Source organism: Ferrovibrio sp. (assembly GCF_036381655.1).
Classification (GTDB): Bacteria; Pseudomonadota; Alphaproteobacteria; order Ferrovibrionales; family Ferrovibrionaceae; genus Ferrovibrio.
This window is the reverse complement of the sequence record NZ_DASVCJ010000026.1, coordinates 55,830-112,722: the sequence shown is the minus strand read 5'-3', so window position 1 is coordinate 112,722 and position 56,893 is coordinate 55,830. Positions and strand designations below refer to the sequence as shown.

Sequence of the window (56,893 nt, the reverse complement as noted above, 5' to 3'; positions counted from 1 at the left end):
CGCGGCGAGCCAAAGCAGCGCCAATTGCGTCCGGCCCAGCGCGGCAATGATGAAAAAGCCCGCCAGCGTGACAGGCAGGAAGCCAAACAGGAAGGCCGGTTCGTTGAAAAGCATGGCGACGCCCCCATAAGCCTCAGGCCGCCTCGCGCTTACGCGTGATCAGCGCGACGAACTCGCCCACGTTGCGCAGATTGTCGATCTCCGCCGCCCGGAACTTGATGCCGAACCGCATCTCGGCGGCGACGACGATGTTGATATGGTTGAAGGAGTCCCATTCCGGCACGTCCTTGGCCGACATCTCCGGGGCCGCGACGATTTCGGGGTCGTCGAAAATCTCGCGGAAGATCTCGGTCAAGGCGGCGTAGACATGCTGTTCGTCCATAATGCTCATCTCCTGTAAACCACAGTCAGGTGATCCGCCGGCGGCAGCTGCGCCGTCGCCAGCGGCAGCATCCAGGTGGTTTCCTCGCCATCGGCTTTTTCATCGAGCGGCATAAAGCCGAGATCGGGGTAATGCCGCTTCACCAGGCCGTTCTTCGGGGTCGGGCGGTAATGGCCGATCAGCGCCGAGGCGCCGGCGGCGAGCGCATCCTGCGCCAGCAGCGTCAGCATCACGTGCTCGACGCGCCGCCCGAGAATGCGGCAGCTCATCAGCCAGCTGTCCAGGTCGAACCGCAGCTCGTTTTCCTTCGGCGTCAGGCGGCCAATGACGATGCTGGTCAGCCCATTGTCGCCGAAACGGTCGGTCAGGCGGCCGGCATAGGTGCGGATGCTGGGATCCTCCATCATCGCCCGCACCTCGGCTTCGGTGTAGCGTCGCGTCGTCAGATTGAATTGGTTGGTCTTGTTGATGAGCTGGGTCACGCGTGCCAGATCGGCGGCCTGGAACGGCGTTACGGTCAGCGTCATCTGCAAATCGCGCAGGAAGCCGTCGATGCTGCCCGCCGAGGATTGCAACTGCCGCCGCTGGCGGTTCGCGACGTACTGATCGTTGCGTTTGACGTCGTCGCCGGTGAACGACACGGCCTCGAAATAGCCGGCCTCGGCGATGCAGCGCGCATAAAGCTCGGGCGCCTCGGGCAGTTCCGGCACAGCGACCATCGGCAATTCGCGGCGCACCAGGGCCCGTTCGACCGGATTGTCGTCCACGAAAACCAGCGAATCGAGACCCAGATCGAGATCATGCGCGATGCGGCGCAAGGCCGAGGGCTTGTCGTTCCAATTGGCCTCAAAGGCGGCAAAGTCGTCGAGCTTGAGCACTATTTCCGGGTGGTCGGTAAAGGCCGATTCGGCGATGGCCTGGTCATTCTTGGAACTGACGGCGAGAAGCACGCCGCGGCTGCGCAATTGCTTCAGGTAACGCTGGAAGGCCAGATAGGCTTCGCCCGTGCCGCTGCCCTGGCCCAGCACGATGCCGTCCACGCCGTCATCGCCGATCACGCCGCCCCACAGCGTATTGTCGAGGTCGAGCACCAGGACCTTTTTCGACAGACCGCGCATGGCGGCGAGAATGCGTGCGATCTGATCGCCCGCCCAGGGGACGGCTGCCGGCGAGATATTCTGCTTGGCGTGATGCCACAGCATCGGATCGCGGATCAGGTCGATGCCTTTGGCGGACGCGGTATCGTCCAGGTCCAGCACCAGGACATGTTCCTCGGCGGCCGCCTGGATCAGGCGGGCATTCAGCCGGGCGGCGACCGCGGCCGGCGCAGCCGGCACCAGCCGGTCGAGATGGCCGAATAGCGGCGGCTCGTTGTTGCGGATGGTCTGTTGGATGACTATCGCCGCCGCATCGTCGCGCAGCTTCCGCCACAGCTCGACCAGCTCGGCGACGGCATCGTCGACCGCTGCATCGACTTCCGCTGCCGTGGCCGTCATCGGCGGCTCCGGCAGCAAGGCATTGCAATCCAGGCTGAGCAGCACGGCGTCCGGTCTGTAGCCATGCAGCGCGGAGCCGGCATCCAGAATCTGCTGTCGCCACTGGCCGTAGGGGCCGACATAGGTCTCAATCAGCAGGCCGCGACGCAAGCCGCCGGCATGTATTCCCGGCGGCAGGTGATCGAGCGTGCTGTTGCCCAGCAGAGCAAAACGCAGCCGCGGGGCGCGTGCCGGCAGTTTGTCCGTCAGTTCCGCCAGCGCCCGGTCGAGACGGCGCGTCTGCATGAAATCGAGCTGATGCGAGGCTAGAGTCTGCAGCGCGGCAAAGAGTTCGTCGCCCGGTATTCCGTCCTGGCGCAGACGCGTCAGGGCGGCACTGAAATCCGCGATCGGGGGCAGCCATTTGAGTGCAAGCGGTGCGTATGCGGGTGTCGACGACGTCATAATGCCGAAGCCCTTCCTGAACCAGGTCCCATCGCCGTGGGCAGGGGCAGCTCATCGATCGCGCCGGGAGGGGGCGGATTTTGCAATCCATGCAGCAGCGTGCGTGCCACCTCTTCGGCATGAAGAAATCTCCGGCCCGGGGCGGCGGCGCGGGCGCGTTCGAGCAGCAGCGGCTGGAATGCCTGCAGCATCGGCGTCTCGACATATCCAGGGTTGACCATGCTGATGCGCAGGCCGGCTCGGCCAAATTCGGCAGCGGCAGATTGCAGCAGGGCGGCAAGGCCGCTCTTGGCGCAGATATAGCTTGCCATATGCGGCGCCGCCGGCGGGCCGAGCGCGGCGCTCAATACCGCCAGAACATGGCCGCCGCCGCGCCGGCGCAGACAACCGCGCCAGAAATCGGCGAGCAGAAGATGGGTGCCGACGACGGTAGATTCGAACTGACGGCGGAAATCGTCCGGCATCTGTTTCAGGAATGGCGCCACCGTCGGCGGCGGCGCCGCGCAAAGCACCAGCGCCTCGGCGATGGGCTGGTGCGAGGCGATAGCGGCGATGCTTTGGCGGAGGCTGTCGGCATCGTCGAGCGGAAGGCGTATCGCCATGGCCGAATTGCCGGCTCGATTCAATTCCTCCGCCAGCAGTTCTGCCCGCCCGGCGCCTTTGCCGTAGCCGATCCAGACATGCCAGCCCTCCTGGGCGGCCAGGCGGCAGAAGGCGGCGCCGATGCCGGAGCTGCCTCCCGTCACCACGACAGCCGGTTGATAGGCGAAAGATCGGCTAGGCATGCAGGTCCTCGCGCTCGCAGGCCTGTTGCGCCGAGGCTTCGCCTTCGGCGATCCGGCGCCCCGCCGCAGTCACGCTGAGCTTGAGTTCGAACGTGCCAAGTTCGTCATTGGCGTGGATCACCGTTGCCGACAATTCTGCCTGCTCGTCGACGAATAATGGCGAACGGAAGCGCAGGGTAACGGCCCGCCATACGCAGCCATAGCCGGGAAGCTCCGTGCCCAGCAGGCGGGAAACCTGGGCAAGAATCAGGCCGCCATAGACCACCACGCCGGGAAAACCCCGGCGTGCAGCGAAATCAGCGTCATGGTGAAGTGGATTGGTATCTCCACTTATTCGCTGAAACGCCTTCATGTCGGAATCGTGGACGGTGAATCGCGCCACGACCTGCTGTCCTGTTTGCGCTGGCAATCCTCAACCCCTGCCTTGGCCGATCAACATCAGCGTCTGGCGGGGAACACCAAGGATTCTCCGCGCCAGTGCTGTCGCGGAGTGTCTGAGAAGCGGTGCGATTTGTACTGTGATTAAATAGTGGTTCCAGCTTCGCGATTGTGGCGAAGTTGCGACACAAAACCTGCGATGTGTGTCTTAGTTGAAGGCCTTGAAAGTGATTAGCGTGAAAGTGTCCTTCACGCCGGCAAGCGTCTGCAGCCTGTTCACCACGAAATGGCCGATATCCTGCCCGTCAGGAAGGTAGCATTTCATCATCAGGTCGTATTGGCCGGAGATGGAGTGAACCTCGGAGACCTGTTCGATCTCCTCCACCGCCTCGACGGCTACGTCGTAAGCCCGGCCGAGTTCGCATTTTACCATCACAAAGATTGTCTGCATCGCCGGCTCCTAACTTTGCGTTGAGCGGGACTGTAATCGAACTTGCCGCTCTCGTCCAAGCGGTAACCCCGCCGGCTGAAGCAGCGGATCAGGAGGATGCGGCGCGGCGGATCGGGCGCAGCAGGAAATTGGGGACATGATCGCCCATGCCGACCACCGGCGGCTCACGCTCTTCCCGGCGCTCGCGGGCGGTTTGGCGCCCGCGCGATTCGCGGCGTTGCGGTTCCGGGGAGGGTTGGCGCGGGGTCTCGGCGTGGGGCGGCCCGGAAGTCTGCGCCTCGGCAGCCTTGGGGCTCCGCTTGCGGCTGCGGCCGCCGCGCTCCTTGCGGCCGCGCCGGCCCTCGCCTTGCTTTTCCGCCGCAGCTTCCGGCTCCGATGGCTGGGCTTCCGCATGGGTGAAGCCATGCAGTTCCATTACCGGGATGTCGCGCTGGATCAGGTTGGTGATCGCCGCGAGGTATTTGGCGTCTTCGCTGGTAACGAGGGTAAAGGCACGTCCTTCCATGCCCGCCCGGCCGGTGCGGCCGATTCGGTGCACGTAGTCTTCCGGATGGGTCGGCACGTCGAAATTGAAGACGTGGGTCAGACCCTGTACGTCGAGGCCGCGCGCCGCCACATCGGAGGCGACCAGCAGCGAAATCTCGTTCTTCTTGAATTTCTCCAGCGTCGCCGTGCGCTGCGACTGGTCCATGTCGCCATGCAGCGGCTGGGCGTCGAAGCCGTGCCGCGCCAGCGATTTGGCCAGGATATCGACATCCCGCTTGCGGTTGCAGAAGATAATGGCGTTCCTGACGTCCTCGTTGCGCAGCAGCGTGCGCAGCGCCTCGCGTTTCAGCTTGTGCGAGACCCGGATCTGGAACTGTGCAATCGATTCCGCGGTGGTGGCCTGCCGGGCAACCGTGATTTCCTTCGGATTGCTGAGGAACTTGTCCGCCAGCTTGCGCATCTCCGGCGCCATGGTCGCCGAGAAGAAGAGCGTCTGACGCAACGGCGGCAGCAATTTCGAGATGCGCTCGATATCCGGCATGAAGCCCATGTCCAGCATGCGGTCGGCTTCGTCGATGACGAAAATCTGCACGCCGGTCAGCATGACCTTGCCGCGCTCGAAATGGTCGAGCAGGCGGCCGGGGGTGGCGATCAGCACGTCGACGCCGCGATCGAGCTGCTTCTCCTGGTCGGAGTAGTTCACCCCGCCGATCAGCAGCGCCATCGAAAGCGGGGAATTCTTGCCGTATTTGTCGAAGCTCTGCGCCACCTGGTCCGCCAGTTCGCGGGTCGGCTCCAGAATGAGGGCGCGCGGCATGCGGGCGCGGGCGCGTCCGCCGGCCAGGATGTCGATCAGCGGCAGGGTGAAGCCCGCCGTCTTGCCGGTGCCGGTCTGGGCCGTGCCCAGCACGTCCCGCCCCATCAAGACGATAGGGATGGCCTGCTCCTGAATGGGGGTCGGCTTGATATAGCCGGCATCGGCGACGGCCTTGAGGACCGGCTCGCTCAAGCCTAAATCAGCAAAATCCATGGATTTCCGCGTTGTCTGAACGCGCTGCGCACCGCTGCGCGCTGCCCGCGGGCGGAAAAGACCACAGGCGGCCCCTCGAGTCAATGCCCGGTCATGCGAGTGGAAACAGGAAAATCAATCGGTTATCGTGATATTTCGATATTTTTACACAAATGGGGAGTCCCATGGAGTTGATCGACGAAATCGTCGCGAACAAGGCGCAGCTGACGGAATGGCGCCGCGATCTGCATATGCATCCGGAAACGGCGTTCGAAGAGCACCGCACCGCCGATTTCGTCGCCCGGACCCTGGAATCCTTCGGCATTCCGATCCATCGCGGCTTGGCGAAAACCGGCGTGGTCGGCACGCTGAAGGCCGGCAAGGGCAACCGCGCGATCGGTTTGCGCGCCGATATGGACGCGCTGGACCTGATCGAGCAGAACGAATTCGCCCACCGCTCGCAGCATGCCGGCAAGATGCATGGCTGCGGCCATGACGGGCACACCATCATGCTGCTTGGCGCGGCGCAGTATCTGGCCAAGAGCCGGAATTTCGACGGCACCGTGCACTTCATCTTCCAGCCCGCGGAGGAAAACCTCGCCGGCGGCAAGGTGATGGTCGATGACGGCCTGTTCGAGAAATTTCCCTGCGAATCGGTTTTCGGCATGCACAACATGCCCGGCGTCGATGTCGGCAAATTTGCCGTCCGCGTCGGCCCGATGATGGCGTCGGCCGATATGTTCTGGATCAAGGTCAAGGGCGTCGGCGCGCATGGCGCCTATCCGCATCGCGGTGTCGATCCGGTGGTGATCGCCGCCGAGATCGTGCTGGCGCTGCAGAACATCGTCGGCCGCAATGTCGATCCGATGCATTCGGCGGTCGTGAGCTGCTGCCAGATCCAGGGCGGCCATACCACCAACGTGATCCCGGAAGAGGTGATGATCGCCGGCACCACGCGCGCCTTCCTGCCGGAGGTGCAGGACATGATCGAGGCCCGGCTGAAACAGATCGCCACCGGCATCGCGGCCGCGCATGGCGGCTCGGCTACGGTCGACTACCAGCGCCGCTACCCGCCGACGATCAACACCGCCGACGAAACCGAGCTGGCGGCGCAGGCGGCCGGCCGCGTGGTCGGCAACGAGAATGTGTTGCGCAACCTCAATCCAAGCATGGGCGCCGAAGATTTCGCCTGGATGCTGCGCGAGAAGCCGGGTTCGTATGTCTGGATCGGCAACGGCGCAGGCGAGGGCAGTTGCATGGTCCATAATCCGCGCTACGACTTCAACGACGACATTCTTCCGATCGGCGCCAGCTATTGGTCGCGGCTGGTGGAGATGGCGTTGCCGGCGACCTGATCACGAGGCGAGGCGAAGGTGGGCTTCAAGGTCAAGTTCTGGGGAGTCCGGGGCAGCATCGCGACACCTTCGCCGCGCCATATCGGCTTCGGCGGCAACACCTCCTGCGTCGAACTCAAGATGGGGACGCAGACGGTGATTCTGGACGCCGGCACCGGCATTCGCAATCTCGGCCACTGGTTGCTGCGCCGGAACGTCGCGCGCGGCGATCTCTTCCTCTCCCACACCCATTGGGATCACATCAACGGCTTCCCCTTCTTTTCGCCGGCCTTCAAACAGGACCGTCATTTCACGATTCGCGCCGGCCATCTGGCGGAGCTGGGCGGGATCGGCAAGGTTCTGGAATCGCAGATGGCGCAGCCGTTCTTTCCGGTTCCCATGGACAAGATGGGGGCGCGCATCGAAAGCATCGATTTCCGCGCCGGCGACAGTTTCAATCTGACGCCGCAGATCAAGGTCCGCACCGTGCCGCTCAATCACCCGGACGGCGCCACCGGCTATCGTTTCGAGTATGGCGGCAAGGCTTTATGCTATGTCACCGATACCGAGCATGTGCCGGGGAGTCCGGATCAGAAAATCCTGGGACTGATCGACGGCGCCGATCTTGTCATCTATGACAGCACCTACACCGACAAGGAATTCGAAAGCCATGTCGGCTGGGGGCATTCGACCTGGCAGGAGGGGGTCCGCCTCTGCCGCGCCGCCAATGTGAAAAACCTCGCCATCTTCCATCATGATCCGGATCACGAGGATCCGTTCATGGAACAGCTGGAGGCGGAGGCAAGGCAGCTTTGGTCCGGCGCTTTCGTGGCGCGTGAAAACATGCGGGTCAATCTGCTATAATCGATCCGCCAAACGGCGCGGGGCGCGCAGGAAGAGAGGGGGAATGGCACGGCTTTATCTCGTGCGTCACGCAAAAGCGGCCGCGCGATTCGACGAGGATCCCGATCCGGGGCTTTCGGAGGACGGCAAGGAAGCGGCGGTGGATTTGGCGCTGCAGCTCGAGTCGCTTGGGCCCATGCAGATTCTGACCTCGCCCTTGGAGCGGGCGCGGGAAAGCGCGTTGCCGCTCGCGAATCGCTGGGGCATCCTGCCCGAGGTCAACGCGGCCTTCAGCGAAATCCCCACCCCCCCGGAGGTGGCCGAGCGCGGCATCAAGGCGCGTGGACCCTGGCTGCAGCAGATCGCCACCCAGAAGTTCAACGCCCAGCCGCCGATCATCCGCGCCTGGCGCGAGGGCCTGATCGGCATGCTCAAATCGTCGCGGTACGATGCCGTGATCTTCACGCATTTCATGGTGATCAACGCGGCCATCGGCGCGGCACTCAAGGACGACCGGCTGGTCATCATGCATCCCGACTACTGCTCCTGCACGGTGCTGGAAACCGGGCGGCGCGGGCTGAGCCTCGTTACCCGCGGCAAGGAAGCCGAAACCAAGGTCCTTTGAGCGGCTGGCGAACAGCCTTGGCCCGGCTGTCGCGATCCAGCTAATCTGTCTCTCCAGGTGTAACCGGAAGCCGATCGATCGCAATGAACACCAAGCCCGAGGTCAAAAGTCCCCCAACCGCCCTGCCGGAGGGATATGTGTTGGAGGATCAGGTCGGGCATCTGATCCGGCGGGCCCATCAGCGCCATACGGCGCTTTTCCTGGCGATGATCGGCGATGCGCAGGTCACCACCACGCAATATGCCGCCCTGGTCAAGCTCTATGAAATGGGGGAGCTTTCGCAGAATCACCTCGGGCGCCTGACGGCCATGGATCCGGCCACGATCCAGGGCGTGATCCGCCGCCTGACCGCGCGCAAGCTGATTTCCCATCGACCGGACAAGAATGACAAGCGCCGCCGCTGTCTAAGCCTGACGCCGGCAGGGCGCGAATTGGTGGCGCGGCTGGTGGCGAACGGGCCGAAGGTCACGCAAGCAACGCTCGATCCTCTCTCGCCGGACGAACAGCGGCAATTCCTCGCCCTGCTGAAGCGTCTGACCTGACGTTTTCCCGCTCAGTCTGGAATTCATCTGTTGCCTGATCTTCAGGCGGCAGCGGCGCAAAATTTTGGCGTTGACTCCTGCGGGGGAGAGTCGCAGCATTGTTTGCGTACAAACGATGTGTTCCGCCTGAGAGCAGGTGCACACGGTGCCGATGGGAGGCCCCGAGACCGATGGCGTCTTATTTGCGTCCGACCAGCCTCGATGAGGCATTGGCCAGTTTAAGCGCTGCCGGAGCGCATCATCCGGTCATTCTTGCCGGCGGCACGGATTTCTATCCGGCCCGGGTTGGCCGCGCGCTGGACGATGATGTCCTCGATATCACCGCGATTCCCGATCTGCGCGGCATCAGCGAAACCGAAGAGGGCTGGCGGCTGGGCGCGACGACGACCTGGAGCGAGCTGGTCGCGGCCGAGCTGCCGCCGCTTTTCGACGGGCTGAAACAGGCGGGGCGCGAGATCGGCGGCCGGCAGATCCAGAATGCCGGTACGATAGCCGGCAATCTGTGCAATGCCTCGCCCGCCGCCGACAGCGTTCCCCCGTTGCTGGCCATGCGCGCCAAGGTCGAAATCCGCGGCCGCGGCCAGTGCCGGGAAGCAGCCCTGTCCGATTTCATCACCGGCAACCGGCGGACGTCGCTGAAGCCGGGCGAACTGGTTTCGGCCATCCTGGTGCCGCGGCCGAAGCATGACGCGAGCAGCATTTTCCTCAAGCTTGGCGCGCGTTCCTATCTGGTGATCTCGATCGCCATGGTCGGTGTCGTGCTGGAAAGCGAGGGCGATGTGGTCGCGGCGGCGAATGTCGCGGTCGGCGCCTGCTCGGAGGTCGCCCAGCGTCTGCCTTATCTCGAGGCGGAGCTGATTGGCCGGCGGCTGAATGCCGCCTTGGCCAACAGGGTCAAGCCGGAGCATTTCGAACCCTTGTCGCCGATCGACGATGTGCGCGCGAATGCCGCCTATCGGCGAGAGGCTGCCGTGGTGTTGGTCCGTCGCGCGCTGGCCGCGCTTGCCAAGCAGAATGGAGGGTGATGGCCCATGCGGCTGATCGTAAACGGCAAAGCGCATACCTATCATGGCTCGCCGCTGAAGCGGCTGAGCGACGTGCTGCGCGACGATCTCGGGCTTATCGGCACCAAGGTCGGCTGCAATGCCGGCGATTGCGGCGCTTGCACGGTGATGCTGGAGGGCAGGCAGGTTTGCGCCTGCCTGACGCCGGTCGCGCAGGCGGCCGGCCGGCCGGTGGCGACCGTCGAAGGCCTGGAGGCGCATGGCACCCTGTCCCGCCTGCAGCGCAGTTTCCTCAAGCATGGCGCGGCGCAATGCGGCATCTGCACGCCCGGCATGCTGATGGCCGCTACCGACCTGCTGGCGGAGAAGGCCAAGCCGAGCGAGCAGGAGGTGATGGACGCCATCGGCGGCGTGCTGTGCCGCTGCACCGGCTACCGCAAGATCGTCGAAGCCGTGCTGGATGCGGCGCGGACGATACCGGTGCCTGATCTTCCCGTTGCAGGCGCGGCGGTGGGGGCACGCAGCACCAAGGTCGATGGCCTTGCCAAAGTGGCTGGACGCGAGCGCTACGGCGCCGACTACATTCCCGCCGACGCGCTCTGGGTCCGCGTCATCCGCTCGCCGCATGCGCGGGCGACATTCACGCTCGGCGACTTTGCGCCGATCGTTCAGAAATACGGCCTGACCCGCGTCTTCACCGCCGGCGACGTGCCGCGCAATGGCTATGGCATCTATCCGGATATCAAGGACCAGCCGGTTCTGGCCGATGGCCTGGTGCGCTACAAAGGCGAGGCCGTCGTTGCCCTGGTAGGCCCGCGCGAGTCCGTCGAGGCGGTCCGGCCCGGCGAATTGCCGATCCATTACGAGGCGGAGGCGCCCATCGTCGGCGTGATCGCGGCCGCGGCCTCGGATGCCAGGCTCGTGCAGGCGGACAAGCCGGGCAACCTGCTGATCGAAGGTGGTGTGAAGAAGGGCGATGTGGCGAAGGGCTTCGCCGAGGCTGCCGCTCTGGCCGAGGGCCTGTTCCAGACCAGCTTCGTCGAGCATGCCTATATCGAGCCGGAAGCCGGCTGGGCGGTTCGCGTCGGCGAGCGCATCGAAATTCATGCCACGACGCAGACGCCTTACATGGATCGTGACGAGATCGCCGGGGTGATGCAGTTGCCGCCGGATCGCATCCGGGTGGTGCCGACCGCCTGCGGCGGCGGATTCGGCGGCAAGCTCGATCTTTCGGTGCAGCCGCTGATCGCCCTGGCGGCCTGGACCCTGGGCAAGCCGGTGGCCTGCGTCTATACGCGGCCGGAAAGCATGGCGGCGAGCACCAAGCGGCATCCGGCGCGGATCACGGCGAAATTCGCCTGCGACGCTCAGGGCCGCCTGACCGCCGTCGAGACCTGGGCGGATTTCGACACCGGCGCCTATGCGAGCTGGGGCCCGACGGTCGCCAATCGCGTGCCGGTGCACGCCACGGGCCCGTACCGGGTTCCGCATGTCAAGAACTGGGGCAGAGCGCTGTTCACCAACGCACCGCCGGCCGGCGCCTTCCGCGGTTTCGGCGTACCGCAGGCGGCGATTGCGCATGAGACACTGATGGACGATTTGGCCCTCAAGCTGGGCATCGACCGTCTGGAAATGCGCCGCATCAACGCGATCCGCGCCGGCGACCTGACCGCCACGAACCAGAAGCTCGCGCATTCGGCCGGCTTGCCGCAATGCCTTGACGCCTTGAAGCCGCATTGGGACGCGCTCGGCGCCGAAGCGGAGCGGTTCAACGCCCGCCGGAAGAATCTGCGGCGCGGCATCGGCATCGGCTGCATGTGGTACGGCATCGGCAATACCTCGATGTCCAATCCGTCGCGCATGCGCGTCGGGCTGCGTGCCGATGGGCGTGTCATGCTGTATAACGGCGCCGTCGATATCGGCCAGGGTTCCAATACGATCCTCACGCAGATTGCCGCCGATGCGCTCGGCCTGCCGATGGCGCTGTTCGACTACGTGATGGGCGATACCGACCGGACCGCCGATGCCGGCAAGACCTCGGCTTCCCGCCAGACCTTCATCTCGGGCAAGGCGACCGAACTGGCGGCGCGCGATCTGCGCAGCCAGATTTTGCGGCTTGCCAATGCGGGTATGGATGCCAGCCTGACTTTGCATGGCACGATACTGACAGTCGCGGATACGGGCACCACGCATCAGATCGATCTGGCGCAGCTTCCGCGCCTCAATCGGGATGCCGATGTACTGCTCGGCGAGGGCGTATTCGATCCGCCGACCACGATGCTCGACGAAGACGGTCAGGGCGTGCCCTATGCGACCTATGGCTTCGCCGCGCAGATAGCCCTGGTGGAAGTCGATACCGATCTCGGAACCGTCAAGGTCAAGAAGATCATCGCCGCCCATGATGTCGGCAAGGCGATCAATCCGACCCAGGTGGAAGGACAGATTCAGGGCGGCATCGCCCAGGGCCTGGGCCTGGCTTTGATGGAGGAATATCTGCCGGGCCGCACGGAGAATCTGCACGATTACTTGATCCCGACCGTCGGCGATGTGCCGGAGATCGATTGCATCCTGATCGAGGATGCGGAACCTTTGGGCCCCTATGGCGCCAAGGGCGTCGGTGAGCCGGGCCTGGTGCCGACCGCCCCGGCGATCCTCGGTGCGATCCGGCATGCCACGGGCGTGCGGATCACCGAAGTGCCGGTGCTGCCGCATCGCCTGCATGCGGCTTTGCAACACATGCCGATGGCGGCGGAATAGGGGAGGCTTCGCATGAGCCAGGCCGTCTCCAAGACTGAAAACGTCAAGGACGACGTTGTCCGCTGCGACGCCTGCCCGGTCTTGTGCCGGATCCGGCCGGGCAAGGCGGGGGCCTGCGACCGCTACGCCAACGTCGACGGCGTGCTGACCCGCGTCGATCCCCTGGTGATATCGGACCGTACCGCCGCGCAGGGCGGCGATCTGGTGCCTTTCCTGTCGGGCAGCGAAGGCTGGAACGGCAGCGTTGCCGCGCCGCCGCCGGTGAAGCCGGCGACTGCCAGCTTCGTAACCGGCGTGGGCGCCGGCACCACCTATCCGGACTATAAGCCCGCGCCGTTCATCGTGTCCTCGCAGCACGACGGGATCGATATGGTCACCGTCGTGACCGAGGGCATCTTCAGCTATTGCGGCGTCAAGGTGAAGATCGACACCGACCGTTTCCTCGGCTCCGAGCAGGCGACCGTGCGCGTCAATGGCGAGGCCGTCGGCCATGTCACGACGGCGGAATACGGCTCGCAGATGCTCTCGATCGGCGGCGTGCATCACCTGACCGGCGGCAGCAAGAAGGAGGGCACGGTCACCTGCGATACGCTTCTGGCGCTGTGCAACAAGGACGCCGTCACCCTGCAGATCGACGACGGCGCCGAAGTCGTGGTGCAGGCCGGCAAGCCGCCGGTCGTCAACGGCAATCCCGAAGAGCGCATGCGCGTTGGCTGCGGCTCCGCCACGATCGGTATCTTCGCCAAGCAATGGCAAGGCCATTGCGATGAGGTGATCGTCGTGGACGACCACATCACCGGCGTTCTGACCGAGCATCAGGCCGGCCGCTTTCTTGACATGAAGCTGTCGGGCATCCGCGTGCGCGGACGCAAGTCCACGCCGGGCCGCTATTTCCAGGTCGCCGAGCCGGGCCTTGGCTGGGGCGGGACGAATATCTCCGATCCGCTGGAGATCATCGAAACCATCGACCCCAAAACTGCCTGGCCGGGCCTGCGCCTGCTGATGGTTTCGACCACGGGCGAGCATAGCGGCTGGTATGTGCTGGACGAAAATCTGAAGCCGCAGCCGGCCGCGATGCCGGCGCCGGTCAAGAAGGTCGTCGATCGCATCGCCGAGAATTGCGAGCCTTCGCTGTGTACCGTGCTGTTCATGGCTGGCGCCGGCGGATCGTTGCGGGCGGGCGTGACCGAAAATCCGGTGCGGCTGACGCTGTCGGTCAAGGACCGGCTGACCCGGGTCACTTCCGGCGGCGCGCCGGTCTATGTCTGGCCGGGCGGCGGCATCACCTACATGGTCGATGTCACCCGCATGCCGGACAAGTCCTTCGGCTACGTGCCGACGCCGGCCCTGGTGGCGCCCATCGAGTTCACCATGCGGCGGGAGGATTACGCCGCGCTCGGCGGCCATATGGATTACGTCATACAGTTGGACGACGTTTTGCGCGGCCAGCGGCTCAGCCGGCAGGAATGGCGCCTCGACAATCCCTGGCCGATCTCCAAACCGAGCGCCGAGGAGCAGCCATGAGCGGGCCGCAGGCGGCATGGCTGGGTACCGAAGCGGGCGGCGGCCGGCGGCTGCATATGCAGCACGGCCCGATCGATCTCATCATCGAGGCTTTCGGGGCCGAGGATGCCGTCATCAAAGCCTATCGGCAGGCCTGGGTCCGCTTTCAGGATATCCTGACGGTGCTGGTCGGCGAGCTCGAAGCGCTGCGCCGGCCGCTCGGCAACGTCCATCCGCTGTTCCGCGGTCCGGTCGCGCGTCGCATGGCCGAGGCCTGCTGGCCCCATCGAGGCGTTTTCATCACGCCAATGGCTGCGGTGGCCGGCGCGGTTGCCGACGAGATCATGGCAGCGATGCTGGCGGACAATGCCCTGGATCGGGCTTATGTCAATAATGGCGGCGACATCGCCTTTCATCTGGGTGCGGGGCAAAGCATGCGGGCGGCTGTGGTCTGCAACCCGGAGCATCCACATCTGGATGCCATTGCCACCTTGAATTCCACGGCGCCGTCTCGCGGGCTTGCAACCTCGGGCTGGCGAGGCCGCTCGTTCTCCCTCGGCATTGCCGATGCCGTCACGATTTTGGCCGAAAACGCCGCCGCCGCCGATGCCGCTGCGACGATCGTCGCCAATGCCGTCAATGTCGATCATCCGGCGATCGAGCGGGCGCCGGCACGAAGTTTGCGAGATGATACTGATCTTGGCGACCTGCCGGTGACGGTGACTGTTGGTGTACTGCCGTTTTTTGCCGTTCAGGAAGCCTTGTCGTCGGGCACGGCCATCGCCCAAGATTTGCGCCGCCGCGGTTTGATTCAGGCAGCGTTTTTATCGTTGCAGGGCGAAAGTGCCGTCATGGGCGGCGAAGCTCTGCTGGAAGATCGAAGAAGGATTGCGGGGTAGGAGATGAGTCTGGTAGAGGTCCGCAAGATCGTCTTGAGCACGGAAGAGATTTTCCACGAGGGTGGCCCGAAGGCGGCGAAACCGCCGCGGCGCGGCGCCATCGGCGCAGTACTGCGCAATCCCTATGCCGGCCGCTACGAGACCGACATCACGCCGATGATGGAGGCGCTGAAGCCGCTGGGGATCGACCTGAGCAAGCGGCTGGTCGCTGCGCTCGGCGGCGATCCGAAAGCCATCGAAGCCTATGGCAAAGGCTCCATTGTCGGCGCCGGCGGCGAACTCGAGCATGGCGCGCTGTGGCACGTGCCGGGCGGCTACAGCATGCGCGAGGTGCTGGGTGGCGCCAAGGCGATCGTGCCGTCGTCGACCAAGGTGGGCGGCGTCGGCTGCCGCATCGATATTCCGCTGCATCACATCAATGCGGCCTATGTGCGCAGCCATTTCGACGCCTTCGAATTCGGCGTTCCGGACGGGCCGCGGGACAACGAGATCCTTTTCATTCTCGCCATGAGCACGGGGCCGCGCGTGCATCATCGGGTCGGCGGCTTGCAGGCAAGCGAGATCAGGGGTGAGGATGGTCTGAGGTAAGTTCAGCGTCAGGCGTTTGCGTTTTCCATAAAACCAAAGGGAACGAGGAGGCAGATAATGAATCGCAGGACGGTGCTGAAGTGGAGTGCGGTATTGGGGGCCGCCGTTTTCGGGCTTTCGTCTGGCGCCCAGGCGCAGGACACGATCAAGGTCGGCGAGCTGAATTCGTACAAGAATTTTGCGGCCTTCCTCGAACCATACAAGAAGGGCTGGGAATTGGCGGTCGAAGAGATCAATGCCAATGGCGGCCTGCTTGGCAAGAAGCTGGAGATCGTCAGCCGCGATGACAGCGGCAATCCGGGCGAGGCCGTCCGCGCCGCCGAGGAATTGGTTTCCCGCGAAAAGGTTTCCTTCCTGATCGGCACTTTCCCCTCCAATGTGGGGCTCGCGGTGGCGAGCTTCGCCAAGGAGAAGAAGGTGCTCTTCATCGGTGCCGAGCCGCTGACCGACAAGATCGTCTGGGATCAGGGCAACAAGTACACCTTCCGCCTGCGGGCATCGACCTACATGCAGACGGCGATGCTGATCCCCGATGCGCTCAAGCTGAAGAAGAAGCGCTGGGCCATCGTCTATCCGAATTACGAATACGGCCAGGCGGCAACTGCGGCCTTCAAGAAACTGATGAAGGAAAAGCAGCCGGATGTCGAATTCGTCATCGAGCAGGCGCCGCCGCTCGGCAAGATCGAGGCCGGCGCCGTGGTCGACGCCATTGCGGCAGCGAAGCCGGATGCGATCTTTTCGTCGCTGTTCGGCGGCGACCTCGCCAAGTTCGTGCGCGAAGGCAATACGCGCGGCCTGTTCAAGAATGTCGCCGTCTTCAACCTGCTGGCGGGCGAGCCGGAATATCTCGATCCGCTGAAGGAAGAGGCTCCGGAAGGCTGGTATGTCACCGGCTATCCCTGGGATCAGATCAATACGCCGGAACACAAGAAGTTCCGCGATGCGTATATGAAGAAGTATAACGACTATCCGCGTCTTGGCTCGATCGTCGGCTATTCGACCGTCTACAGCGCCGCCGCCGTGATCAAGAAAGCCGGCAGCCTCGATACCGAGAAGCTGGTCGCGGCCATGAAGGGCCTGCAGGTTGAAACCCCGTTCGGCCCGATCACCTATCGTGCGCAGGATCATCAGTCGACGATGGGAGCTTTCGTCGGCCAGATCACCCTCAAGGACGGCAAGGGCACGATGAAGAACTGGCATTACGAAGATGGCGCGAAGTATCTGCCGTCGGATGCCGCAGTCGCCAAGATGCGTCCGGCCGAGTAAGTCGGGCCGCTTCGCTTCTGAAACGCACTCCTCTCCTCCGCCGGATGTCCGGCGGGGGAGACCATCGTCACCGGGGCTGCCTTGTCTCTCTCCAACATCGTTATCCAGTTCCTGAACGGCCTCGCCGGGGCGTCTTCGCTTTTCCTTGTCGCTGCGGGACTGTCGATCATCTTCGGTGTCAGCCGCATCGTGAACTTCGCGCATGGCTCGCTCTACATGCTGGGCATCTATGTGGCCTACAGCCTGATCGAGCTGTTCGGACGCAGTTCCATCGTCGGCTTTTGGGGCGGTGTGCTGCTGGCGGCCGTCGCCGTCGGCATCATTGGCATCGTCATCGAAGTCGTCGTCCTGCGCCGGATTTATCACGCGCCGGAGCTGTTTCAGCTTTTGGCGACCTTCGCTCTGGTGCTGGTGGTCAAGGATGCGGCGCTCTATGTCTGGGGCGCGGAAGATCTGCTGGGGCCGCGCGCGCCCGGCCTGCGCGGCGCTATCGAGATCGCCGGCCGGCACCTGCCGGATTACGATCTGCTGCTGATCTTCGTCGGGCCGGTGGTCTTCGGCCTGCTCTGGCTTTTGATGAACCGTACCCGCTGGGGCACATTGGTCCGCGCCGCCACGCAGGATCGCGACATGGTCGGCGCCCTCGGCGTCAACCAGGCCTGGCTGTTCACCAGCGTCTTCTTCCTTGGCGCTTTTCTCGCCGGTCTTGGCGGTGCGCTGCAGATTCCGCGCGAGCCGGCGCAGCTCATGCTCGATCTGACCGTGATCTCGGATGCCTTCGTGATCGTCGTCGTCGGCGGCATGGGCTCGATCGGCGGCGCCTTCCTGGCGGCGTTGCTGATCGCCGAAGCGAAAGCCTTTTGCATCGGCATCGGCGATGTCGATGTTCTCGGGATCACGCTGTCCTTCAGCAAGTTCACCTTGGTCATCGAATTCGTCATCATGGCCGTCGTTCTGGTCGTGCGGCCCTGGGGCCTGCTGGGCAAGCCGCAGGCGGTCCAGCGCGGCACCGGCATGATCGAACCGCCGCTGCATCCGCTGACCAAGGTGTTCTGGAGCGCAGTTTTCGGATTGCTGGTCCTGCTGGCCTTCATGCCGGCCATCGGCGACGAATATCTGCTCGTGCTGCTGGTCGACATCGCGGTTTTCACCGTGTTCGCCGCGACGCTGCATTTCCTGATGGGCCCGTCCGGCATGGTTTCGTTCGGCCATGCCGCCTATTTCGGTCTGGGCTGTTACGGCGCCGCGCTGGCTTTCATCAAGCTGAAGCTGCCGATGGAAATCGCGCTGTTTGCCGGACCTTTGACGGCGGGCCTGGGCGCCATGGTGTTCGGCTGGTTCTGCGTCCGGCTCAGCGGCGTCTATCTCGCCATGCTTACGCTTGCCTTCGCGCAGATCGCCTGGTCGGTGGTGTTCCAGTGGGATGAGTTGACCGGCGGCTCGAACGGCCTGATCGGACTCTGGCCCAGCGAATGGCTGAAGGACCGCACGGTCTTCTATCTAGCCGTCCTGGCGATCAGCGCCGGCGCGGTCGCTTTTCTGTGGCGCGTCATCCACGCCCCGTTCGGCTACGTCCTGCGGGCGGCCCGCGATTCCGCCCTGCGCGCCGACGCGATCGGCATCGACGTGCGCCGCTTCCAGTGGCTGGGCTTTATTCTCGCGGGCGCGCTGGCCGGCCTGGCGGGAGCCTTGTTCGCCTTCTCGAAAGGCAGCATCTCGCCGGAAGTTCTGTCGGTCTCGCGTTCGATCGACGGCCTGGTGATGGTCCTGCTCGGCGGGGTGCAGACCCTGACCGGCCCGGTTGCCGGCGCGGCGCTGTTCACCTGGCTGCAGGATGTGATCGCCCGCAACACCGAATATTGGCGTGCCATCCTTGGCCTGGCGATCCTCGTCATCGTCCTCGCTTTCCCGCAGGGGATCGCCGGCTTCATCAGGCAGGTGGCGACGAGGCTCGGCTTGATGCGGGAGACCGCGCCATGACGGTGCTGTCGGTCAAGGGCCTGCATAAATCCTTCGGCGGCGTGCAGGCCGTGCAGGATGTCAGCTTCTCGATCTCCGCCGGCGAGCTGCTGGCGCTGATCGGGCCGAACGGGGCCGGCAAGAGCACCTGCTTCAACATGCTGAACGGCCAGCTTCGCGCCGATGCGGGCGAGGTGGTGCTGCTCGGCCAGAGCCTGATCGGCCTGGCGCCGCGGCAGATCTGGCAGCTCGGCGTCGGCCGCACCTTCCAGATCACGGCCACCTTCAACTCGATGACAGTGCGCGAGAATATCCAGATGGCGCTTCTGTCCTTCCATCGTCGGCTGATGGGATTGTGGCGGCCGGCCAACGCGCTCTACCGCGACGAGGCGATGGAGCTTCTGGCCCGTGTCGGCATGGCGGATCAGAGCGAACGGCCTTGCGGCATTCTGGCCTATGGCGATCTCAAGCGGGTCGAACTGGCGATCGCACTGGCGAACAGCCCGAAGCTGCTGCTGATGGACGAGCCCACGGCGGGCATGGCACCGAGCGAGCGCGTCGCTCTGATGGAGCTGACGGCAAGGCTGGCGCGCCAGGACAACATCGCCGTGCTGTTCACCGAGCATGACATGGATGTCGTCTTCGCCCAGGCTGATCGCATCATCGTGCTGGATCGCGGCCGGCTGATCGCCGAGGGCGGCCCCGAGACGGTGCGTGCCAACGAGCAGGTGCAGGCGGTCTATCTCGGCAGCGGCACCGTATTCGCGGAGGCGCATTGATGTCTGCTGCTCCGTTGCTGAAAGTCGAAGGCCTGAACACCTATTATGGCCGGGCGCATATCCTGGCGGATCTTGCCATGGAAGCGCGGCAGGGCGAGGTGGTCGTGCTGCTGGGCCGTAACGGCGCCGGCAAGTCGACGACCATGAAATCGATCATCGGCCTGGTGCCGGCGCAGAGCGGGACCATCATGTTCGAAGGCGAGCGGATCGAGAACCACGCGCCGTATCGCATCGCGCGCCTGGGGCTGGGCTATGTGCCGGAAGAACGCCGCATCTTCACCGAGCTGTCGGTGATGGAAAACCTCGAAGTCGGCCGCCAGCCCGCGCGCGATGGCGTTCCCGCCTGGACGCCGGAGCGGTTGTTCGAGCTGTTTCCCAATCTCGGTCGCATGAAGGACCGCCCGGGCGGGCGCATGTCGGGCGGCGAGCAGCAGATGTTGACCATCGCGCGCACGCTGATGGGCAATCCGCGCCTGATTCTGCTGGACGAGCCCTCGGAAGGCCTGGCGCCGGTCATCGTGGAGCAGATGGCGAAGACCATCCTGCAACTGAAGGCGGAGGGCCTGACCGTGATGCTGTCGGAGCAGAATCTGCATTTCTCGCAGATGGTGGCCGACCGCGCCTATATCATCGAGAAAGGCCGCATTCGGTATCAGGGCACCATGGCCGAACTGGCCGCCGATGCCGCCGTGCATGAGCAATATCTTTCGGTTTGAGGAATAGTGCGATGGGTTGGATCGTCGGCATCGACGTTGGCGGCACCTTCACCGATCTGATCGGCATCGAGACGGACAAAGGCGACGTCGCTCTCGCCAAGGTGCCGACCACGCTCGACAACCAGGCTTTCGGTGTGCTGGCGGCGCTGGAGAAGGGCGGCATCGCGCTGTCGGATGCCGACATGATCGTCCATGGCACGACGACGACAACCAATGCCCTGCTGGAGCGCAAGGTCGCCCGGATTGGCCTGATCACCACCAGGGGATTCCGCGACAGCCTGGAGCTTGGCCGCCGCACCCGGCCGCAACCTTACGGTCTGACCGGCGGCTTCGAGCCGCTGGTGCCGCGCCAGTGGCGGCTGGAAGTGCCCGAACGCATGGATGCCGATGGCGAGGTGGTGGTGCCGCTGGACGAGGCGGCGGTGCGCGCGGCAGCCGAAAGGCTGAAAGCGGCCGGCTGCGAAGCCCTGGTCATCCATTTCCTGCACAGCTACATCAATCCGGCGCATGAGAAACGCGCCCTGGAGATCGCCCGCGAAATCTGGCCAAACGGCTACATCACCGCCGGGCATGAGATCCTGTCCGAATATCGCGAATACGAGCGGGGCACGACGGCCTGCGTGAATGCGAGCGTGCAGCCGATACTGCATCGTTATATCGAGCGGTTGAACGGCGAGTTGAAGAACAAGGGCTTCCGCCGCGATCTGCTGGTCATGCAGGGTAACGGCGGTACCATCGCCGCGGGCATCGTCGCCGAAGCTGCCGTCAATACGGTGATGTCGGGGCCGGCCTCCGGGGTCATGGCTGCGGCCTATACGGCGCGTGCCGCCGGCCTGCCGAACGTGATCACCTATGATATGGGCGGCACCTCCTCGGATGTCGGGCTGATCCAGGATGGCGTGCCGCAGGTTTCATCCGAACTCGAGCTCGAATACGCCATGCCGATCCATGTGCCGATGGTGGATGTGCACACCATCGGCGCCGGCGGCGGCTCGATTGCCTTCATCAACGAGGCCGGCCTGCTGCAGGTCGGGCCGGAAAGCGCCGGGGCGCGGCCGGGGCCGATCTGCTATGGCCGCGGCGGCACCCGGCCGACGATCACCGATGCCAATCTCGTGCTGGGGCGGCTGAACCCGGACGGTTTGCTCTCGGTCGACAGCGAGGTCTCGCTCGACGATGTGAAACGGGCGGTGGCCGAGCAGGTCGGCAAGCCGCTGGGCCTGGATGCGGACGGCGCTGCTGCCGCCATCCTGCGCATCGCCAACGACAAGATGGCCGGCGCGATCCGCATGGTATCGCTGAGCCGCGGTCACGATCCGCGCGATTTTGCGCTCTTCGCCTTCGGCGGTGCCGGCCCGCTGCATGCCGCGGCTCTGGCGCGTGAACTTGGCATTCCGAAATTGCTGATCCCGGCGCGACCCGGGATTACCAATGCGCTTGGCTGCGTGGTTGCCGATCTGCGCCATGATTATGTCCGCACGGTGAACAAGCCGCTTGCCAACCTGCCGGACGGCCTGGTGGAACAGGTGCTGTCGGAGCAGATTGCCGACGGCATGGCGACGCTCGAGCGCGACGGCGTCGCCGTCGATGGCGTCCAGGTATTGCATTCGGCGGACATGCAATTCCAGGGGCAGAGCCATCTGCTGACCGTTGCGGTGCCGGACAAGGGCATCTCGCGCGAGGCTTTGCAGAAGACCTTCGAAGCCGCTTACTGGCAGCGCTTCGAGGTCGAACTGCCGGAAATCCGCGCCGTTCTCGTCAATCTGCATACGGCCGTGATCGGCCGGCGCCCCGACCTGTCTCTGGAACGGCTTCTCTCCGCGGCGCCGGCCAAGGATGTCGCCGGCGCCCGCACAGGCAGCCGCAAGGTGTGGTATGCTGCCGGCGGCTGGCAGGATACGCCGATCTACGATCGCGAACGGCTGCCGCGCGGCGCAAGCTTTGCCGGCCCCGCGATCCTGGAGCAGCTCGACACGACTGTCGTGATCGAACCCGGCAATCAGGTGCTTGTCGACAGGCTCGGAAACCTGATCGTTTCGGTGAATGGGGAGTAGGAAGGATGGCAACGACGATCGATCCCGTCACCCTGGTCGTCATCCAGAATGGCCTGCAGCAGGTCTGCAACGAGATGGACCTGGCCTTCTGCCGCGCCGCCTTCTCGCCGGTCATCTCGGAAGCGCTTGACCGCTCGGATGGCATCTATCACGGCGTCACCGGCAAGCTGATCGCGCAGGGCGATCTCGGCCTGCCGGTTTTCGTCGGCACCATGCAATTCTCGACGCAGGCCGTCATCGAACGTGCACGCAAGACGCCGCTGCTGGCGCCGAAACCGGGCGATGTCTACATCGTCAACGATCCGTATCTCGGCGGCACGCATCTGATGGATGTGCGCTTCGTCAAGCCGTTCTTCTATAAGGGCAGGCTGTTCTCCTGGCTCGCCAATACCGGCCATTGGCCGGATATCGGCGGCATGGTGCCGGGCGGCTTCTCCGCCAATGCCACGGAAGTGGAGCAGGAGGGGCTGCGGCTGCCGCCCGTCAAGCTTTACAAGGAAGGCGTCCTGGATGAGGAGATCCTGTCGATCATCCTCAGCAACATCCGGATCGCCGATCAGCGCATCGGCGATATCAAGGCGCAGGCGGCGGCGCTCGCTATCGGCGAGAAACGCCTGACGGCCTTGCTCGACCGTTACGGTGCCGATGTCGTCGAGCAGGCGATCGAGGAATTGAAACAGCGCGCCAGCCAGCAGATGAGCGCCCGCATCCGCAGCATCCCCGATGGCACCTACGAAGGTTCGGCGATAGTCGATTCCGACGGTGTCGTCGACGAACCTCTCGTCATCAAGATGAGGATCGACAAGCGGGATGGCGAGCTGCATTTCGACATGACCGGCTCCAGCCCGCCATGCCGGGGGCCGATGAACAGCGTCATCGCAACCACCTATTCGTCGATTTATCTGGCGGTGAAGCACATCTTTCCCGATGTGCCGATCAATGCGGGCACCTTCGAGCCGCTGAAGATCAAGGACCCGCACGGCACGTTTCTTTATGCAAAATATCCGCGCCCGGTCTCCGGCTGCGCGGCGGAAGTCAGCCAGCGCATCGCGGAAGCGGTATTCAACGCCCTGGTAAAAGCCTTGCCGGATCGTCTGTTCGCCGCCCCGGCGGGCACCTCCGGGAACTTCGCCCTTGGCGGCTACGATCCGAAGCGCGATCGCTCCTATGTGATGTATGTGATCTCCGGCGGCGGTTATGGCGGCTGGTATGGCGGCGATGGCCTGACCAACGGCTGCTCGACCATCGGCATTTCGAAGACGACGCCGATCGAGGTGATGGAACAGTATTACCCGGTGCTGTTCGAGGAATATTCGCTGCACGAGGGATCGGGCGGCGCCGGACAGTATCGCGGCGGCTTCGGCGTCAATTACACGATCAAATTGCGGCGTGGCGAGGCGCGCGCCAGCATGGTGATGGATCATGGCCGTACCGGTCCGCGTGGCGTGCTGGGCGGCGAGGATGGCGGCACCAACAAGGTCGGCATCGAGATCGCCCAGAAGGATGGTACGCATGTTTACGTGCCGCCGCATCTGTCCAAGGATCAGGACATCCAGATCAAGGCAGGCGACCGCGTCCATGTCTCGACTCCCGGCGGTGGCGGCTTCGGCGATCCGAAGAAGCGCGATCCGGCGTTGATCGCCCGCGACCTGGAGCGCGGGTACTATACCGAGCAGCAGATCCGGGAACGTTTCGGCGCGGTTCCGTCGCGCTCCGCTGCAGAGTAGCGCAAGATCGCGATATGCTGGCCGAGTTGCTCGTCTGGGCGGGTGTCGCGGCGTCGCCGTCGGCCCGGCGGCTGGGATATGCCAGATCCGCCGTCAGCCTGTGGTCGCGGCGGCGGCGTTGCGCTGCGGCCTGGCGCGAACACGAGATAAACAGCCGCCGCTTCGTCCTGGACTTCGCGGAAAGCTGCCGGCATCGCGATAGCCTCTGGCTGCTCGGCGCCGGCCTCTTGGCGGACATTCCGCTTGCCGAACTGTCGGCGATGTTCCGCCATGTCCTGGTTTTCGATATCGCCCTGCTGGCGCAGGCGCGGCGGAAAATCCGGCGGTTCGGAAATGTCGAACTGCGGCTCGCCGACATCACCGGCATTGTCGCGCCGCTTGCCGAATGGCGCGCCGGTATGCCGCTGCCGATCCCTTCCGATGAAGCACTGCGCGATCTCGATCCGGTGCCGCCGGACGGGATCGTTTCGCTCAATATTCTGTCGCAATTGCCTTTGCTGCCGATCGACTACCTGCGGCGCCGGAACGTGCCGCAGCAAGCCGCCGAAGATTTCGGCAGGCAGATCATCCGCGCCCATCTCGATGGATTGGCATCGCTGTCCTGTCCGGTTGCGCTTGTTTCAGATGCGCTCCGCATCTGGCGCAACAAGGCCGGCGAGCCGGTGATGGACGAGAGCGCGCTGCTCGGCATGCGCTTGCCCTCACCGGTGAAGGAATGGAACTGGCTGCTGGCTCCGCGAGGAGAGATCGATCCGGCGACGGCTTTGGAACTGCGGGTTCACGCCGTTCAGATGGCCAGTTAGGCGGTCACTTCTTTTTCGCGCCGGTATCGAACTTCTTCTGTTCCTGGATCGATTCGATCACGAAACCGCGTTCGGGCGGGAATTTACGCATGATCGTCCGGCGCACCTCGTCCTCATTGGTGGCCTGCAGCTCGACATAGTTGATCTCGCCCCATTTGTCGTCGAGCTGACGATGCTTTTCGCCCATCATATGGGCGCGGCGCACTTCCTGGTTATAGATGCCGATGGAGAAGGTCTTGGTGTTGGTCTCCTGAGCGATGGCCTGGCCCGCCAGCTTTTCCAGCTTGGTGATCTGCGCTTCCAGCTCGAACTTCTGCTTGGTGAGTTCGGCGATCTTCTGCTGGGCGTTGCGGGTCAGCTTTTCCAACTCGTCCAGCCGCTGGCCGCGGCGGATCACTTCCTGCGAACTCCATTCATAGGCCATCACCTGCCGCTTATGCTGCGCGATGAGCTGCAGCACGATGAAGACGGCGCCGGGAATGCCGATCAGGAAGGCGGCGATTATGAGCCAGAAAGACGTCATCTACTTGTTGTTTAGCGGAGCCGTAAATCTCTCGCAAGGTGCTGAAAAACCAAAGAAAGTTAACCAACACGGTAAAGTAGAATAACTCTCTGCCGGACCGCCCTCCCGCGCCAAGGCGATGCTTGACCGGAGCCGGGCTCAGGGGTTAAGAAGCGCCTGCCCTGTGGCGGGGGTAGCTCAGTTGGTTAGAGCACCAGATTGTGGCTCTGGGGGTCGCGGGTTCAAGTCCCGTTCCTCGCCCCATGAATTTTGCGGCCGATCAATGGTTTATCCGTTGGTCGGCCGTTTCATTTCGGGGCTGTGTGTCACTTGTCCCGCCGGTATGTGCCGCTTTGCCCGCCCTCGCGTGAACCTTCGTGCCGCGCAGAGCCGCCTAGAGTGGCTGGTGTTCCAGTGTCCAGACACTCAGCTTTTCGCTGCGTCCCCGGATCGGTTGTGGCGGCAGCTCGGCAAACCCCGCCAGCAAATCTTTCCGGCCAGCCTGCTGCACGGCCGCGGCCACCGGGCCCGAGATCGTGATTATGCTGGCCGCGGAACGGCCGAAGGCCTCCAGCCGGGCGGCGACGTTGACGGTGTCGCCGGCGGCGGAAAAGTGCATCTGCATGCTGCCGCCGAGCCGGCTGATCATCACCATGCCATAGTGAATGCCGACACGGATCACCAGCGGCTCTTGTCCCTCGGCCACCAGCTTGCGGCTCCAGTTTTCGCATTCCTCGATCAGGTGGCGGGCGCAGGTCAAGGCGGCGATCGGATCTTCGGGCGAAGCGCCGCGGATGCCGAAGATCACCATCGCCCCGTCGCCGAGGAACTGGTCCAGCATGCCGCCATGCGCCAGGACCGCCCGTTCGATGCAGCCGTGAAAATCGCGCAGGAAACGCGCCGCCGCTTCGGGCTGCAACCGTTCGCAGCGTGCGGTGAAGCCCGCCATGTCGACGAAAAGGATGGCGGCCATCTGCCGGTGTTCGGTGGCTTCCGCCGGTCCGCGCGCCAGAAGATCCGCCACCAAAGGGGAGTGATAGCGGGCCAGATTGGATCTTTGTCTTTCCATGTCGCGCCGGCCGCGCCTCTCGGCGATCACGCGGCTGGCGGCAATCACGCTCGAACTCAGCAGAATGCCCAGCGTCGGAAAGGTCAGGTTGAGCCAGATCAGATGCACCTGGAAGGCCCATTGCGCCACCGTCATCAGCAGGAGGATCGTCGCGACCGCCGCCCCGGCCGGTGCGACGGAAAAGGGAAGATATCCCAACAGGAAGGTCGCCAGGCAGGCGCCGATGATGGCGATTGCATCCCAGCGCAGGACCGTTGCATCGTGGCGCAGCACTTGATCGTGCATGATATTGGCTGTTGCGGTCGCAAGGGCTTCGACGCCGGGAAAATTGTGACTGAACGGCGTGGCGAAGGTATCCCCGACACCGGTTGCGGTTGCGCCGATGAGCGCCACGCGGCCGGCCAGAGCTTGCGCTGGAACCTGCCCCGCAAGCAGGTCGCGCAGCGAAAAGGTCGGGATCGTCTTCGGCGGACCGTAGTAGAAGACCGGGGCTTGCAGATAGGGATCCGTCGGGATCACCTTCTCGCCGAGCGACAAGCCCCGGCCCGGCAGAACCACCGCATCGCCGCGGGTCAGGCCGCGGAAATGGCGCGCCAGTTCCGTCATGAAAGACGGGACATAGCGGCCGCCGACTTCGACCGCCAGACTGAGTTGCCGCAGGATGCCGTCCTGATCCGGCAGCACATTCACATGGCCCAGATCGGCGTGTTCGCGAAGCGGCGCGATCGGGGCAAGGAGCCCGGTCGCATCGATGGCAAGACCCGGAGTCCCGGCATGCCGGATCACCGGGAGCGAAACCTGCCGGACGAGATGGATGGAGGCGATGTCCATCTCCTTGCCCGGATCAAATGTGAAAGCCAGGGGCAGGACCGTTCGAATGGTGGCAATGGCCTCGGCAAGCGCGGTATCTCCGTCTGCAGCGGCGGCCGCATCGGCGGTCGGGTCCGGCCCCAGCAGCAGCAGGTCCAGGCCGATCACGCGCACATCAGCCGCCGCCAGCCTGGTTATCGCATCTGCCAGAATGATCCGCGGCAGCGGCCACCGCTTGAGGGGTTCCATCGAGGCGTCATCGATTGCGATGATGGCGATATCGGAGGGGGCTTGGATCGGGCCGCGGATCTGGAAACGCCAGGTCAGCGTCTGTCCTTCGATGGCGCCGAAGAGCGGCGTATCGCGCCAGAACAGATAGCCGGTCATCGTCGACACGCCTATCAAAAGGGCAAGGGCAATGCGGGGAAAGGCCCGACTGCCCCGTTCGACGATATCCGTCAATCGCGTCGGCATCACTGGAAGCTGGTACGGCTCAATGCGGATTCGGCGCGCGGTCTGCCCCAGGGCGCCGGCGGCGTCGGATCTGCATCGGCGGCAACGTTGGTGCCCAGGCCGGCATCCACGGTTACGCTGTTGCCGGTGCGGCGGTTGGAAACCGCGACGCTGCCCTTCAGAACCAAGACGCCGGTCAGTGCCGGCTGCGCCTCGGTGATCCATTCGGTCGAACGGGCAGCCGCCACCGCCGTGGGCGTGCGAATCTGAAATCCCCGGCGGTCGGCATTCGCCGAGATGGCGACGCGGAGTATGCCCTGAAGCAGTTCCAGAACCATGTTGCTCTGGTTTTGCATGTTGGCGAGATCCTGCATCGATACGCTGCTCTCCGGGCCGACCGTGATCTCGGCGCGGCCGGTGCAGGCTACGCGCAGGCGCGTCTTGTTGCCGGTGACCAGTTGATCATCGGGCCATATCCCGGCACCGCGGCCGAGCCGCATGCTCGTTCCCTGCCGCAGCACCAGGGCGAAGCCGCGAAGGTTGCTGACGGAGCAGGGCGCCTGGCTCTGGCTCTGGCTCTGGCTCTGGGCTTGAGCTTGAACGGCGAAGGCGGTTAGGCCTGCTGCCAGGCCGGCAAACATTGCGGCCCGACCAACCAGATGCGGCCACCGCCGGTTTCGGCAAAGTCTGGTTTGCTGGTTCAATTCGCGTCCCCGGGGATTCGTGCATTTCCGCGATAAATCGCGAGCAGGGAAACGATACTGGCCAGCCTTCGGTTCCCTTCGCGAAACCGGCGAAACGGCGATTTTGTGACTTGCGTCAGATCAATGCGGGAAAAGCCCCATGCCGTCAGCATAGAAAGGTTCGGAGCCGAGGAATATGCCGATGCCAGCCGAGCCCGCCCGCAGCGATCAACACGCCCTCACGCCCGCGCAGCTTCCGGCGCCCGTGGCGGCGCCGTTCCATATGCCGCTGGCGCCGGACCGGGACGAACCGCAGGACTTCCCGCTCGACAGGCTGCTGAACGCCTCCCTCGCGCAGATGACCCATGGATTGTCGCCGGCCTCTCTGCTGGGGTCTTACTGGGATTGGGCTGTGCATCTGGCCGCAGCGCCGGGAAAACAGCTCGAGCTGATACGCAAGGCCATCCGGAAGGCGATCCGGTTTCAGCATTACGCCTTTCAATGCGCCCGCCAGCGCCACGAGGCAGGCAGCTTATGCATCCAGCCTTTGCCGCAGGACCGGCGTTTCGCTGCGCCCGAATGGCAGGCGCCGCCGTTCAACCTGATCTATCAGGCCTTTCTGCTGCAGCAGCAATGGTGGCACAACGCGATCAACGGGGTACGCGGGGTTTCGCCGCATAACGAGCAGGTGGTGTCCTTCGCGGCGAGGCAGATACTCGATGTCTTCTCGCCGGGCAATTTCCTGTTCACCAATCCGGTTGCCTTGAAACGGACAATCGAGGCTGGCGGCCTCAATCTGATTCGCGGCTTCCAGAACGTGATAGAGGATTGTCAGCGTGCGGTATTGGGCCAGCCGCCGGCCGGGGCGGAGGCGTTTCAGGCCGGCAAGAATGTCGCCGTCACGGAAGGGAAAGTCGTTTTCCGCAATCAACTGATCGAGTTGATCCAGTATGCGCCGCAAACGCCGGACGTATACGCCGAGCCGGTGCTGATTGTGCCAGCCTGGATCATGAAATACTACATCCTCGATCTTTCGCCGCATAACTCGCTGGTCCGCTACCTGGTCGAGCAGGGGCATACCGTCTTCATCATTTCGTGGAAGAATCCGAGCTATGCCGACCGCGATCTCCGGATGGAGGATTATCGTCAGCTTGGCGTGATGGCGGCACTGGATGCAGTGAACGCCATTTGCCCGGATCGGCGGGTCCACGGCGTAGGGTATTGCCTCGGCGGCACCTTGCTCAGCATTGCCGCCGCCGCGATGGCCCGCGATGGCGACGGCCGGCTGGCGACGCTGACCTTGCTGGCCGCGCAGACCGATTTTACGGAAGCCGGCGAACTGACCTTGTTCATCGACGAAAGCCAGGTCAGTTTCCTCGAGGACATGATGTGGGAACGGGGCTATCTGGATACCAAACAGATGGCCGGCGCATTCCAGCTGCTGCGCTCGAACGATCTGATCTGGTCGAAGATGGTGAATGAATATATCGACGGCGAACGCCAGCCAATGAGCGATTTGATGGCGTGGAATGCCGACCAGACGCGCATGCCCTACCGGATGCATAGCGAATATCTGCGGCAATTGTTTCTGCGCAACGATCTGGCGGAGGGCCGCTTTCGGGTCGGCGACCGGGCGATTGCCCTCACCGATATCCGGGCGCCGATCTTCGCGGTCGGCACTGTATGGGACCATGTCGCGCCTTGGCGGTCGGTCTACAAGATCATCCGCCTGGCCGATACTGACGTGACCTTCCTGCTGACCAGCGGCGGCCACAATGCGGGGATCGTGAGCGAACCGGGCCGCGCCAACCGCCGCTTCAAGATGGCGCATCGTTGTGAGCGCGATCCTTACGTCGATCCGGATGAATGGGAGGCGCAGACGCCGGTCCAGCCGGGCTCCTGGTGGCCGGCCTGGCAGGGATGGCTGGCCGAGCATTCGAGCGGAAAGGTGGCGCCGCCGAAGATGGGCAACAAGGCGGCCGGCTATGCGCCCCTCGCGGCGGCGCCTGGCACTTACATTTCCGGCACCTGATTTACGGCACCCGAACGGCAGCGCCCCGGTGGCGTCTCTGGCGGGGTCTCTGGCGGAATCTCTACTGCGCCGCAGGAGATGAGGAGGCGCCATCCTGCCTCAGCCAGACCTGGGTCCGGCCCAGCAACGGCGTCCCGACATAGCCCCGCACCCGCAGGGACCGGCCATCATCCGCCAGGCTGACCTTCGCGTTGTATATTTTGCCGTTTTTCGGGTCGAGGATGGCGCCATGCGCCCAGTCGTCGCCATCGCGCTTCAGACCCCACAGGAAGGTCATGCCGATGATCGGCTGGTTCTTGCGCGCGCCTTCGCATTTTTCGCAGACCGGGTCGGGTTTTTCGTCCGGGCGATAGAAGATTTTCACGATCCGGCCTTGCAGTTCGTCGCCGACTTTGCGGATTTCCACCAGACTGCGCTCGGTATTGGTCTCGTCATCGATGGTTTTCCACAGGCCCACCGGATCGTCCACGCCCCCGGCATGCGCCGATCCGCCCGGCAGCAGGAGGGCCAAAGACAGGGCCGAGAAAACCACTGCGCGGCGCAACATGATGCCCTCCCTCTGCTATTGTCGATTTAGACGGATCGATAACTTCGCCAAAACCATTATACTCTATCGCGACGCAGAGGAGACCCGGCATGAGCGACCAGACGACCGGTTCACGATTTCGCCTCGGCATCGGGGCGGCGGAAGACTGGCGCATCGCCGTCGACGGCTGCTTGCTGCAACTGATGCCGCTGCCGGAGGCAGCCAATGTCGGCTTCGTCTATATCAGCGACCGCATGGCCGATCAGCTGCCGCGCATCCTGCGGCGCCTGAGCGATGCGACCGGTATTACCGCCATGGTAGCGGCCTGCGGCTATAGCGTAGCCGCCGGCGGCACCGAATATTGCGACGAGCCGGTCGTCGCCTGCCTGATCGGAACGGTGCCGGAGGACAGCGCCACCCTGTTTCGCGACCCCGCCGAACGGCCGCAGGGCTGGCTCGGCGTGGTGCATGCCGATCCGCAGGTGCCGGCCTTGCCGGAACTGATCGAGGATTTCGCCGATGCCAGCGGCGCCTATCTGGTCGGCGGCTTGATCGCCGCCCGCGGGCCGCGGCCGCAATGGGCCGGCAAAGGTGTCGAGGGCAGCGTTTCGGGTATCGTCTTTTCCGAGGCGCAGCCGATGCTGACCGGACTGACGCAGGGCTGCAGCCCGATCGGCGGCGTGCATGAAGTGACCGCCGCCGACGGCAATGTGCTGCTGGAACTCAACGATCGCCCGGCCTATGACGTGCTGCGGGATTGCTTCTCGGTGGAATCGTTGCAGGATTTGCGCAAGCTCAGCACCGGCCTGATGGTCGGCCTGCCGGTCAGCGGCGCCGACCGGCCGGACTACATGGTCCGCAACATCGTCGGGGTCGACCCGCAGGCGGGCGGCATCGCCATCGGCGCCATGGTGGAGGAGGGCGACTCGATCTTCTTCTGCCGCCGCGATGTCGAAAGCGCCGGCCGCGACATGGATCGCATGCTCGGCGATCTCAAGCGCCGCTGCGGCGAGCGTGTGCCGCGCGGGGCGCTGTGGTTCTCCTGCATGGCGCGCTGCCAGGATCAGTTCGTGCGCGATCCCGGCGAACTGGCGCGGATTCAGACCGTCTTCCCCGATCTGCCGCTGGTCGGCATGTATTGCGGCGGCGAGATCGCCCAGTCGCGGCTTTACGGCTATACCGGCGTGCTGACGCTGTTTCTCTGACCGGCTGTCACGGCTGCAGTACGATGCGGCCGACCACTTCGCCGGCTTTCAGCGCCGCAAGCGCCGCCGTCGCCTGCTCCAGCGGATGCGTGGCTATCGGCAGGGCCGGCAGCGTCGTCCGCTGCGCGAGGTCCAGCAATTCCCGCATCTCCTGCAGGCTGCCGACGTAAGAGCCGGAAACGCGCAGGCCCTTCAGGACATGCAGTCCGATCGAAAGCGTCACGGCGCCGCCGAGCAGGCCGACGGTGACGAGATGCCCGCCCTTGCGCAGGCTGCCATAGGCGAATTCGAAGCTTGATGCCGCGCCGGCAAAATCGATTGCGCCGGAGACGCCGCCGGTCGCCTTGAGCAGGGCCTTCAGGGCACCCTCGGCGCGCGGATCGACCGCCTCTTTCGCGCCGAGCTGCAGCGCGGCCGCGCGCTTGGCCGGGTCGATATCCGCCACGATCGGGGCCTGCCCGGTCACGGCCTTGGCCAGGGCGACGGCGTTCAGGCCGACGCCGCCGGCGCCGACGATCAGCAGGCTATGACCGTCCGCCAGCCGGCCGATCTTTTTCAAAGCCGAGAAGGCGGTCAGTCCCGAGCAGGCATAGGTCGCGGCCAGGCCCGGGTCGAGATCGCCGATATCGAGCAGGTATTTTTCATCCGGCACCAGGACATGGGTCGCATAGCCGCCGTCGCGGAAGATGCCGATCGCCTGCTGGGCGCCGGCGCATAGATGCTCCATGCCGTCGCGGCAGGGCGGACAGGTGCCGCAGCCGATCCAGGGAAACACCAGCTTGCGCTGTCCCGGCCTGACCGACCTGGCCTCAAGTCCCGCGGCAGCGACGGTGCCGACGATCTCGTGCCCCAGCGTCAAGGGCAGCAGCGCGCCGTTGTTGGCGGCCGGAACGCGCTTGCCGTTGCCGAGGTCGAAATAGCCGTCCCAGATATGCAGATCGCTGTGGCAGACGCCGCAGCGCTCGATTTTGACCAGCACCTCGCGGCCCTGCGGCGTCGGCTCGGGTTTTTCGGTCGCGGTGAGCGGCTTGCCGAATTCGGCCACCTGATAGCAGCGCAGCATGGGCGTCCTCCGTAACATCCAGCCGGAATGCTAAGGAGGCCGGCAGGCTGGTGTCCAGCGCCTAAAACGGTAAACTTACCGGACAGAGGAGGACGAGACATGGGAATGCTACAGCGGTTGTTCGATTTGTCCGGTCAGGTGGCGTTGATCACCGGCGCTTCGCGCGGCTTCGGGCTGGAATTCGCCAAGCTGTTCGCCGAGGCCGGCGCGGTGGTGGTGATCAATGGCCGTCACGCCGAGACGCTGCAGACCGCTGCCGATGTCGTGCGGCGCCACGGCGCGGTCGAAACCGCCGCCTTTGACGTTGCCGACATTCCGGCGGGCGAGGCGGCGATCGCCGCCATCGAGAAGACCCATGGCCGGCTGGACATTCTGATCAACAATGCCGGCATGAACATCCGCAAGCCGCTGGACGATTACGGGGTCGACGACTGGCGCCAGGTGATCGAGGTCGATCTGACCGCCGCCTTCGCGCTGTCGCGCGCCGCCTCGCGCGGCATGGTCAGGCGCGGCTATGGCAGAATCATCAATATCGGCTCGGTATTGTCGGTGAAGGGGCGCGCCAGCATTCCGGCCTATACGGCGGCCAAGCACGGCCTTCTGGGGCTGACCAAGTCCTGCGCCGCCGAGCTTGGCGCCGCCGGCGTGACCTGCAACGCCATCGCGCCGGGCTATTTCGAAACCGAGATCAATGCCGAGTTGCTGGCGCGGCCGGATTTCGTCAAGTTCGTCAACGATCGCACGCCGTTGCGCCGCTGGGGCAAGCCGGAGGAACTGGCCGGCGCGGCATTGTTCCTCGCGTCACCCGCCGCCTCTTATGTGAACGGCCATCTGCTGACCGTCGACGGCGGCATGACAACCACGTTCTGATCATGGCATCCGTGGCGCAGAGCATCGGTTTCGTTCCGGCCAGGCCGGAGCCGCTCGAAGAGCGCCTGCCGCTGTTCCGGCTGATCAGGACGCTGCGCCACAATACCATCGGTGCCTGGACTCGACAGGCATACGAGCGCGATATCCTGGTCTACCGGACGCTGTTCCGGCCGATCATTGTCGCCAATCATCCCGACCTGATCCGGCATGTCCTGCTCGACAACGTGGCCAATTATGCGCGCGATCCGCTTGGACGCCGCATCCTCGAGCCCGGACTGGGCAAGGGGTTGCTGACCAGCGACGGCGAGTTGTGGAAGCGCCAGCGCCGCATGATGGCGCCGCTGTTTCAGCCGCGCCGTCTGGCGGGCTTCGCGGAAACAATGAGCGATCGCGCAGCGGCATTGGCAGAGCGCCTGTCGTCGTGGCCGCCTGGATCGCGTATCGATATGGCGCAGCAGATGATGCTGGTCACCCTCGACATCATCGCCCGCACCATGTTCGGTGCCGATATGGGCATCGACGTCTCCGCGGTCGGCGCGGCGATGGACCGCTATCAGGCGACGGTGCGGCCGAATATCCCCGACCTGCTAGGCCTGCCGCACTGGGTGCCGCGGCCCGATGCCGCCGAAGGGCGCAGGGCTCTGGCGGCGATGGATGCGATCATCCGCGATTTGATCCGGCGCCGCCGCGAACGCGCCGCGCAGGGCGGCGAGCTCGGTTCCGATCTGCTCGGCCTGCTTCTTGCCGCCGTCGATGATGAGAGCGGCAGCGGCATGACCGATACGGAAGTGCGTGACCATATGGCGACCTTCTTCCTCGCCGGGCATGAAACGACGGCGACGGCCCTGGCCTGGACCTGGTACCTGCTCGCCAACGCCCCCGAGGTGGAAGCGAAGCTGCACGCGGAACTCGATGCGGTGCTGGCTGGCCGGCCGGCGGTGTATGGCGATTACGACAAGCTGGTTTATACCCGGACGGTGATTGAGGAGGCGATGCGGCTCTATCCGCCCGCGCATACCACCTCGCGGGCGGCGAAAGCCGATGATCGTTTCGGCGACCTGGCGATCCCGAAGGGCACCAATATCATCATCTCGCCCTGGCTGATGCATCGCCATAAGCTGTATTGGAAGAACCCGGACGTATTCGATCCGGAGAATTTCGCGCCGGCACAGGCCGCACAGCGCCGCCGCTATGTCTATCTGCCATTCGGCGCCGGCCCGCGGATCTGCATCGGGCAGGGCTTCGCCATGATCGAAGCGGTGCTGATCCTGGCAACGCTGGCGCAGCGGCTGCGCTTCCGCCTGCCGCCGGGCGTCTCGATCGAGCCGATCGGCAAGATCACCTTGCGGCCGTCACCCGGTCTGCCGATGACGATAGAGCCTCGCCACTGAATCCCATCCTGAACGGTAGGCAACCATGAGCGACGACCTCTGCTTTCTCTCTGCTGCCGAACTGGTCGAAGGCTATCGGTCCGGCACTTTCACACCGGTGGATGTGACCGAAGCCTTGCTGCGGCGGATCGAGACGATCAATCCGATCGTCAACGCCTATTGCCTGATCGATGGCGAGGCGGCCCTGCAGGATGCCAGGGCCTCGGCGGCGCGCTGGAAGAACGGCAAGCCGCGCGGGCCGATCGATGGCGTACCGGCCTCGATCAAGGACATCATCCTGACCAGAGGCTGGCCGACCTTGCGCGGCTCCAGGACCGTAGACCCGGAGCAGGCCTGGGACGAGGATGCGCCGGTGACGGCGCGTTTGCGCGAAGCCGGTTGCGTGCTGATCGGCAAGACCACCTCGCCGGAGATGGGCTGGAAGGGCGTCACCGATTCGCCGCTCACCGGCATCACCCGCAATCCGTGGAATCCGCAAACGACGCCGGGCGGCTCCTCGGGCGGCGCTTCGGCGCAGGTCGCTGCCGATCTCGGTCCGCTGGCCGTCGGCACCGATGGCGGCGGCTCGATCCGGATTCCTGCCGGCTTCGCCGGAATCGTCGGGTTGAAGCCGAGTTTCGGCCGCGTGCCGGCCGCGCCGCTCAGCCCGTTCGGTACCCTGGCGCATCTCGGGCCGATGACGCGCACGGTGCGCGACGCGGCGCTGATGCTGCGCGAGATGGCAAAGCCGGATGCGCGCGACTGGTTCGCCTTGCCCTATGCCGATTTCGACTACGCAGCCGCGCTCGGCGCCGGAATCAAGGGCATGAAGATCGCCTATAGCCCGCGGCTCGGCTACGCCAAGGTCGATCCCGAAGTTGCAGCGGCGGTGGATGCGGCAGCCAGATTGTTTGCCGATCTGGGAGCGGAGGTCAGCCAGGTCGATCCGGGTTTCGCCGATCCGACCGAGTGTTTCCACGTGCATTGGTTCGTCGGAGCCTATAATGCACTGATGGCTTTGCCGCAGGAGAAATTCGCGCTGCTCGATCCCGGTCTGCAGCGGACCTTCGAACGCGGCGCGGCGATTTCGACGAAGCAGTATCTCGAGGCGGCCAATGCCCGTGGCAAGCTCGGCGTGCTGATGAAGCAGTTCCATCAGACATACGACCTGCTGTTGACGCCCAGCCTGGCCGTCCTGCCATTCGAAGCCGGCCGTCTTGCGCCAGCCGATATGGGCGATGCCTATTGGACGGCCTGGACGCCGTTCAGCTATCCCTTCAATCTGACGCAGCAGCCGGCGATTTCGGTACCTTGCGGCTTTTCGCAATCGGGCCTGCCGATCGGCCTGCAACTGGTCGCCCCGATGCACCGGGATGACCTGGTGCTGCGCGCGGCGGCGGCTTACGAGGCTGCGACCGACTGGCACAAGCAGCGGCCCAAGCTGCCGGTATGAGCGACACCGCGATCCTGCTGAGCGTCGCCGAGATGGCAGAGGCGGACCGGCGTACCATCGCCGGCGGCATGCCCGGCGCCGATCTGATGGAGAATGCCGGCGCCGCTGTCGCGCGGATCGTGCAGCGGTTTTATCCGCGCGGGCCGGTGCTGGTGCTTTGCGGTCCGGGCAATAACGGCGGCGACGGTTTCGTAGCGGCCCGGCATCTGCTCGGCGCCGGGCGTTCCGTGACCTTAGTGCTGCTGGGCGACGCGAGCGCGCTCAAGGACGATGCCGCCATCATGGCATCGCGCTGGACCGGCGGCATCCATGCGCCCGGGCGGGCAGACCCGATGGAAGCCGCCGTTATCGTCGATGCCCTGTTCGGCGCCGGATTGAGCAAGCCGCTGACCGGTGCGGCGAAGGCATTGATCGAGGCTGCCAATGTCAGCGGCAGGCCGATCGTTGCCGTCGATCTGCCGAGCGGCGTGCATGGCGATGACGGCCAGCCGCGGGGTTGCGCCATTCAGGCAACGCATACGGTGACTTTCTTCCGCGCCAAGCTGGGCCATCTGCTGCTGCCGGGCCGCGAGCTTTGCGGCGAGCTGCATGTCGCCGATATCGGGATTCCGGCTTCGGTATTGTCCGAGATCGCTTTCTGCCAGTGGCGCAACGATCCGGCATTGTGGCGGCATCTCATGCCGCGGCCGGCCGCCTCGGGCCACAAATATGCCCGCGGCCATGTGCTGGTGCGCGGCGGTGCCATGGCCGGCGCGGCCTGTCTGGCCGGTCACGCCGCTTTGCGTATCGGCGCCGGACTGGTCACGCTGGCGCAGCCGCAAGCGGCAATCCTGCAAGGTGGCGGTCCCGATGCCCTGATCCGCCTTGCGTGCGAAGGCGTTCCCGACTGGCGGCGCGCGATTGCCGATCCGCGGCGCAATGTTCTGCTGCTCGGGCCCGGCAATGGCAGCAATGACGCCACCCGCGGCGCGGTGCGCGATGCGCTGGCGACCGGGCGCGCGGTCGTGCTGGATGCCGATGCCATCACCGCCTTCGCCGGCGATCCGCAAGGTCTGTTTGCAGTGATCGACGGAGCGGCGATCCTGACGCCGCATGCAGGTGAATTCGCGCGGCTCTTTCCCGATCTCGAAACAGCCGGCCTGAGCAAGCTGGACCGGGCGCGCCGAGCCGCCAAGCGCAGCGGGGCCGTGATCGTGCTGAAAGGGGCCGATACGGTAATTGCCGCCCCGGACGGTCGGGCCGCAATCAACGCGAATGCGCCGCCGGATCTTGCCACTGCCGGCACCGGCGATGTTCTGGCCGGTTTCTGCGCCGGTCTGCTGGCGCAGCAGATGCCCGCCTTCGAAGCCGCCTGTGCCGCCGTCTGGCTGCATGGGGCCGCGGCGGCAGCGGCCGGGCCATGCCTGATCGCCGACGACCTGCCGCAGGCCGTCCGGCGGCCCTTGGCAGCATTGCGCGGATAATGCCCTAGCTCGCGGTGGCCGCCAGCTTGGGCTGCCCGGCGGCGGCGACGGCGGCGGCGATGTTGTGCTTGTAGCGCACCTTCGGCGGCCGCAAACCGTGGCTCCACAGCACCTGCCGTACCGCCGGCGACGCGCCGCTCAGCACGACGCGCGTGTCATGGCGTTCGGCCTTTTTGACCATGCTGGCGATCGTGTTGGCCGCTGTGGAATCGAGGAACGGCACAGCCGAGAAGTCGAGCACGAAGGTCTTCGGCCAGTCCGCGATGCGGTCGAGAACGGCGCCGATGGTTGCCGCCGCACCGAAGAAGAACGCGCCGGAAATCCTGTAGACCATAATGTCGCGGCTGCTGGCGAGGGCCGCGTCATACGGCTTGCGGTTGCCATTGGCATCGTCCGCCTTGTCCTCCGGATTGAGCGGCACGTGGACTTCGATGCTGGTCGCCTCCGACATGCGATGCAGGAACAGCAGCGTGCCGAGCGTGAAGCCGACCAGAATGCCCGCGGTCAGATTGACGAAGATGGTGAGCAGGAAGGTCGCCAGCAGGACGATGGCATCGCCCCACGACGAGCGGATCAGGGCGACGAAGGCATGGCGCTCGGCCATGTTCCAGGCCACCACGGCGAGCACGGCGGCCAGCGCCGCCAGCGGGATATAGCTCGCCAGCGGCGCGGCGATCAGCATGAACAGCAGCAGGAAGGTGGAATGCAGCATGCCGCTGATCGGACTGGCGGCGCCGGCCCGCACATTGGTGGCCGTGCGCGCGACCGTGCCGGTCACACAGATGCCGCCGAACAGCGCCGAGCCGATATTGGCAATGCCCTGCGCCACCAATTCGCAGTTGGAACGGTGCCGGCGGCCGGTCATGCCGTCGGCGACGATGGCGGACAGCAGCGATTCGATGGACCCCAGCAAGGTGAAGGCAACCGCATCCGGCAAAACCGCCAGCGCCAGGTCGAGCGAGAAATGCGGCAGCGCCGGAAGCGGTGGCGTGCGAGGAATGCCGCCGAAACGCGTACCGATGGTTTCGATCGGCAGATGCAGCAAGGCGGTGATCGCCGCCGCCAGGCCGACGGCGACCAGCATGCCTGGCCAATGGGGCCGGAACTTCTTCAGTCCGGTGATCACCGCGATCGTAAAGAAGGCGATGACGACTGCGTAGATATTCGTGGTAGGGGCCGCCTGTCCCAGCGCGGCGAGCTTGGGCAGCAATTCGCCGGGTTCCTTGCCGGCCAGGGTCAGGCCGAACAGATCCTTGATCTGGCTGGCGGAGATGATGACGGCGATGCCGGCGGTGAAGCCTACGGTGACCGGGTAGGGGACGAATTTGATGTAGGTGCCGAGCCGCAGGAAACCGATCGCCAGCATCATTGCACCCGACATCATGGCGGCCAGCAGCAGGCCATCGATGCCGTGGCGTTCGACGGCGGCGGCGACCAGAACGATGAAAGCGCCGGCGGGGCCGCCGATCTGGAAGCGGCTGCCGCCGAAAGCCGAGACCAGGAAGCCGCCGACGATGGCGGTGTAAAGGCCGCGATCGGGCGTGGTGCCGGAGGCGATGGCGATGGCCATCGACAGCGGGATGGCGACGATCGCCACCGTGATGCCGGAGATGACGTCGGCGCGCAGCTTGGCAAAGCTATAGCCTTCGCGCAGGACGGTTATCAGTTTCGGCGTATAGAGCTGGGCGAAGCTCGGCTCGCTTTTGACGACTGGGGAATGCATGACGCTCGATCTCTTTTCCGATATCGGGCGTCGTCGTCTTGTCGGCGGCGGCAGGCGCCCTTGCAACAACAACTCAGAGGAGGTTCAGCCTCCGGAAGGTGTCTTGATCCGGACGCCGCGGCCGCCTGACATGCTGGCGGCCTGTTCACCGATCAACTCGATCCCGGCCGCATCGAGGGCGCCGACCAGCTTCATCAGGGAGTCGACGTTGCCGCGAACCACTCCGTCGCTCGCCTCCATCCGCTGAATCGTCGGCAGCGACAATCCTGACAATTCGGCCAGCTGACGCTGGTCGATCCCGATCAGGGCCCGCGCGGCCCGCATCTGCGCTCCGGTGATCATTCAGATATCCAATGTTACAGGCAGAATGTTAATATATGTATATTAGATAGTCAATGCGATGTATAGGATAATTATTCTGATGTTTCATGTATCATTAGCGCGAGCTTGCTCCAGATCAAAGCTGGTTTATTAAGACTCCGGTAGGGCCATATCCTGTACTTGCAGTGCTCGAGCAGGAGTGTGGGAGAAACCCAAAATGATCCGCGTCTTCATCGGTTTCAGCCGCGCCGCCCCGCTGGTGTCCAGCGTGGCCGCGTTCAGCATCAATCGCCGGGCTTCCCAGCCGGTGGCGATCACCCATCTGGCGCTGAACCAGCTCGAAGGGGCACGAATCTATACCCGGCCGCGGCATGAACTGCAGTCGACCGACTTCTCCTTTTCGCGCTTTTTGACGCCGTATCTCGCCGGTTTCCAGGGCTGGGCGATCTTCATGGACGACGACATGCTGGTGCTGGACGACATCGCCAAGCTCTGGGCGCTGCGCGACGAGCGCTACGCGGTCCAGGTGGTGAAGCACAATCATGTTCCCGCCGAGGACGTCAAATTCCTCGACCGGGTGCAGACCAAATACGAGAAGAAGAACTGGTCCAGCGTCATGCTGTTCAACTGCGCCAAATGCACGGCGCTGACCCCGGAATACGTCAACAGCGCCAGCGGGCTGGAACTGCACCAGTTCAAGTGGCTGGGCGACGACGGGCTGATCGGCGAGCTTCCGCACCGCTGGAACCACCTGGCCGATTACGATCCGCATGCAAAAGACGTCTCGATCGTCCATTACACGCTGGGCGGCCCGTATTATGACGAGTTCGCCGACTGCGCCTATGCCAAGGAATGGTTCGCCGAGCGCGAGGCAATGCTGCATTGCGACCAGCGGACGACGAAAAAGCCAGTCAAAGCAGCAAGTTAAAAAGACAGTGCGCGGCTTGCGGAAAACTGCCCAAAAGCCTCGCGCGGCCTAAATCTCCATGCTATAGACTGCGCCTTCGCGCCGGCCCAGGTGCGGACGCGGGCGTGGTGGAACTGGTAGACACGCAGGATTTAGGTTCCTGTGCCGCAAGGCGTGTGGGTTCAAGTCCCTCCGCCCGCACCAGTCCGCCCGGCGCTCAAGCCTATGCCTCTGTCCTGATCGGCAATCGCGGCGGATGGCGCTTTGGAATTCTATTGAGAGACAGGTGTTTCGGTCATGCAGATCACGGAAATCAGCGCCTCCGGCCTGAAGCGCGAATACAAGGTGGTGATCAACGCCGCCGCGCTCGAGAGCCAGGTTAACGAGAAGCTGGAAGCCCTGCGTCAGCGGGTCAACATGCCGGGCTTCCGTCCGGGCAAGGCGCCGGCCGCGCTGATCAAGAAGCAGTATGGCCGCGCGCTGCTGGGCGAGGCGATGGAAGAGTCGGTGAACTCGGCCTTGCAGAAGACCATCGAGGAAAACCAGCTGCGCCCGGCGATGCAGCCGAAGGTCGACCTGCAGAATTTCGAGGAAGGCAAGGACGTCGAATGCACCATCGCCATCGAGCTGCTGCCGGATATCGAGCCGGGCGACTTCAAGTCGATCAAGCTGGAGCGTCTGGTGGTCGAGCCGACGGAGGCCGAGGTCGACGAATTCCTGAACCGCCTGGCCGAGCAGCAGAAGACCTATGAGAAGGTCGAGCGCGCGGCCGAGAAGGGCGATCAGGTGGTGATCGACTTCGTCGGTAGCGTCAACGGCGAGAAGTTCGAGGGCGGCGCCGCCAACGATTATCCGCTGGTGCTCGGCTCCGGCACCTTCATTCCGGGCTTCGAGGATCAGCTCGTCGGCTTGAAGGCGGGCGAGCAGAAGACCGTGCAGGTCACCTTCCCCGAGGCTTACGGTAATGCCGAGCTGGCGGGCAAGCCGGCCGAATTCGCGTGCACCGTGAAGGAAGTGCGCGGCGGCCAGACGGTGGCGCTGGACGACGAATTCGCCAAGCGCTTCGGGCTCAATTCGCAGCAGGAGCTGCGCGACAACATCAAGCGCGATCTCGGCGGCGAGTATAAGGGCCTGGCCCGCATGAAGCTGAAGCGCAACCTGCTGGACCAGTTGGCCGAGCGCCACAGCTTCGAAGTGCCGGAAGGCATGGTCGAGCTGGAGTTCAACCAGATCTGGAACGAAGTGACCGCCGACAGGGCGCGCTTCGAGGCCGAACTGGCCGAAGAGAAGAAGACCGAGGAAGAGCTGAAGGCCGAATACCGCAAGATCGCCGAGCGGCGCATCCGCCTCGGCCTCCTGCTGTCCGAGGTCGGCCGCCAGAACAACATCGAGGTCAAGCCGGAAGAGGTCACCCGTGCCATGATCGAGCAGGCGCGCCGTTTCCCCGGCCAGGAGCGCCAGGTGATGGAATATTTCCAGAAGAACCCGGAAGCGGCGAACAGCCTGCGGGCCCCGATCTTCGAGGACAAGGTGGTCGATTTCATCCTCGAGATGGCCGACGTCACCGAAAAGCAGGTCACCAAGGAAGAGCTGCAGAAGGAGACCGAGGCGGTTTCCTGATCGCTTCCGTCGCGGATTTCCAAAGATCGAAGCGCCGGGTTCTTCCCGGCGCTTTTTTTCGGCGCGGGCCAGCCATTGCCGGAAGGCGCGGTCTGCGCCACATTATCGCCAACACAAGGTTTCGTATTTCGCGGGGCGCAACATGGACAAGATGGTCGATAGCTACATGAACATGCTGGTGCCGATGGTGGTCGAGCAGACCAATCGGGGCGAGCGCTCCTATGACATCTATTCCCGCTTGCTGAAGGAGCGGATCATCTTCCTGGTCGGCCCGGTGAACGATGCGGTCGCGGCCCTGGTCACCGCCCAGCTGCTGTTCCTCGAGGCGGATAACCCGAACAAGGAAGTGGCCTTCTATATCAACAGCCCGGGCGGGTTGGTCACCTCGGGCCTGGCGATCTACGATACCATGCAATACATCCGCCCGAAGGTGGCGACGCTGTGCATCGGCCAGGCCGGGTCGATGGGCTCGCTGCTGCTGGCCGCCGGCGAGAAGGGCATGCGCTATGCCCTGCCCAATTCGCGGGTCATGATTCACCAGCCCTCGGGCGGCTTCCAGGGCCAGGCGGCCGATATCGAAATCCACGCCAAGGAAATCCTGGATTTGCGTGCCCGCCTGAACGGGATCTACGCCAAGCATACCGGCCAGGACATCGCCACCATCGAGGCGGCGATGGAGCGCGACCGCTTCATGACCCCGGAAGAGGCGAAGGCCTTCGGCCTGGTCGACGAGGTGGTGGCCCGCCGGCCCGAGCAGGACGCGGCCAAAAAGGCCTGAGCCGGGAGAACCGGGCCGGACCGGGCCGGGAAACCGGCCTCCGGCCCGTGCGTGGAAGGGCGTGGCCGCCCCGTTTGCGGTAGCGCTAAAGTCCCGGAAAACTGGGGACTTGCCTTCCCTGCGGGCGACCTTAGATGAAGCGGCGGTTCCCCATGATGTGACCTCCGCCCGCCTGGCGGCCCGACCATGTCCGTTGTGCACGGGGCAACGGTTCCTTATGATGACGATTCGATGGATTAGGGCCTGCGTCGCCCGGCGCCGGCCCGCTCAGTGGAGTAGGCATGACCAAATTGAGCGGCGGTGACTCCAAGAACACGTTGTACTGCTCGTTCTGCGGCAAGAGCCAGCACGAAGTGCGCAAGCTCATCGCCGGCCCGACAGTCTTTATCTGTGATGAATGCGTCGAACTCTGCATGGATATCATCCGTGAAGAGCACAAGTCGGCGCTGGTCAAGACCCGCGACGGCGTGCCGACGCCGCAGGAAATCTGCCGGGTTCTCGATGACTACGTGATCGGCCAGAACCATGCCAAGAAGGTTCTCTCGGTCGCGGTGCATAATCATTACAAGCGCATCGGCCAGAGCGGCAAGAACAACGACGTCGAACTGGCGAAGTCGAACATCCTGCTGATCGGTCCGACCGGCTGCGGCAAGACCCTGCTGGCGCAGACGCTCGCCCGCATCCTCGAGGTGCCGTTCACCATGGCGGATGCGACGACGCTGACCGAAGCCGGCTATGTCGGCGAGGATGTCGAGAACATCATCCTCAAGCTGCTGCAGGCGGCCGACTACAATGTCGAGCGGGCGCAGCGCGGCATCGTCTATATCGACGAGGTCGACAAGATCAGCCGTAAGTCCGACAATCCCTCGATCACCCGCGACGTATCGGGCGAGGGCGTGCAGCAGGCGCTGCTCAAGATCATGGAAGGCACGGTCGCTTCCGTCCCGCCGCAGGGCGGCCGCAAGCATCCGCAGCAGGAATTCCTGCAGGTCGATACCACCAATATCCTGTTCATCTGCGGCGGCGCCTTCGCCGGTCTCGAAAAGATCATCGCCGGCCGCGGCAAGGGTACCTCGATCGGCTTCGGCGCCGACGTGCGCGGGCCGGATGACCGCCGCGCCGGCGAAATCCTGGCCGAGGTCGAGCCCGACGATCTTTTGAAGTTCGGTCTGATCCCGGAATTCATCGGCCGTCTGCCGGTGATCGCGACCCTGCACGACCTGGACGAGGGCGCCTTGGTCGACATCCTGACTAAGCCGAAGAACGCGCTGATCAAGCAGTATCAGCGTCTGTTCGAGATGGAGGATGTGAAGCTGACCTTCGCCGACGAGGCGGTGGCCGCCGTCGCCCGCAAGGCGATCGCGCGCAAGACCGGCGCGCGCGGTCTGCGCTCGATCCTGGAAGCGATCCTGCTCGATCCGATGTTCGATCTGCCGAACATGAACGGCGTCGAGGAGGTCGTGATCTCGACCGATGTGGTCGAGGGCCGGGCCAAGCCGCTGCTGATCTATGCCGACCGCAAGCAGGAGGATGTCAGCGCCTGATCGCGCTGCCGTCCGGCTTGCCTGAAATCGCGGGCTGCCTGTCGCAAGGCGGCCCGTCGTATTTCGGGCGATAAAAGCCCCGCCGAATCCGTGCTCTAGTAGAATTTTCCGAACGGGCCGGTCCGGCCGCCCTTCCTGTCCGTCGGTGACGCTGGGTGCCGGGGCAGTTGCGAGTCCACCATGGCCGAATCGGGGTAGAAGATTATGTTGTCCTTCTGTTGCAGAACCGTGCCTTGACGGACCTTGCCGGAATTCCCATGTTAACTCCCATCGGAGTGGCGATAGGACGGTCGATCCGGGCCCCCTGACAAGCCCCTCCCAGGATAAGATCGCTCATGTTTACATCACCCCGCGCCCAAGTATTTCCGGTCCTGCCGTTGCGGGACATTGTCGTTTTCCCGCACATGATCGTGCCGTTGTTCGTCGGGCGCGAAAAGTCGGTGCGCGCGCTGGAGGACGTCATGAAGGACGACAAGCAGATCCTGCTTGTCGCCCAGAAGAATGCCGGTCAGGACAACCCGACCGCGGAAGACATTCACAGCGTCGGCACCATCGCCTCGGTGCTGCAGTTGCTGCGCCTGCCGGACGGGACCGTGAAGGTCCTGGTGGAAGGCAGCCAGCGCGCCCGGATCGTCAAATTCACCGATAACCAAGATTTCTTCCAGGTCGAGGCGGAGACGCTCCCGGATGATGCCGGCGAGACCCGCGAGACCGAGGCGCTGTCGCGCTCGGTGATCAACCAGTTCGAGCAGTATGTGAAGCTGAACCGGAAGATCCCGCCCGAGGTGCTGGTGTCGCTCAACCAGATCGACGATCCCTCCAAGCTGGCCGATACCGTCGCCTCGCATCTGACCATCAAGATCAGCGACAAGCAGGAATTGCTCGAAATCGCCAACGTGGTCGAGCGGCTGGAGCGCGTTTACGCCCTGATGGAGGGCGAGATCGGCGTGCTGCAGGTCGAGAAGAAAATCCGCTCGCGCGTGAAGCGCCAGATGGAGAAGACCCAGCGCGAGTATTACCTCAACGAACAGCTCAAGGCGATCCAGAAGGAACTCGGCGAAGGCGAAGAAGGCCGCGACGAAGTGGCCGAGATCGAGCAGCGCATCAAGAAGACCCGGCTGAGCAAGGAAGCGCGCGAGAAGGCGCAGGCCGAGGTCAAGAAGCTGCGCTCGATGAGCCCGATGTCGGCCGAGGCGACCGTCATCCGCAATTATCTCGATTGGCTGCTGACCATTCCGTGGCAGAAGCGGACCAAGGTCAAGAAGGACATCCGCAACGCCGAGAAGGTGCTGAACGACGACCATTACGGTCTGGAGAAAGTCAAGGAGCGCATCCTTGAATACCTCGCCGTGCAGCAGCGCTCGGGCAAGCTCAAAGGCCCGATCCTCTGCCTTGTCGGCCCGCCGGGCGTCGGCAAGACGAGCCTGGGCAAGTCGATCGCGCGGGCGACGGGGCGGAACTTCATCCGCGTTTCGCTGGGCGGCGTGCGCGACGAGGCCGAAATCCGCGGCCACCGCCGTACCTATATCGGTTCCATGCCGGGCAAGATCATCCAGTCGATGAAGAAGGCGAAGAGCTCGAATCCGCTCTTCCTGCTCGACGAGATCGACAAGATGGGCCAGGACTTCCGCGGCGATCCGTCTTCGGCGCTGCTGGAAGTGCTCGACCCCGAGCAGAACAACACCTTCAACGACCATTACCTCGAGGTCGATTACGACCTGTCGGACGTGATGTTCATCTGTACGGCCAACAGCCTGCGCATGCCGCAGCCGCTGCTCGACCGCATGGAGATCATCCGCATCCCCGGCTACACCGAGGACGAGAAGGTCGAGATCAGCAAGCGCCATCTGATCGAGAAGCAGATGGATGCGGCCGGCCTGAAGAAGGGCGAATGGTCGATCACCGACGATGCCCTGCGCGACCTGATCCGCTACCACACGCGGGAAGCCGGCGTGCGCTCGCTCGAGCGCGAGCTGGCGAACCTGACCCGTAAGGCGGTGAAGGAAATCCTGTCCAAGGACGTGAAGAGCATCAAGGTCACGCCGAAGAACCTCGACAAATATGCCGGGGTGCGGCGCTTCCGCTATGGCGAGGCCGAGGCGGAGGACCTGGTCGGCACCACCACGGGCCTGGCCTGGACCGAGGTGGGCGGCGAGCTGCTGTCCATCGAAGCCGTGATGCTGCCCGGCAAGGGCCGCATGACCATCACCGGCAAGCTGGGCGAGGTGATGCAGGAATCGGTGCAGGCGGCACGGTCCTATGTCCGTTCGCGTGCGGTTGCCTTCGGCGTCAAGCCGCCAATATTCGACAAGCGCGACATCCACATCCACGTACCCGAGGGCGCAACGCCGAAGGACGGCCCCTCGGCCGGCGTGGCGATGGTGACCTCAATCGTTTCCGTGCTGACCGGCATTCCGGTGCGCAAGGATGTCGCCATGACCGGCGAGGTCACGTTGCGCGGCCGTGTCCTGCCGATCGGCGGCCTGAAGGAAAAGCTGCTGGCGGCGCATCGCGGCGGCATCAAGAAAGTCCTTATCCCGAAGGAAAACGAGAAGGATCTCGTGGACATTCCGGATAACGTGAAGAAGGGTCTGGAGATCGTCCCGGTCTCGACCTGCGAGGAAGTGCTGCGGCATGCCCTCGTGGCCGAGCTGAAGCCGATCGAATGGACCGATGTCGAGGATGACCTCGCCAAGCCTGCGGTGGTCGAGCCCGAAGCGCAGGGCGACCGCGAGGGCATGGTCAAACACTGAAGCGCAGTCCGGAGGGCGGCAGCGTGAACAAACAAGACTTGATGGTCCAGCTTCGCGACAACACGGGCCTCAGCAAGGAACAGGCGGAGCGAGCCGTGGAAACGGTGTTCAATCTGATCACCGAAGCCTTGCGTCGCGGCGAGGAAGTCCGGATCGTCGGCTTCGGCAGCTTCTTCGTCGGCACGCGGGCGGCAAGTCCGGGGCGCAATCCGCGCACCGGCGAACGCATCGACCTGCCGCCGACCAAGCAGCCGAAATTCCGCGCCGGCAAGACGCTGAAGGAAGCGGTGAGCTGATCCGCCGCTGAGAGCCGCGAGAGAACAAAGCCACGGGCCTGGCATCGCCAGGCCCGTTTTTCATGCGCTTGTCTTGGCCTTCTTCGGCGAAGCTGGCCGCCTTGCCGTGTGATCCCGCTGTTGCCGGATCATCTCCAGCAATGCCGTTTCCGCCTTGCTGTGGTGGCGCTCGCCATGGCGCAGCACCAGGAATTCGCGAGAGGCGAAGATCGGCCCGACGCGATGCAGCCGGCTGGCGCGCAAACCGGCATCGACCACGAGGCTGGACAAGGCGGTAATGCCGGCGCCGGCGATGACCGCGCTGCGCACCGCTTCGTTTGACGGCAGTTCCAGCGCCACATTGAGCCTGGCCGGATCGACGCCGAGCCGGCGCAGGGCATCCTCGAGGATTTGCCGCGTCCCCGATCCAGGCTCGCGCATCACCCAGGCGGCCTGTTGAAGGGCGGCGGGCGTAACCCGCTTCTGTCCCGCCCAGGGATGGCCCTTGCCGACCACCAGAACCAGTTCGTCGCCCTGCACGGGAAGGCGGGTCAGGATCGGCTCGTCGATATCGCCTTCGATGAAGCCCAGATTGGCCTGGCCCTCCAGCACGGCCCTGGCCACGCTGGCCGTGTTGCCGATGGTGACGCTCAGGCGGATGCCGGGATGGCGCTGATGGAATTTCTGCAGCAGCGGCGGCAGCCAGTAATTGGCGATGGTCTGGCTGGCCTGCAGGTCGAGATGGCCGCGCTGCAGGCCGGACAGCTCGCTGAGCACCGATTCAGCCTGCGCGACATCCGCCATCACGGCTTTCGCGGCGGCGAGGAATTCCTTGCCGGTATCGGTCAGCTCGATCCGCCGGCCGGTGCGATGAAACAGGCGGCAATGATAGCGCGCCTCGAGCGCGGCGATGGATGCGCTCGCCGCCGACTGGGTCAGATTGAGCTTTGCCGCCGCCCGGGTGACATGCAGGCTTTCGGCGACGGCTATGAAGATGCGGAGCTGTTCGAGGGTCATCGGGACGAGCTTCGCCCGAATGGGATGCCCGCCTCAATAGGCAAGTTCGATCAGGGCAAGGCTGACTGTGCCGATGAATATGGCGGCGGCGGCGCCGAGCAGCAGAGGCCGCAGGCCCTTGGCCTTGAGCTTGCCGATATCCGTTTCCAGGCCCATCGCGGCCAGCGCCAGCGTCAGCAGGAAGGTCGCGGTCAGCGTCAGATCGGCCTTGGCGGCAGCCGGCAGCACGTCCAGGCTGTTGAACAACGCCATGGCGATGAAGCCGAAGACGAACCACGGCAGCGGAACCTTGGCGCTGGCAGGGGCGTCGCCGGCATTCTTGCGGCTGCGACGGCTGGCCAGGGCTCCCAGGCTGAGCACGACGGGCGCCAGCATCGCCACCCGGCTCAGCTTGGCGATGGTGCCGACATGGCCGGCTTCGTCGCCGCGCTGGAAGGCGGCGGCAACCACCTGCGCGATCTCGTGGATCGAGGCCCCGGTCCACAATCCATAGCTTTGCGCCGGCAGATGCAGCAAAAGCCCCAGGCTGGGGTCGAGCACCACGGCAAGCGTGCCGAATACGGTGACGCAGGCGATAGCGTAGGCGACATCCTCGTCGGGCGCTTGCGTGACGGTGTTGGCGGCGACGACGGCCGAGGCGCCGCAGATCGAGGTGCCGGCCGCGATGAGCTGCGCGAGCTGGCGCTCGACGCCGATCTTCCGTCCCAGCCAGGTGGTGAACAGGAACGTGGCCGCAAGGGCCGTTGCGGTGATCAGCAGGCCCTTGCCGCCGACCGTGACGAGCTGGCCGACCGTCAATTGCAGCCCGAGCAGAATGATGGCCAGCCGCAGCAGCCGCCGCAGGCTGAAGCCGATGCCGGCGCGGCAGCGCTGCGGCGTTCCGGCAAGATTGCGGACGGCAATGCCGAGCATGATGGCCAGGATCAGGGGGCTGATCGCCGCCTGCGGCGGCAACTGGCGCGACAGCCACGACGCCGCCAGGGCGATCAGCGTGACCAGCGCAAGGCCCGGCAGGATTGCGGTAAATCTCGTAAGGATCTCGGATAGGGCGCCGGCCTGAACGGAAGGGCTGGCCTGGGAAGGGCTGGCCTGGGCGGATGCGTGTTCGGACATGCTGGCTCCGGTGATTCCACAGTCACCTTGCGCCCTTTTAGGCAATCAGTCCAATTGATCATTCTTATCGTTACGATCGATTCCAGTAATCGATCTGCCGCACTGCGTCAGCCGCGGTTGATGCCCTTGTAATGGAAGAAGGAGGCGACGTGGTCGACCGTCCTGCCATCGGCGGCAAGCGGGCAATGGCAATATTCCAGCCCGGCGAAATCGAAGCGGAAGGCCATGCGCGGCCGGCCATTCCAGTAATAGGTGGTGCCGGTCTCGACCACGCGCTGGCGCACGTCGACGACAACCTGGCCGCCAGCGATCGCGGCGGCGATCTCGTCGATATAGCGGCCCATCATCGGTACGGGCGAGGCATGCAGCACGGTCTCGCCGGCGACCAGGACGCGAAAACGCGGGCTGGTGAGCAAAATGCCATCGGGCGTCGTGCGCTCCACCTTGACCAGCACGATGCCGGGCAGGAGCCGCGGAATGCAGAGCGGATCGAAATCGGCGCGCGAAGGCAGGCGATTCTGCGGATGGATCGTCCGCATGTAGGTCAGGAACAGGCGCACCCGCTCATGCTCCGCCAGGGCGAGAGTATGGTCGATTGCGGCAAGATTCAGAGGCCGGGGTTGTTGCTGGGGCTGTGGCTGAGGGCGAAGAGCGTGCATGGCGGTGCTGGGGTAGCAGCCTATGCTGCACTGCACCATATTATTTTTTGCATACCTGCCCTGCCGCGCGCGGTCTGACAGAAGAGGCTGCTGATTTTTGTCCTATGCTCCCCGGGGCTCCATATTCCAGCATTGGCCGATGCTGGGCCCGGAACCGGCCCGCATCGGCCGGGAACGGCAGCGACAGCTTGAGACAAGTCGTTGATCAGACGGGCAGAGCTGCCGAACCCTGCTTCACCCGTTCCAGCAAACGGCCCATGAAAGCCTCGCATAGCCCGATCTGCTCCAACGCGATGAACTCGTTCGGCTTATGCGCCTGCTCGATCGAGCCCGGCCCGCAGACCACGGTGGGAATGCCCAGCTCGGAGAACAGGCCGGCTTCGGTTCCGAACGAGACCTTCCGTATCCGGTTGGCGCCGGTCAGTGCCTTGGCCAGTTCGACGACCCCCGCACCATCCTCCGTGGCAAGCCCCGGAAACTCGGAAATCTGCGTGAAGGTGAAGCCGCAGGCGGGATCGATCGCTTTCAGCTCGGGCTCCAGCTTGGTCCGGGCATAAGCCTCCACTTCGGCGTAGAGGGCATCGACATCGTCCTGCGGCAGATAGCGGATCTCCCACAGGAAGCTGCAGTCCTTCGGCACGATGTTGAGCGCGGTGCCGCCATGCACGGTGCCGGTATGCAGCGAGGTGTAGGCCGGCGCGAATTCATTGTCGAAGGGGCCGTTGTCGCGCTTCTTGCGGGCGAGCTGCTTGATGAAGGCGATCAGTTCGGCGGCCGCTTCCACGGCATTCGCGCCGAGATGGATGAGCGAGGAGTGGCATTCGAAACCGCGCACATCGACGCGCCAGCTCTTTTTGCCCTTATGCTGGCCGATCACCTGCATTTCGGTCGGCTCGCCGACGATACAGGCCTTGGGCAGTACCGGCATGTCCCTGAGGATTTCGATCAGCCGCTTGGCGCCGAGACAGCCGACCTCCTCGTCATAGGTGAAGGCGTAGTGGATCGGGGTGTCGAGCGTCTGCGCCAGGAATTTCGGCGCGTAGGACAGAGCCACGGCGACGAAGCTCTTCATGTCCGAGGTTCCGCGGCCGTAGAGCTTGCCGTCCTTCTCGGTCAGCTTGAAGGGATCGGTATCCCATTCCTGGCCGTCGATGGGCACGACATCGGTATGCCCCGACAGCATGACGCCGGGTTTGTCCTGCGGCCCAAGCGTGGCATAGAGATTGGCCTTCTTGCCGGTCGCGTCATGCACCAGCTTGGATTCCACGCCGAGCGACTTCAGATGATCGCGAATCCAATGGATCAGTTCGAGATTGGAATCGCGGCTGACGGTCGGCATTTCGATCAGCTGCCGCACCATGGCGAGGGCTTCCGGGGAGGGCTTGGTCATGGGGAACACCTATTTGATTACCCGATGCATGCCCCGGCTTCGTGCCGGGCACCCACGGGTTTTTTAACGATAAGCGGCAGAGCCGCCGTTACGACGACCGCAAACTCTTGATCTGCTCATCGAGGTCGTCGGCAATGAAGGCCTGTATGATCTCGTCGATGCCCGAATCCGTGGTGAAGCCGAGGCTGGCGGCGCGCTCGGAACGCGTCTCGCCGGGCCAGCCGTCGACGATCTTCTGGATCGCCGCATCCGGCTGCCACTTGATCTCGCCGATCTTGCGGTTGCCCTTGTTGCGCTCGACTGCGGCCGCCATCTCGCCGGCGGTGACGCGGATGCCGGTCAGCAGCAGGGCGCGGTCGGTGCCGAACTGCTCGGCCGGCAGATCATGCGCGCGGATGAAGGCGTCGATGGTGCGCCGCGGCGACAGGCAGGCCATCGGGCTGTCGGGCCGCACCGGGCAGACCGCGTCGACGCCCGAAAGCGGCTCGCGGATGATCGAACTGGCCCAGGTGGAGGCCGCCTTGTTGGGCTTGCCGGGCCGCACCATGATGGTCGGCAGCCGGATGGCGCGGCCATCGACATAGCCCTTGCGGCTGTAGTCGTTGATCAGCAGTTCGCCCGACAGTTTCTGCACGCCATAGGAGGTCGTCGGCCGCTGCGGCGTATCGTCGGTCACCGTCTTCGGCAGCTTGCCGCCATAGACGGCGACCGAAGAGGCGAAGACCAGCCGGGGCGTGTGCTGCGTGATCGCGCGGCAGGCCTCGAGCACGTGTTTCGTGCCGTCGAGATTGACGCGATAGCCGCCGTCGAAATCGGCTTCCGCGCCGGCCGAAACGATGGCGGCGAGGTGAAAGACGGAATGAGTGTCGGGGCCGATCAGCCGCAGGACCGAGGCGCCGTCGCCGATATCGCCGGTGACCACCTGCACCCGGGGATCCTGCGGCCCGGCAGCGGCAGCCGCGTCGAACAGCGTCAGGCGGGAAATCTCCGCCGGTTTGCCGTCCGGCCCGACAAGGCTGCCGCGCCTGAGCAATTCATGCGCCAGTTTCTGGCCTAGGAATCCGGCACCGCCGGTGATGACGACATTGAGCATGGGCACCTCCGCGAGATGCCCACGCTAAACAGGCCGAGGGCTCGAAACAAGCCGATCAGCGCCCTGGCGGCGGGGGCGACCCGTCCTCCCTCGCATCTGCCGGGGGAGGAGACGGCCGGTGGCGCGGCGGGCCGTGCCGCAGCATGCGTTCGGCATAGGCCTTGCGCTCTTCCGGCGTCATCGCATCGGCCGCCGCAAGCAGGCCGGCCTGCAGGCTCTGCTGGAACTGATCCATCCGTTGCCGATGCTGGCGCAGCAGCGCCTCCAGCCTGGCGCGATCATAGGGCTCGGTGGCGAGGGCCTGGGCGATGTCGTAGCGCATCTGCTGGAAAGAGGCCTTGTTTCCCTTGCGGGCATGATCCATCGCTTCCCGGAACGCATGGGCGGCATGCTCCGGCAGGCGGCGCGCGATCTGCTCCTCGACCTGATCGCTGGTCCGCGGCGACATGCGGTGGAACCCGGCCATGCGGGTGGCGCCCCAGCCTATGAAGGCGAGATTGATCGCTACGGACACAATCAGGCCGATGGCCAGCCAGCGGTTGGCGGCAGACCTGCGCGGCGCCGGGGCAGGAGGGGCGGTGTCGGTCATAACGTCAGTTACTCCTCAAGCGAAACCGGGGCTGCCGCAGCGACCTGCAGGGCAAACAGATCGATGCTGGTCGTTTCCGGGCCGCCGATATCGGCCAGACCGGCGCCGATGCCGATCACCAGGGCGAGGCCGAGGGCAGCGAATTGCGGAACGGCGCGGCCGCGCGGAAACAACAGGGCGATGGCCTCCGCCAACTGGCCGCGCCAGCCCGGAATGGCCGCCGGCCGCGGCGCGATCTGCGCCAGTATGCGGGCGCGCAAGGCGGCGCTCGGTTCGATCGCGGCCGGGGGAGAAGAGAGCAGCGAATCCAATGCGGCGGCTTCGCGCAAGAGGCGCTGCGCCTCCGTATCGGCGGCGAGCAGACTCTGCGCCGCAGCCCGTTCGGCCGCCGGCCAGCACCCGGGATCGGTGCCGTAGGCTTCCACCAGCATGGCAAAGCGTTCGAGATTCATGGCCTCACTCCTTGGCGCCGATGACGGGCGAGAGTTCGTCCCGCAGTGTGCGTTTGGCCCGCACCAGCAAGGATTCCAGCGCACCGACGGTGATCCCCAATGCCTGGGCCGCGGCGATATTGCTTTCGCCTTCCCAATAGCACAGCACAATCGCGGCCCGCTGTCGCTCCGGCAGTTTCCGCAGGGCGGCGGCGACATGGCCGCTGGTTTCGCCGGCCAGCCGCGCTTCATAGGGCGTCGCTTCCGGGTCAACCGGGTCCGGTTGTTCCTCCAGGGCGGCCATGCCCGGGCGGCGCTTGCGGTCGATGCACAGGTTGACCACGACCCGGTTCAGCCAGGTGCGGAAGCTGGCGCCGCCATCGGGCCGCCAGCGCCCGGCATGCTGCCAGACCCGCAGGAAGGCCTCCTGGGCGACCTCTTCCGCCTCGGCGCGATCGAACAGGACGCGATAGGCGAGGGTGACGGCATGACGCAGATGGCGGTCGACCAGCGTGGCATAGGCGCGATGCTCGCCGGCGGCGACCCGCTGCATCAAACCGGAATCGTCATCCTGCACCGTTTCAACCCGCCGTACAGCCGAGGGAGCGATCCCCACCGAGGCTAGCGACATTGCTATCTGCATTCAGGATTGTCCCGTTCGCGCCGTTGCTTTCTGATCTTTTACACGGCCGCAAGGCGGGACTCCTGCGCTGAAAACTCAGGCCTGTCCGGCCGCTTCCATGGCCTTCAGTTCCTCGGTGAGGCGGGCGATCTCCTCGCCGACCGCCCTGGCCATTTCCGGCTGGTCCCATTCCCGGTATTGCCCCTGCTTGTAGGCCAGCGCGTTGCGGTAATAGAGCCAGGCGTTCAGGCGGCACCGCACGTAGTTGTTCTGGGTTTTGATCACCTTGCCCGGGCTGCCGACGACCACCGAGTTATCGGGGATGACGGTACCTTCCTTGAGGAAGGTATGGCCGCCGATGATGCAGTTATTCCCGACGACGCAGCCATCCATGATGGTCGAGCCGATGCCGATCAGGCAGTTGTCGCCGATGGTGCAGCCGTGGATGGTGCAGTGATGGGTGATGGAGCAATGGGCGCCGATATAGGTGCCGGTCTGGCCACCGACATGCAGCATGGCGAAATCCTGGATATTCGTGTAGGGGCCGACCACGATTTCGTAATTTTCCGCGCGCATGGCGACGTTGATCCACACCGAGCTGCCTTCCTCCAGCCGGACCTTCCCGTAAATCTGCGCCGTTTCATGGATGTAGACGGGGTTGTTCAGCACCACGTCCGGGCCGTGCACAGGCATTTGCGTCCTCCAGTAAGTACTGGCAGACCTTAGCCAAGGGCGGTCAAAGGAAAAAGTCCGGGGCCGGGATCAAGTGCAGGCCGCCGGATCAGGCGGCGACCGCTTCGCCGGCTTCGACGGTCTGGCCGCCGGCCACCTTGTAGGCCAGCAGGCCGCCTTCCAGATGCAGCAGGTCGGTCACGCCCTCGGCGGCGAGCCGTCCCAGGGCAATGGCGGACCGCTTGCCGGTCAGGCAGAGCAGAACGCGACGGCGGCCCTTCGCCTCAGGCAGATCGGCCGGATTCAGCGAGGAAAGCGGCAGTAGAACGGATCCCGGAATATGCTCGTCGGCATGTTCCTCGGGCTCCCGGACGTCGATCAGGAGAATCGAATCCTCCGCCAGCCATTCCCGCACGGTCGTCGCGGAAACGCTGGAATTGGCCGGGACATTTATCTCGTTCAGCTTGACCATACGAGAGATATAGCGGTTCGGAATGGCAGAAGCAAATAAATAATCATCTATTTGTGTGATATATGTCATTCACACAAAAAGAATGCAAAAAGCCTCCCGGGGCGCCGGGAGGCTTTTCATCCAGGGCAGGGAGGTTACTTGCTGGCCTGCTTGAGATAGGCGATCAGGTCGTCGCGCTCGCTCTCTTTCTTCACGCCAGGAAAGGCCATCTTGTTGCCGGGAACGAAGGCCTTCGGGTTTTCGAGATACTTCTCGAGATTGTCCTCGTTCCAGGTAACGCCCTTGTTCTTCATCGCGTCGGAATACTTGTAGCCCTCGGCGGTGCCTGCTTTGCGGCCGAAGACGCCATGCAGGCTGGGGCCAACGCCATTCTTGCCCGCGTCGAGCGAATGACAGGCTCTGCATTTGGCGAACACCTTCTTGCCGGCTTCTGGATTGCCATCGGCATGGGCGGCGAAGGCGCCGGTGGTGATGGCCAGAGCAGCAATTGCAGACAGTAGGATACGCGTCATTTGTGGGGCTCCTCGGGTTTCGCCGGCTGATTCGGCCACCGACGATTTGTTTGGAATGCGGCTAATTTCCAAA

53 protein-coding genes and 2 tRNA genes (1 of these 55 running past the window's edge) are annotated in these 56,893 nt (G+C 64.5%); 30 read left to right on the top strand and 25 right to left on the bottom strand.

Going from position 1 to position 56,893, the window contains the following annotated elements; translation table 11 throughout:
- The 7 genes from VF194_RS05740 to VF194_RS05710 all read right to left on the bottom strand — a co-directional run.
- Positions 1-114, bottom strand: partial view of an MBOAT family O-acyltransferase gene (locus VF194_RS05740; protein ID WP_330888925.1) — the 5' portion only. It extends 1,506 nt beyond the left edge of the window; 114 of the gene's 1,620 nt are visible here — the first part of the coding sequence; it begins with the start codon at positions 112-114; its stop codon lies off the left edge, out of view.
- 19 nt (positions 115-133) lie between these two features.
- Positions 134-382, bottom strand: coding sequence for an acyl carrier protein (locus tag VF194_RS05735; protein ID WP_330888923.1), 249 nt, complete (start codon positions 380-382; stop codon positions 134-136).
- A gap of 5 nt (positions 383-387) precedes the next feature.
- Positions 388-2,322, bottom strand: coding sequence for an HAD-IIIC family phosphatase (locus VF194_RS05730; protein ID WP_330888921.1), 1,935 nt, complete (start codon positions 2,320-2,322; stop codon positions 388-390).
- Positions 2,319-3,107, bottom strand: coding sequence for an SDR family oxidoreductase (locus VF194_RS05725; RefSeq protein ID WP_330888919.1), 789 nt, complete (start codon positions 3,105-3,107; stop codon positions 2,319-2,321). The genes VF194_RS05730 and VF194_RS05725 overlap by 4 nt, the downstream gene beginning before the upstream one ends.
- Positions 3,100-3,489: a MaoC/PaaZ C-terminal domain-containing protein gene (locus VF194_RS05720; protein ID WP_330888917.1), complete on the bottom strand. Its 390-nt coding sequence runs from the start codon at positions 3,487-3,489 to the stop codon at positions 3,100-3,102. The genes VF194_RS05725 and VF194_RS05720 overlap by 8 nt, the downstream gene beginning before the upstream one ends.
- A gap of 204 nt (positions 3,490-3,693) precedes the next feature.
- Entirely contained in the window at positions 3,694-3,936 is a 243-nt protein-coding gene (locus VF194_RS05715) for an Lrp/AsnC ligand binding domain-containing protein (RefSeq protein ID WP_330888915.1), read from the bottom strand.
- 88 nt (positions 3,937-4,024) lie between these two features.
- Positions 4,025-5,431 carry a DEAD/DEAH box helicase gene (locus VF194_RS05710; protein WP_330888913.1) on the bottom strand — a complete coding sequence of 469 codons (1,407 nt, stop codon included), beginning with the start codon at positions 5,429-5,431 and terminating at the stop codon, positions 4,025-4,027.
- 185 nt (positions 5,432-5,616) lie between these two features.
- Between VF194_RS05710 and VF194_RS05705 the strand changes: the two genes are divergently transcribed.
- From VF194_RS05705 to VF194_RS05630, 16 genes are all read left to right on the top strand, one after another.
- A complete protein-coding gene (locus VF194_RS05705; RefSeq protein WP_330888911.1) occupies positions 5,617-6,786 on the top strand; it encodes a M20 aminoacylase family protein in 1,170 nt (389 codons plus the stop codon).
- An 18-nt stretch (positions 6,787-6,804) separates the two neighbouring features.
- Positions 6,805-7,629, top strand: a complete 825-nt coding sequence (locus VF194_RS05700; protein WP_330888909.1) for an MBL fold metallo-hydrolase — start codon at positions 6,805-6,807, stop codon at positions 7,627-7,629.
- Positions 7,630-7,672: 43 nt separating this feature from the next.
- Positions 7,673-8,233: a histidine phosphatase family protein gene (locus VF194_RS05695; RefSeq protein ID WP_330888907.1), complete on the top strand. Its 561-nt coding sequence runs from the start codon at positions 7,673-7,675 to the stop codon at positions 8,231-8,233.
- A gap of 137 nt (positions 8,234-8,370) precedes the next feature.
- A complete protein-coding gene (locus VF194_RS05690; protein WP_330888905.1) occupies positions 8,371-8,775 on the top strand; it encodes a MarR family winged helix-turn-helix transcriptional regulator in 405 nt (134 codons plus the stop codon).
- A 170-nt stretch (positions 8,776-8,945) separates the two neighbouring features.
- Positions 8,946-9,800 (top strand): FAD binding domain-containing protein, encoded by an 855-nt coding sequence (locus VF194_RS05685; protein WP_330888903.1) that lies wholly within the window; start codon positions 8,946-8,948, stop codon positions 9,798-9,800.
- 6 nt (positions 9,801-9,806) lie between these two features.
- Entirely contained in the window at positions 9,807-12,536 is a 2,730-nt protein-coding gene (locus tag VF194_RS05680; protein WP_330888901.1) for a molybdopterin-dependent oxidoreductase, read from the top strand.
- A gap of 12 nt (positions 12,537-12,548) precedes the next feature.
- A complete protein-coding gene (locus tag VF194_RS05675; protein WP_330888900.1) occupies positions 12,549-14,060 on the top strand; it encodes a 6-hydroxynicotinate reductase in 1,512 nt (503 codons plus the stop codon).
- On the top strand, positions 14,003-14,938 hold the full coding sequence (locus tag VF194_RS05670; protein WP_330888898.1) for a UPF0280 family protein: 936 nt from the start codon (positions 14,003-14,005) through the stop codon (positions 14,936-14,938). Before VF194_RS05675 ends, VF194_RS05670 begins: the two co-directional genes overlap by 58 nt.
- 3 nt (positions 14,939-14,941) lie before the next feature.
- Positions 14,942-15,526, top strand: a complete 585-nt coding sequence (locus VF194_RS05665) for an amino acid synthesis family protein (protein WP_330888896.1) — start codon at positions 14,942-14,944, stop codon at positions 15,524-15,526.
- Positions 15,527-15,583: 57 nt separating this feature from the next.
- Positions 15,584-16,792, top strand: a complete 1,209-nt coding sequence (locus VF194_RS05660) for an ABC transporter substrate-binding protein (protein ID WP_330888894.1) — start codon at positions 15,584-15,586, stop codon at positions 16,790-16,792.
- Positions 16,793-16,873: 81 nt separating this feature from the next.
- Positions 16,874-18,772: an ABC transporter permease gene (locus VF194_RS05655; RefSeq protein ID WP_330888892.1), complete on the top strand. Its 1,899-nt coding sequence runs from the start codon at positions 16,874-16,876 to the stop codon at positions 18,770-18,772.
- Positions 18,769-19,530: an ABC transporter ATP-binding protein gene (locus tag VF194_RS05650; protein ID WP_330888891.1), complete on the top strand. Its 762-nt coding sequence runs from the start codon at positions 18,769-18,771 to the stop codon at positions 19,528-19,530. Before VF194_RS05655 ends, VF194_RS05650 begins: the two co-directional genes overlap by 4 nt.
- Positions 19,530-20,246, top strand: a complete 717-nt coding sequence (locus tag VF194_RS05645; protein ID WP_330888889.1) for an ABC transporter ATP-binding protein — start codon at positions 19,530-19,532, stop codon at positions 20,244-20,246. Before VF194_RS05650 ends, VF194_RS05645 begins: the two co-directional genes overlap by 1 nt.
- An 11-nt stretch (positions 20,247-20,257) precedes the next feature.
- On the top strand, positions 20,258-22,300 hold the full coding sequence (locus VF194_RS05640; RefSeq protein ID WP_330888887.1) for a hydantoinase/oxoprolinase family protein: 2,043 nt from the start codon (positions 20,258-20,260) through the stop codon (positions 22,298-22,300).
- A 5-nt stretch (positions 22,301-22,305) separates the two neighbouring features.
- Entirely contained in the window at positions 22,306-24,027 is a 1,722-nt protein-coding gene (locus VF194_RS05635) for a hydantoinase B/oxoprolinase family protein (RefSeq protein ID WP_330888885.1), read from the top strand.
- A gap of 14 nt (positions 24,028-24,041) precedes the next feature.
- Positions 24,042-24,830: a hypothetical protein gene (locus VF194_RS05630; RefSeq protein WP_330888884.1), complete on the top strand. Its 789-nt coding sequence runs from the start codon at positions 24,042-24,044 to the stop codon at positions 24,828-24,830.
- A 4-nt stretch (positions 24,831-24,834) separates the two neighbouring features.
- Here the strand turns inward: VF194_RS05630 and VF194_RS05625 are convergent, their stop codons facing one another.
- Positions 24,835-25,353, bottom strand: coding sequence for a hypothetical protein (locus VF194_RS05625; protein WP_330888882.1), 519 nt, complete (start codon positions 25,351-25,353; stop codon positions 24,835-24,837).
- Positions 25,354-25,519: 166 nt separating this feature from the next.
- Between VF194_RS05625 and VF194_RS05620 the strand changes: the two genes are divergently transcribed.
- Positions 25,520-25,596: transfer RNA gene (locus VF194_RS05620), tRNA-His, on the top strand.
- Positions 25,597-25,726: 130 nt separating this feature from the next.
- On the opposite strand, the gene VF194_RS05615 is transcribed toward VF194_RS05620, so the two are convergent.
- Together VF194_RS05615 and VF194_RS05610 are read right to left on the bottom strand one after the other, a co-directional pair.
- Positions 25,727-27,598 (bottom strand): adenylate/guanylate cyclase domain-containing protein, encoded by a 1,872-nt coding sequence (locus tag VF194_RS05615; RefSeq protein WP_330888879.1) that lies wholly within the window; start codon positions 27,596-27,598, stop codon positions 25,727-25,729.
- 86 nt (positions 27,599-27,684) lie between these two features.
- On the bottom strand, positions 27,685-28,305 hold the full coding sequence (locus VF194_RS05610) for a FecR domain-containing protein (RefSeq protein ID WP_330888877.1): 621 nt from the start codon (positions 28,303-28,305) through the stop codon (positions 27,685-27,687).
- 244 nt (positions 28,306-28,549) lie between these two features.
- Here VF194_RS05610 and VF194_RS05605 point away from each other — a divergent pair, with 244 nt between their 5' ends.
- On the top strand, positions 28,550-30,379 hold the full coding sequence (locus VF194_RS05605; protein ID WP_330888875.1) for a PHA/PHB synthase family protein: 1,830 nt from the start codon (positions 28,550-28,552) through the stop codon (positions 30,377-30,379).
- Between the two features lie 61 nt (positions 30,380-30,440).
- On the opposite strand, the gene VF194_RS05600 is transcribed toward VF194_RS05605, so the two are convergent.
- The gene (locus VF194_RS05600) at positions 30,441-30,926 is read right to left on the bottom strand and encodes a DUF2147 domain-containing protein (protein WP_330888873.1); all 486 of its coding nucleotides are present in this window, start codon (positions 30,924-30,926) and stop codon (positions 30,441-30,443) included.
- A gap of 89 nt (positions 30,927-31,015) precedes the next feature.
- Between VF194_RS05600 and VF194_RS05595 the strand changes: the two genes are divergently transcribed.
- On the top strand, positions 31,016-32,110 hold the full coding sequence (locus VF194_RS05595) for an FIST signal transduction protein (protein ID WP_330888871.1): 1,095 nt from the start codon (positions 31,016-31,018) through the stop codon (positions 32,108-32,110).
- 7 nt (positions 32,111-32,117) lie between these two features.
- Here the strand turns inward: VF194_RS05595 and VF194_RS05590 are convergent, their stop codons facing one another.
- Complete coding sequence (locus tag VF194_RS05590) at positions 32,118-33,173, bottom strand: alcohol dehydrogenase (protein WP_330888869.1); 1,056 nt, start codon at positions 33,171-33,173, stop codon at positions 32,118-32,120.
- A 99-nt stretch (positions 33,174-33,272) separates the two neighbouring features.
- Between VF194_RS05590 and VF194_RS05585 the strand changes: the two genes are divergently transcribed.
- Genes VF194_RS05585 through VF194_RS05570 form a run of 4 tightly spaced genes read left to right on the top strand, consistent with a single transcriptional unit; the run spans position 33,273 to position 38,329 of the window.
- Positions 33,273-34,043 (top strand): SDR family oxidoreductase, encoded by a 771-nt coding sequence (locus tag VF194_RS05585; protein ID WP_330888868.1) that lies wholly within the window; start codon positions 33,273-33,275, stop codon positions 34,041-34,043.
- A 2-nt stretch (positions 34,044-34,045) separates the two neighbouring features.
- Positions 34,046-35,434 carry a cytochrome P450 gene (locus VF194_RS05580; RefSeq protein WP_330888866.1) on the top strand — a complete coding sequence of 463 codons (1,389 nt, stop codon included), beginning with the start codon at positions 34,046-34,048 and terminating at the stop codon, positions 35,432-35,434.
- 25 nt (positions 35,435-35,459) lie between these two features.
- On the top strand, positions 35,460-36,866 hold the full coding sequence (locus tag VF194_RS05575) for an amidase (protein ID WP_330888864.1): 1,407 nt from the start codon (positions 35,460-35,462) through the stop codon (positions 36,864-36,866).
- Positions 36,863-38,329 carry an NAD(P)H-hydrate dehydratase gene (locus VF194_RS05570; protein WP_330888863.1) on the top strand — a complete coding sequence of 489 codons (1,467 nt, stop codon included), beginning with the start codon at positions 36,863-36,865 and terminating at the stop codon, positions 38,327-38,329. Before VF194_RS05575 ends, VF194_RS05570 begins: the two co-directional genes overlap by 4 nt.
- Before the next feature lie 4 nt (positions 38,330-38,333).
- Here VF194_RS05570 and VF194_RS05565 read toward each other — a convergent pair whose 3' ends face one another.
- Both VF194_RS05565 and VF194_RS05560 read right to left on the bottom strand, forming a co-directional pair.
- Positions 38,334-40,052, bottom strand: a complete 1,719-nt coding sequence (locus VF194_RS05565; protein WP_330888861.1) for a SulP family inorganic anion transporter — start codon at positions 40,050-40,052, stop codon at positions 38,334-38,336.
- Positions 40,053-40,136: 84 nt separating this feature from the next.
- Entirely contained in the window at positions 40,137-40,394 is a 258-nt protein-coding gene (locus tag VF194_RS05560; protein ID WP_330888859.1) for a helix-turn-helix domain-containing protein, read from the bottom strand.
- Positions 40,395-40,590: 196 nt separating this feature from the next.
- On the opposite strand from VF194_RS05560, the gene VF194_RS05555 reads away from it, so the two are divergent.
- The 7 genes from VF194_RS05555 to VF194_RS05525 all read left to right on the top strand — a co-directional run bounded on the left by VF194_RS05555 (position 40,591) and on the right by VF194_RS05525 (position 48,271).
- On the top strand, positions 40,591-41,301 hold the full coding sequence (locus VF194_RS05555) for a glycosyltransferase (RefSeq protein WP_330888857.1): 711 nt from the start codon (positions 40,591-40,593) through the stop codon (positions 41,299-41,301).
- 98 nt (positions 41,302-41,399) lie between these two features.
- A tRNA-Leu gene (locus VF194_RS05550) sits at positions 41,400-41,484 on the top strand.
- Between the two features lie 93 nt (positions 41,485-41,577).
- The gene (gene tig / locus VF194_RS05545) at positions 41,578-42,900 is read left to right on the top strand and encodes a trigger factor (protein WP_330888855.1); all 1,323 of its coding nucleotides are present in this window, start codon (positions 41,578-41,580) and stop codon (positions 42,898-42,900) included.
- Between the two features lie 151 nt (positions 42,901-43,051).
- On the top strand, positions 43,052-43,678 hold the full coding sequence (gene clpP / locus VF194_RS05540; protein ID WP_330888853.1) for an ATP-dependent Clp endopeptidase proteolytic subunit ClpP: 627 nt from the start codon (positions 43,052-43,054) through the stop codon (positions 43,676-43,678).
- A 281-nt stretch (positions 43,679-43,959) separates the two neighbouring features.
- Complete coding sequence (clpX, locus tag VF194_RS05535) at positions 43,960-45,222, top strand: ATP-dependent Clp protease ATP-binding subunit ClpX (protein ID WP_330888851.1); 1,263 nt, start codon at positions 43,960-43,962, stop codon at positions 45,220-45,222.
- Between the two features lie 335 nt (positions 45,223-45,557).
- The gene (gene lon, locus VF194_RS05530) at positions 45,558-47,975 is read left to right on the top strand and encodes an endopeptidase La (RefSeq protein WP_330888849.1); all 2,418 of its coding nucleotides are present in this window, start codon (positions 45,558-45,560) and stop codon (positions 47,973-47,975) included.
- A 23-nt stretch (positions 47,976-47,998) separates the two neighbouring features.
- Positions 47,999-48,271 carry an HU family DNA-binding protein gene (locus VF194_RS05525; protein WP_330888847.1) on the top strand — a complete coding sequence of 91 codons (273 nt, stop codon included), beginning with the start codon at positions 47,999-48,001 and terminating at the stop codon, positions 48,269-48,271.
- 60 nt (positions 48,272-48,331) lie between these two features.
- Here the strand turns inward: VF194_RS05525 and VF194_RS05520 are convergent, their stop codons facing one another.
- The 11 genes from VF194_RS05520 to VF194_RS05470 all read right to left on the bottom strand — a co-directional run bounded on the left by VF194_RS05520 (position 48,332) and on the right by VF194_RS05470 (position 56,820).
- A complete protein-coding gene (locus tag VF194_RS05520) occupies positions 48,332-49,267 on the bottom strand; it encodes a LysR substrate-binding domain-containing protein (protein ID WP_330888845.1) in 936 nt (311 codons plus the stop codon).
- A gap of 33 nt (positions 49,268-49,300) precedes the next feature.
- Positions 49,301-50,380, bottom strand: a complete 1,080-nt coding sequence (locus VF194_RS05515) for a YeiH family protein (protein WP_330888843.1) — start codon at positions 50,378-50,380, stop codon at positions 49,301-49,303.
- Between the two features lie 107 nt (positions 50,381-50,487).
- Complete coding sequence (locus VF194_RS05510; protein ID WP_330888841.1) at positions 50,488-50,940, bottom strand: hypothetical protein; 453 nt, start codon at positions 50,938-50,940, stop codon at positions 50,488-50,490.
- Between the two features lie 304 nt (positions 50,941-51,244).
- Positions 51,245-52,429, bottom strand: a complete 1,185-nt coding sequence (gene argE / locus VF194_RS05505) for an acetylornithine deacetylase (RefSeq protein ID WP_330888839.1) — start codon at positions 52,427-52,429, stop codon at positions 51,245-51,247.
- An 88-nt stretch (positions 52,430-52,517) separates the two neighbouring features.
- Positions 52,518-53,522: a D-erythronate dehydrogenase gene (gene denD / locus VF194_RS05500; protein ID WP_330888837.1), complete on the bottom strand. Its 1,005-nt coding sequence runs from the start codon at positions 53,520-53,522 to the stop codon at positions 52,518-52,520.
- A 55-nt stretch (positions 53,523-53,577) separates the two neighbouring features.
- Positions 53,578-54,111 carry a periplasmic heavy metal sensor gene (locus VF194_RS05495; protein ID WP_330888835.1) on the bottom strand — a complete coding sequence of 178 codons (534 nt, stop codon included), beginning with the start codon at positions 54,109-54,111 and terminating at the stop codon, positions 53,578-53,580.
- A gap of 8 nt (positions 54,112-54,119) precedes the next feature.
- Positions 54,120-54,563 carry a hypothetical protein gene (locus VF194_RS05490; protein ID WP_330888833.1) on the bottom strand — a complete coding sequence of 148 codons (444 nt, stop codon included), beginning with the start codon at positions 54,561-54,563 and terminating at the stop codon, positions 54,120-54,122.
- Between the two features lie 4 nt (positions 54,564-54,567).
- Positions 54,568-55,173, bottom strand: coding sequence for an RNA polymerase sigma factor (locus tag VF194_RS05485; RefSeq protein ID WP_330888831.1), 606 nt, complete (start codon positions 55,171-55,173; stop codon positions 54,568-54,570).
- 87 nt (positions 55,174-55,260) lie between these two features.
- Complete coding sequence (locus VF194_RS05480) at positions 55,261-55,857, bottom strand: gamma carbonic anhydrase family protein (protein WP_330888830.1); 597 nt, start codon at positions 55,855-55,857, stop codon at positions 55,261-55,263.
- Positions 55,858-55,945: 88 nt separating this feature from the next.
- Complete coding sequence (locus VF194_RS05475; protein WP_330888828.1) at positions 55,946-56,308, bottom strand: rhodanese-like domain-containing protein; 363 nt, start codon at positions 56,306-56,308, stop codon at positions 55,946-55,948.
- Between the two features lie 134 nt (positions 56,309-56,442).
- Entirely contained in the window at positions 56,443-56,820 is a 378-nt protein-coding gene (locus VF194_RS05470; RefSeq protein WP_330888825.1) for a cytochrome c family protein, read from the bottom strand.
- Positions 56,821-56,893: the final 73 nt, after the last annotated feature.

Excerpts from the sequence above, each read along its gene's own strand:
- VF194_RS05735 (WP_330888923.1), bottom strand. The coding sequence starts at position 382 with ATGGACGAACAGCATGTCTACGCCGCCTTGACCGAGATCTTCCGCGAG.
- VF194_RS05730 (WP_330888921.1), bottom strand. The coding sequence starts at position 2,322 with ATGACGTCGTCGACACCCGCATACGCACCGCTTGCACTCAAATGGCTG.
- VF194_RS05725 (WP_330888919.1), bottom strand. The coding sequence starts at position 3,107 with ATGCCTAGCCGATCTTTCGCCTATCAACCGGCTGTCGTGGTGACGGGA.
- VF194_RS05715 (WP_330888915.1), bottom strand. The coding sequence starts at position 3,936 with ATGCAGACAATCTTTGTGATGGTAAAATGCGAACTCGGCCGGGCTTAC.
- VF194_RS05705 (WP_330888911.1), top strand. The coding sequence starts at position 5,617 with ATGGAGTTGATCGACGAAATCGTCGCGAACAAGGCGCAGCTGACGGAA.
- VF194_RS05695 (WP_330888907.1), top strand. The coding sequence starts at position 7,673 with ATGGCACGGCTTTATCTCGTGCGTCACGCAAAAGCGGCCGCGCGATTC.
- VF194_RS05685 (WP_330888903.1), top strand. The coding sequence starts at position 8,946 with ATGGCGTCTTATTTGCGTCCGACCAGCCTCGATGAGGCATTGGCCAGT.
- VF194_RS05680 (WP_330888901.1), top strand. The coding sequence starts at position 9,807 with ATGCGGCTGATCGTAAACGGCAAAGCGCATACCTATCATGGCTCGCCG.
- VF194_RS05675 (WP_330888900.1), top strand. The coding sequence starts at position 12,549 with ATGAGCCAGGCCGTCTCCAAGACTGAAAACGTCAAGGACGACGTTGTC.
- VF194_RS05670 (WP_330888898.1), top strand. The coding sequence starts at position 14,003 with ATGGCGCCTCGACAATCCCTGGCCGATCTCCAAACCGAGCGCCGAGGA.
- VF194_RS05665 (WP_330888896.1), top strand. The coding sequence starts at position 14,942 with ATGAGTCTGGTAGAGGTCCGCAAGATCGTCTTGAGCACGGAAGAGATT.
- VF194_RS05660 (WP_330888894.1), top strand. The coding sequence starts at position 15,584 with ATGAATCGCAGGACGGTGCTGAAGTGGAGTGCGGTATTGGGGGCCGCC.
- VF194_RS05650 (WP_330888891.1), top strand. The coding sequence starts at position 18,769 with ATGACGGTGCTGTCGGTCAAGGGCCTGCATAAATCCTTCGGCGGCGTG.
- VF194_RS05645 (WP_330888889.1), top strand. The coding sequence starts at position 19,530 with ATGTCTGCTGCTCCGTTGCTGAAAGTCGAAGGCCTGAACACCTATTAT.
- VF194_RS05640 (WP_330888887.1), top strand. The coding sequence starts at position 20,258 with ATGGGTTGGATCGTCGGCATCGACGTTGGCGGCACCTTCACCGATCTG.
- VF194_RS05635 (WP_330888885.1), top strand. The coding sequence starts at position 22,306 with ATGGCAACGACGATCGATCCCGTCACCCTGGTCGTCATCCAGAATGGC.
- VF194_RS05630 (WP_330888884.1), top strand. The coding sequence starts at position 24,042 with ATGCTGGCCGAGTTGCTCGTCTGGGCGGGTGTCGCGGCGTCGCCGTCG.
- VF194_RS05625 (WP_330888882.1), bottom strand. The coding sequence starts at position 25,353 with ATGACGTCTTTCTGGCTCATAATCGCCGCCTTCCTGATCGGCATTCCC.
- VF194_RS05615 (WP_330888879.1), bottom strand. The coding sequence starts at position 27,598 with ATGACCGGCTATCTGTTCTGGCGCGATACGCCGCTCTTCGGCGCCATC.
- VF194_RS05610 (WP_330888877.1), bottom strand. The coding sequence starts at position 28,305 with ATGTTTGCCGGCCTGGCAGCAGGCCTAACCGCCTTCGCCGTTCAAGCT.
- VF194_RS05605 (WP_330888875.1), top strand. The coding sequence starts at position 28,550 with ATGCCAGCCGAGCCCGCCCGCAGCGATCAACACGCCCTCACGCCCGCG.
- VF194_RS05600 (WP_330888873.1), bottom strand. The coding sequence starts at position 30,926 with ATGTTGCGCCGCGCAGTGGTTTTCTCGGCCCTGTCTTTGGCCCTCCTG.
- VF194_RS05595 (WP_330888871.1), top strand. The coding sequence starts at position 31,016 with ATGAGCGACCAGACGACCGGTTCACGATTTCGCCTCGGCATCGGGGCG.
- VF194_RS05590 (WP_330888869.1), bottom strand. The coding sequence starts at position 33,173 with ATGCTGCGCTGCTATCAGGTGGCCGAATTCGGCAAGCCGCTCACCGCG.
- VF194_RS05585 (WP_330888868.1), top strand. The coding sequence starts at position 33,273 with ATGGGAATGCTACAGCGGTTGTTCGATTTGTCCGGTCAGGTGGCGTTG.
- VF194_RS05580 (WP_330888866.1), top strand. The coding sequence starts at position 34,046 with ATGGCATCCGTGGCGCAGAGCATCGGTTTCGTTCCGGCCAGGCCGGAG.
- VF194_RS05575 (WP_330888864.1), top strand. The coding sequence starts at position 35,460 with ATGAGCGACGACCTCTGCTTTCTCTCTGCTGCCGAACTGGTCGAAGGC.
- VF194_RS05570 (WP_330888863.1), top strand. The coding sequence starts at position 36,863 with ATGAGCGACACCGCGATCCTGCTGAGCGTCGCCGAGATGGCAGAGGCG.
- VF194_RS05565 (WP_330888861.1), bottom strand. The coding sequence starts at position 40,052 with ATGCATTCCCCAGTCGTCAAAAGCGAGCCGAGCTTCGCCCAGCTCTAT.
- VF194_RS05560 (WP_330888859.1), bottom strand. The coding sequence starts at position 40,394 with ATGATCACCGGAGCGCAGATGCGGGCCGCGCGGGCCCTGATCGGGATC.
- VF194_RS05555 (WP_330888857.1), top strand. The coding sequence starts at position 40,591 with ATGATCCGCGTCTTCATCGGTTTCAGCCGCGCCGCCCCGCTGGTGTCC.
- tig (WP_330888855.1), top strand. The coding sequence starts at position 41,578 with ATGCAGATCACGGAAATCAGCGCCTCCGGCCTGAAGCGCGAATACAAG.
- clpP (WP_330888853.1), top strand. The coding sequence starts at position 43,052 with ATGGTCGATAGCTACATGAACATGCTGGTGCCGATGGTGGTCGAGCAG.
- clpX (WP_330888851.1), top strand. The coding sequence starts at position 43,960 with ATGACCAAATTGAGCGGCGGTGACTCCAAGAACACGTTGTACTGCTCG.
- lon (WP_330888849.1), top strand. The coding sequence starts at position 45,558 with ATGTTTACATCACCCCGCGCCCAAGTATTTCCGGTCCTGCCGTTGCGG.
- VF194_RS05520 (WP_330888845.1), bottom strand. The coding sequence starts at position 49,267 with ATGACCCTCGAACAGCTCCGCATCTTCATAGCCGTCGCCGAAAGCCTG.
- VF194_RS05515 (WP_330888843.1), bottom strand. The coding sequence starts at position 50,380 with ATGTCCGAACACGCATCCGCCCAGGCCAGCCCTTCCCAGGCCAGCCCT.
- argE (WP_330888839.1), bottom strand. The coding sequence starts at position 52,429 with ATGACCAAGCCCTCCCCGGAAGCCCTCGCCATGGTGCGGCAGCTGATC.
- denD (WP_330888837.1), bottom strand. The coding sequence starts at position 53,522 with ATGCTCAATGTCGTCATCACCGGCGGTGCCGGATTCCTAGGCCAGAAA.
- VF194_RS05495 (WP_330888835.1), bottom strand. The coding sequence starts at position 54,111 with ATGACCGACACCGCCCCTCCTGCCCCGGCGCCGCGCAGGTCTGCCGCC.
- VF194_RS05490 (WP_330888833.1), bottom strand. The coding sequence starts at position 54,563 with ATGAATCTCGAACGCTTTGCCATGCTGGTGGAAGCCTACGGCACCGAT.
- VF194_RS05485 (WP_330888831.1), bottom strand. The coding sequence starts at position 55,173 with ATGTCGCTAGCCTCGGTGGGGATCGCTCCCTCGGCTGTACGGCGGGTT.
- VF194_RS05480 (WP_330888830.1), bottom strand. The coding sequence starts at position 55,857 with ATGCCTGTGCACGGCCCGGACGTGGTGCTGAACAACCCCGTCTACATC.
- VF194_RS05475 (WP_330888828.1), bottom strand. The coding sequence starts at position 56,308 with ATGGTCAAGCTGAACGAGATAAATGTCCCGGCCAATTCCAGCGTTTCC.
- VF194_RS05470 (WP_330888825.1), bottom strand. The coding sequence starts at position 56,820 with ATGACGCGTATCCTACTGTCTGCAATTGCTGCTCTGGCCATCACCACC.